The sequence below is a fragment of the Rhodococcus sp. UNC23MFCrub1.1 genome (genome assembly GCF_000686025.1).
Taxonomy (GTDB): domain Bacteria; phylum Actinomycetota; class Actinomycetes; order Mycobacteriales; family Mycobacteriaceae; genus Rhodococcoides.
Genome location: NZ_JMLQ01000010.1, coordinates 57,672 through 115,342, shown reverse-complemented (window position 1 = coordinate 115,342; position 57,671 = coordinate 57,672). Strand labels below are relative to the sequence as shown.

Sequence of the window (57,671 nt, the reverse complement as noted above, 5' to 3'; positions counted from 1 at the left end):
AGTACCACGATCTCGGTAGCGCGGCCTACATCGCGCGTCGGCACGCGCTGCTGCAGGCGGGCCCCATCCAGCTCTCGGGCTTCGCCGGGTGGGCCGCGTGGGGCGCGATCCACATCGCGTTCCTCTCGGGTCGACGCAACCGTGCCGGCACCTTGATCAACTGGGCCGCGACCCTCGCCTCGGGAACCAGACGCGAGCGAGCGGTCACGTTCGGCGATCCGGAGACCGCCCGCATGCCCTACGCGTGACCGGCCTCCGGACAAAGTGGACGCCCGCCCCGTTTGTCAGGTCATAACAGCCGATGTGACGGCGGTGGCGCGGCCTGGTTACACTCTGTGATCGCACGCGCTCGTCGTGCGGTACATCGGTCCGGACAAGGCGGCTCATGACAGTACTGGGAGTGTCGGTGGGCACCAGTGCCGTGCGCTTGGCCAGGCCCGTTCAGGGGCTGCGCGCCGGCGTCGAGGCCGCCTTCCGTCACCGCGCCATCGACACCACCTTCGACCAGGCCGAGCAGCTCGCGGCCGAGTCCATCGGCGTCATCCTCGCCGACCCCGCCGACCCCGAGTCGATCTCCGCCACCGGCGTCGCCTACCGCGACGACGCGCAGGCCGGCGCCGTCGCCCGGGCCATGGCCCGCCAGCACATCGTCAACTACCGCCTCGTCCCCGAAGTGCATGCCGCCGTGCAGTTCCTGCGGTCCACGGGCGACCTCGACGGGCTCCACGTCGTCGGGTTGTACGACCTGGGCAGCTCGGGTCTCAGCGTCACCGTCGTCGACCTCGACAACGGGCAGGTGCTCGCCTCCGAGCGCAGCTTCGCCGTCAGCGGCAACATGTTCGACGCCACCATCCGCGACAACCAGATCGGCCGCCAGCAGAGCGGCCTGGACGACGTGGACGGACGCGAGTTCGAGCTCCGGTGCCGCGTGGCCAAGGAACAGCTCTCCTCGAGCGGCGCCGTGTGCCTGCCGGGTATCGGCGGGCTCATCCTGCTGTCCCGCGAGGCGTTCGAGTCGATGGTCGCCGTCCCCATCGAGCAGTCCGCGCGGCTCACCCGCGATGTCATCACGCGCGCCGGCCGCCCCGTCGAGGCTCTCGTCATGATCGGCGGCGGATCCCGCATCCCGCTGGTCCGGGCGACGCTCGCGGGCTGGGTCGGTCTCCCCACCATCACGCCCGCGGAGCCCGAGCTGGTCGCCGCGAAGGGTGCGGCACTGTCCGCGACTCCCGTGGACGGCCAGTCGAACTCCGGTCCCGTCCCGATGGCCGCCCCTCGTCCCGCTGCTCCCGCTCCGACCGTCGCGGCACCGCTGGTGTCCGCTCCCGTGGTCGCCGGGCCGGTCGAGCCGCGCACGCCGGACGCACCGGCGCCGGAGAAGGCGCTCAGCGCACCGTCCGCGGAGACCATGGCCTACAGCGACGTGGAGAGCCGTGAGCACTCCGCGCGCGACATCGACCATGCGGCTCGCGACTCGGAGCATCGCCCCGACGTGGCGGATCCGCGCGCGGCAGAGACTCCCTCGTGGCTCTCCGGGGCCGGTTCCGCAGCGCCGGAACAGCGTTCGTCACGCCCACGGCTGCCGCTCATCGCGGCCGTCGGTCTCGCGGTGATCGCTGCCGTCGGGCTCGCGCTCGGATACGGCGCGACGCCGTCGCAGTCCACCGCCGACGTCACCCCGGCCGATCAGGCGGGAACGTCGAGTTCGGACGCACCGTCCACGACGACGGCGACCACCACACGGACCACCACCACGGTGCCGCCGACCACCACCACCGTTCCCCCGGTCGCTCCGGCTCCGGTGGAGGCGCCCGCTCCGGCCGCCGAGGTTCCCGAGGTGGCGCCTGCTCCCGCGCCTGCTCCGCCGACCATCCCGGGTCTCCCCGGTGTGCAGCTGCCGCCCGGCATCCAGATCCCGCCGGGTCTGATTCCCGGGTTCTGATCCTTCCGGTGGCAGCGAAAGTCGTTGTCCTGCTGTGAACGTCGTCGAACACGAGCGCCGTAGCCCCCGACGGCATCGCATCGCAGCGATGCCGCACTACGGCGTTCGTGTTCGTCGCGTGTCCGGGCCGTCAGGCCACGGTCACGAGCACTCGCTGTCGAGTGCAGCCTTGATGTAGCCGGCAGTCTGATAGATGTAGCTGCCGATCCACTCTCCGATCCCCTCCTGAGTGGGGTTGGGAGACATGGTGACCTCGCCGTCGAAGCACTGCTGGACGATGTAGCGCGACCGAGACAGGTGCGGCGTGTAGGTCACCACGATGATGTGTTTCCAGTTCTCCGCGGCGGCGCGACGCTTGATCTCCTCCGCCTCGCCCTTCGTGGAGTACGGATCCGGGAGGAAGCACGACACTTTCACGGTGTAGGTGCCGTTGCAGATCTGCTGCATGCGCACGTCGTCCGGGCCCACCGAGTTGGAGAGCACCACTTCGGGTGCGTACCCCTGCTCGGCGATGTCGATGCCGTAGTGGAAGCGCCCGTAGGGCTTCCCCCCGAGCACCACGACGGCGTCGGCCGGTCGGAGTGGGTCTGTCTGAGGGTGGACGTACACGGGCCATCCCGCGGCCACGATGGCCACGAGCAGCACCGAGAACGCCACCAGAAGGCGGCGAAAGGTCACGAGTCTCAGCCACCGGTCCGCCGCAGTACGGACAGGACCGTACGGAGCAGGATCTTGACGTCGAGCCAGAGACTCCAGTTCTCGATGTAGAAGTTGTCGTAGAGCGCGCGGTCCTTGAGTGACGTGTCGCCTCGAAGTCCGTGCACCGCAGCCCATCCCGTGAGCCCGCCGGGCACGCGGTGACGTGCGGAGTAGCCCGGGATCTCGGTGGTGAACTTGTCGACGAAGTGGGGTCGCTCGGGGCGCGGGCCCACCAGGTCCATGTCGCCCACCATGATGTTCCACAGCTGAGGCAACTCGTCCAGGGAGGTCTTGCGCAGGAAGCGGCCCAGTCGCCCGACGCGGTCGTCCTGGGAGATGTTCCACGTCGTGTCCGACTCGGTGCGCGACGCGGGTTTCATCGACCGGAACTTGAGGCAGGCGAACAGCTGACCGTTGCCGGTGACGCGCAGCTGCTTGAACAGCACGGGCGCGCTCGGATCGGAGAACCGCACGGCCGCCGCGATGGCGAGCAGGAGCGGGGACAGCACGAAGAGAGCCATACCCGCAAGGATGCTGCTCAGGACGCGCTTGATGCGCCAGGCGAGCGACCGGTGCGCGTCGCGTCGGATACGCACCAGCGGGATGGCGTGCAGTCGGTCCATCTCACCGGTGACGCTCACGAACTCGAACAGACGCGGCACCACGAAGATCTCGCAGTCCATCCGGTCGCACTCGCGCAGCAGTGTCAGCAGAGCCGACTCCCGCATCGCCGAGAACGCGATGACGATGGTGTCGATCTGGTGGAGGTCGATGTAGGTCCGCAGCTGGTTCGCCAGCGGCTCGACGGGGATGTGGCTGGCCACGCTCGCCGGCATCGGCGAATCGTCCAGCAGGGCGTGCGGCTCGAGACCGTGCTCCGGGTAGGACTGCATGCTCTCGACGAGCTGCGTGGCCACGAGCCCGCTGCCGATCACGACGGTGCGGCGCTGGAAGCGCGGCCGACGCCGCAGCCGACGGGCGACGAAGTAGGACGCCTCGCGGCCCGCCATGGTGGCCGCCAGGACGGACAGGGAGATGAGGGCGGCCGTGAGCAGGGTGGTGGACGGCGCCACGATGACGATGGCGCTCATGGAGACCAGCAGCACGATGGCGGCCATCAGCGGCAGATCGTCCAGCATCGACAGCGTGAGACGCTGACGACGGCGCTGCGGCAGCACCGCGAAGAGGACGATCAGCACGGTCACGATCACCGGGTGGCCGTCGAACGGCGCGAGCGCGACAGCGAGGGAGACGAACATCGACTCGAGGACGATGCCGAGCACCGCGCTCAGGTGCAGAGCCGGCCAGCGCGACAGACGGCTGCGCGGATCCGGGATGTTGGGACGGAGCGGGATGGGTGGGGTGACCTCGGTGGCCGTCGCCTCCTGCGCTGCCTGTGCGTACTGCACGGCCTCGGCATGGCGGGCGAAGCGGGGGAGCAGGTTCTCCGGCTCCAGATCGGGTGAGTCCGCCCCGCGGCGCTTGTCGCCACGGAGATCGATCGGCGAGGTGTCGGGGTGCGAGGTGGTCATCGGCTCGCCTCCGGCTGGACGGCTGCGGAGGTGTCGGACACATGGTCCAGCGCGTCACGGATGGCGGCGATCGTGGCGAACGTGGAACGACGCAGAAGGTGATCGGGGAACTCGACCTGGGCCGATTCCTCCAGATCCACGAGCACGGCCACGCTGGCGTGCGAACTCAGGCCGGCGTCGAACAGGTTCTCGTCGTCGCCCAGCGTCCACGGATCGACGGGTAGTCGACCGGCTCGGTGCAGCGAGCTACGGACGATGGTGTCCCGGGTTGGTGACGGGTGCGTCACGAGGGTTTACTCCTTGCCTACGGTTCAGACAGACAGTCACGCTCATATCGCGCCCCGCGGCGAATGCATCGTCGACTTACATGGAAGAACTCGACCGCGTCGGCTCTTGTGGACGCCGCAACAATCTACGAGAAGTGTATATGAGAAGTTTCCGTACCGCAGGAAGGTTTTGGTGAAGGCGTGAGTGAGATGCCGATCGGACGGTCATCGGAGCGCGAGATGGAGGCGCTCCGGCAGTCGTTCGGACAGACGACGCGCTCCTGGGCGGACCACACGTTCGAGTCGACCGACTCCGGCTGGGTGGCGTTCAGCGGGCTGGCCCGACCCGACTACAACCTCGCCCTGGTGCACGGCGGAGACGCCGCTGAACAGGTCGGACGGGTGATCGACTCGGTGACCGCGCTCCGCCGACCGGCTCTGGTGATGCTGGCCGGCGCCGGCCTCTCGGGGGCGCAGACCCTGGCTGACGCCGGCTGGGTGAGCCTGCAGGCCATGCCGTTCATGCACCGGTCCGCCGGTGGGTCGCAGCCGGTGGACGGGGTGCGAGAGATCACAGAAGCAGACCTGCCCGCCTGTCAGGAGGTCGCGTCGCTCGCGTTCGGGGTGGGGCCCGAGCTGGCCGCCGCCGTCTACACCGCGGAGACGCTTCGCCGTCCCGACGCCATGGCGTTCGGGCTGTTCGTCGACGACGAGCTCGTCTCCTGCCTGCTGTCGTGCCGCGCCGGCGACACCGTCACGGGGTGGGCGCTGGCCACCCATCCGGACCACCGCCGTGCCGGACACGCGGCGCGCCTCATCGCGGGCGGCAAGTACGTCGAGACCGGACTGCACGGGCCGTCGCAGGATCTGTGCCTCGCCTCCCCGGCCGGAGTGCCGCTCTACGCGTCGCTGGGCTTCCACACGACGGAGTACTGGCAGGTGTGGTCGCGGCCTCGGTGGGTGCTCGGCGCCGCGTGACGGCCGACACACTTTCCTGCCTTTGTCTTGGTGGGCGGGCGCGAAACACGATGCCCATCAGTGAACGGCTTTCGATGTGGAAGCCGCGGTCGGTCTTTTTCACACCGCCGTGTATCGCAGGTCTCTCGGGGCGGCGCGTCGCGTCGTGAATGCGCATTTCTTTGCTTGTGTATGGGCAGGCGCCGAGCGGGGGCAGGAGGTGCGCCGACCACGATGGTGAAGGGGTAAACCATGAACGACAGAGGTCCTTCGGGTTCGCGGCTCGACCGCCGCGCACTGCTCATGGGGGGACTGGCCGCTGGAGTGGGCACCACGCTCGCGGCGAGCAGCATCCTCGCGCAGGCCGACGACCCCGTGGCCGTGACCCTCGCGGCGGGCGAGACCGACCCCGGCGCCCTGCTCGGGTGGGTCAACGTCAAGGCCGCCCCGTACAACGCGAAGGGTGACAACGCCGCCGACGACACCGCCGCCGTCGCCGCCGCGTATACCGCAGCGCAGCAACAGAACCGGCCGCTCTACTTCCCGCCCGGCATGTTCCGGGTGCGTTCGCTACCACAGTTCGCCAACTACGCCACGGTGTTCGGGGCCGGCGCCGATCTCACGACGATCGTGCACACCAGCTCGGGCACGCTGCTCACCCTCAAGGGCCGTCAGCGCGTCGCACTGAAGAACCTGGGCATCTTCTCGCTGGATCCCTCGTCGCTGGCCGTGCTTCTCGACGCCTGCTTCCGCTGCTCGTTCGACTCGGTGGTCTTCCGCGGTAACCACACCCCGCAGAGCTACCCCCGGTTCCTGCCGCAGAAAGGCGTGTCGCTGATCAACAACACCGGCGGAACGTCGTTCGTGAATTGCGACTTCAACAATTACGGAACGGCGATGTCGACGACGGCCATTCAGTCGTACATCGCCAACTGCAAGTTCGCGACCAACTGGATCGGGCTGCTGGGAACGGGCAACAATTTCGCGTCGGGAATGTCGATCGTCAACACCGAGTTCGTCTCCGACATCAATGCGAACACCACCACGTCGCATCTCGTCGTGGACGGCCGGGCCAACGACTGGTGGCTCACCAACGTGTGGTTCGAGGGAGCGGCGACGGCCCTCACCATCGGTAAGGCGGGCACGGGCGGACCGTCGCAGTTCGGCATGGTCAACTGCAAGGTCGCCGCTCGCGGGATCTGCCTCGATCTGCAGCACTGCCGCCAGCCGTACCTCGCCAACGTGGCGTTCGACGCCGACCAACAGTCGAATCCCCAGCTCATCAGGGTGAACGCGCAGTATGTCGCGGAGGGGACCGCGATCAACCTCATCACCAGCCAGGGTGCCGACTTCCCCGGCAACACCTTCCCTGGTGGCTGGTCGGTGCTCGGCCGCGGCAAGCTCTTCTCCGCCGGCGGCGGACCCGTCGTCAAGTCGCCGGACGGCAAGAGTTGGCGGCTGTCGATCAGCAACACCGGTGTGGTGAGCGGGCAGAACCTCGGGGTGCTGTAGCGGTCAGCGCGGCCGATCGGTGCCGAGGGACTCGGTACTCAGGGTTCCGTCCGTCCCCACCACCAGACGCCAGTACGCGTTGGACTCGTCTTTGAGCACCACGCCCGCCTCGCGGCGGTCGGACAACCAGGTGCCGTCGGACAGGACGGCGGCGGTCACGGCATCGCCGCTGTCCCGCGCCTGCAGCAGGTCGACGTCGTCCTGCACGGTGCGCGTGACCACCGTGCTGGTGAAGGTGGGCCCCGACATGGTGCCGCGACCGATCACGGTCCACGCATCGGGGAAGACCGCGCCGTTCACGTCGTCGTTGACGCCCGAGATCAGGTTCACCGCGGTGCCCGTCGGGACGTGCTCCGCGTCGATGACCAGCTCGGCGGGCCGGCTGTTCGGGTCCGGATCGAAGATGATGTTGGCCAGGTACGGCTGCCGGCAGTACAGCAGCTCGACACACGTGGTGCGCGCCGAGATCTTGCAGTTGACCATGCCGAACTGGGACGGCCCGCCGGTCTCGCGCGTGCCGATGCTCAGGGCCACCTCGGACCCCTCGAACCAGACGTTGGTGAACCACCAGTCGTTCGCGGGACCGTCGACGCGGACGTGCCGATCCGTCGTGTCCGGGTCGTTGTCCGACACGAATTCGACGTTGGTGAACGCCATGCCGGCGTTGAAGTCGCCACCGGTGCCGAGCACGCCGACGCGGTTGCTCGTGAACTTCGAGGCCGTCACGTAGTTCTGGATGCACTCCGACGTCAGACCGATGCCGTAGTTGTTGATGTCGCAGTTGGTGAACGTGGTGCCGCCCGTGTTGTCGGTCAGCAGCACTCCGCGCTGGTTCTCGTACTGCGGGAACGTGGACGACGAGTGGTTGCCGCGGATGGTCACCGAGTCGAACGAGCAGCGGAAACACGCGGACAGTGAGAAGCACGTCGACGTGGCGCCGGTGGTGAAGAACCCCATCCGGCGGAAGTTGACGCGCTGGCGTCCCCGCAGGTCGATCAGAGTGCCGTTCTGTTCGTACAGGACGGTGGTGACATCGGCGCCGTCGCCGTACACGGTGGCGTAGTCGGCCATCGCCGGCCACGCCGTCACCCGGTAGGTGCCGCCGGGCAGATAGACCGCAGAGGCTTGGGTGATGCCCTCGAACGCCCGCGCGATCGCCTCGGTGTCGTCGGTGGTGCCGTCGCCCGTCGCCCCGAAGTCACGCACGTTGCGCGCAGCCGGGGTGTCCGTGACGTTCGGCGACTGGAACTGCACCGACTCGGCGTCGTCGCGCGAACACGCGACCGCGAGCGGAACGGTGGCGGCGACGAGGGTGCCTGTGAGCAGCCGTCGCCGGCCGAAGGAACTCGCGGTCACGCGGTGACCTGCTGTCTCTGCGGTTCGATGGTTCGGGCGAGCACCGAGGAAATGATCGTGCGGCGCATGTCGGCGTGGTACGCCGAGTGGTCACCGACGGGCGCGCTGACGATCAACGGTACGGTGCCGCTGCGACGCTGGATGCGTGTGAGGCCCTCGGGCCCACGCTGATCGACGAACCAGCGGTGATCGGCCGGAGCCAGGATCACGGTGGCGTCGACGTCGTTGTCCGCCAGCGAACGCAGGATGACCTCGGGAACCTGGGTCACGCCGCGCACACCGAGCAGCCGCCACGCCCGGTACGGCAGGTGCGTCTGCAGTGCGTTCTTGATGCGCGCCCGGGGCGTCTTCTGCCACGCCGGATCCGACCGCGGGATGCCCAGATCGGCAGGATCGATCTCGCCCTGCGTCGACTTCTTGCGCTTCCAGCTCCACGCGATGGCGTTCACCATGACGGCGCCGCCGGCCCCGATCTCCGTGGCGGCGTGGGCCGCGTTCCACGACCCGGAGCAGATGCCTGTGAGCACCACGCGACGCGGATCCGCATGCGCCGCACGGGCGGCCGCGACCACGTCGTCGGCGCTCTCCGCCGAGTAGATCGGAGTGTGCTCGTCGGCACGCACCACCTCCGATTCACCGGTTCCGCGTCGGTCGAAGCGCAGCGCGGACGCACCGGAGCGTGCCGCCTCGCGAGCGAGCTCGACCCACAGCCGCGCCGGTCCGGTGCGCGTGTCGTTCGCCGTGGCGCAGAAGACCAGAGTCGGTGCGGAATCCGGTGTCCCGACCGGAGTGGATCGGATGCCGAACAGGCCGTGCGCGCCGATGCTCTCGATGTGCTCGGTGAAGGTCGACCCGTCGCTCGCCTGGTGCGTGACGCTCGTGGTCGGGGTGAACTCGACCGCGCAGTCGCGGGCGGAGTCGTGTGCGCCGTCGAGGATGTCGACGACCGCGCGGATCGCCGTGTTCGGCAACGGCACCAGGAAGCTCTCGGGCGTGACGAACTCGGTCATCGTGCCGACGTGCCGCACCGTCGCCCCCGACCGCTCGATCGCCTTGTCGAGCCGAGGCGAGGAGTACCCGTCACGCAGCGCGAAGATCCACTGCGACACGGCGGGTGACGCCGCGGTGAGTTCGAGGGCGGACAGCGCTGCCGCGGCCTCGGTGGACAGCGAGTGCCCGATGGTGTGCAGATCGGTGTCGTCGGTGTCGGTTCCGACGGTGTCCGCGCCCACGCCGAGCCGGTACAGCGCCTGCTGCTCGCGCAGGTACGCGCGGCCGCGCGGCACCGGATCCCACAGGACGACCGTGTGCAGCGGGCCGACCGCGTCGGCGGCGCGATCGAGAAGCAGGGCACCGGCGCGCAGGCCGACGGCGGAGACCGTGGTGCAGCCGAGCGAGCGCACCAGGCTCACCGCGTCCCCGATGCTCGCGAGCCACCCGTCCATCGCCGCAGCGTCGTTCTGGTCGCCGCCCGAGTCGCCCACACCGAGGTAGTCGAACCGCAGCACGGCGAAGCCGGCCGCGGCCAACTCCTGCGCGAGCAGCTTGAGGCCGCGGTAGGTGTCGACGTGCTCCTTGCCCATCGACGGGCACAGCACGATCCCCGCGCGCGCGTGGTCGCCTTCGGGAAGGTGAACCACGCCGAACAGGCGACGGCCGTCCGATCCGAACCAGGTCGGTGTTGTCGACATGGGTGCTCGGTCCTCTCGGGAGTGCGAGCCGATCGGGCTCGGGGTGCTGGTGGAGTGGAGGGTCTGCGTCACTTGGTGACCCGGAAGGTGCGGCGGCCGGTCTGCGTCCGAGGGCGGACGGGCCGCGAGGTGGTGGGCTCCGCGGGACGGGTCGCCTTCGTGACCGTCGTGTCCTGCGCGGCCTTGTCCGCCTTGTCGGACGCGGCCGGCGTGGTCGTGTCGGCCTTGGTGATCGAGACCGGCTCGGGCGTCGCGCTGGTGTCGGCGTCGTCCGTCTCGGACTCGTCGGTGTCGACGTCCTCGACGTCCGCGGTGATGGTGTCGTTCACCTCGGACTCGGTCAAGCCCTTCTCCGCGACACCATCTTCTGCGTCGTCCTGCGGAACCTCGATCGGCTCCGCCGTCACCGCGTGGAAGCGGTCGGTCTCGGCGTCCGCCGGCGACTGGACCACGTCGTAACGCTCCTCCTGGCGGGGCTCGGGACGGGCGGCGCGCTCGGCACGAGGTGCCGGCTGGACGGTGTCCCAGCGATCCTGGTGATCGTCCCGGTAGCCGTCGGTGCGGTAGCCGTCACTGCGGTAGTCGTCGTTCCGGTACTCGGACTCGTGGACCGGCGACGGCGCGCGGTAGGACTGCGGTGCGGTCGGACGCGCAGCGGTGGTGGTCCGGGTGGTGGTCGGCACGTCGCGCACCTCGGCCACGGGAGCAGCCTTCGGCGACGTCGCGGGCACGACGTCGTCCTTCGCGGCGGAGGACTTCAGCAGCGACAGCGGCCAGCGGCGAGCCGAGACGTGCGGCACCAGAACGGTTCCGGCCACGGCGACCCCGATGCTGTCGAGCTCGGTCAGCAGTGCGCGGAGCTGCGCGGCGGTGGTGGTGCCGTTCTCGACGGCCACGACGACGTGGTCGACGTGCACGGCGATGGCGAGCGCATCGGTCGCGTCCGCCACCGAGGTCGCGTCGATCACCACGTAGTCACGATCGGCCTTCAGGCTCTGCACGATGGTGCCGAAGCGCGGGGAGGCCAGGAACAGGGTGGTCCGATCGTCACCCACGCCCATGGGCAGGATGCTCAGACCCTCGACCTGGCTCGGCCGCGTGAGATCGGTGGCCGACCGCTTCGGCGAGCGTGCGAGATCGGCGAGCCCGCCGGCGTTCTGCATGCGAGACGACACTCCGGTGCCGTCGGTGCAGGCGTCGACCACGAGAGTCGGGCGGCCCAGTCCGCTGAGCGCACGCGCCAGGGCGAGGACGGTGTCCGACCCGCCGGCGGGGGAGACGCCGACGACCGCGATGGAGTGCGGGGTCGTCCGGCCGACCGAGGCGTCGAGGCGCAGTGCGGCGCGCCGTGCGTCCGCGGTGCGCGTGGCCGCCTTGACGTCACCGAGGAACGTGGTGGGAGCGACCGCGGCGACCTGGCCGGTGGTGCGGATGCGCTTGTCGAGCCGGTCACGCAGGTACGCCGCAGCGCAGCCGAGCAGCATGCCGGCGACGGCGCCCATGAGCAGGGTGCGCATCGGTGCGGGCCCGCCCACGGCGGCCGGGGTGGTCGCCGGGTCGACGACGGTCACCTTCGCCGCGGGAGCCGCGCCGATCTCCGTGGTCTCGATCTCGTTGACCAGATCACGGAGCTCGGTGACCACCGCGTCGTTGATCGCCCGCGCACCGTCCGGCGTCGTGTCCGACACCGAGATGCCGATGAGCACGGTGGCCGGTGCGAAGGACGTGGTGACCGTCGACGCGAGAGCCGCCGGCGTGGTGTCGAGCTGCAGATCGGAGATGACACCCGACATGACGCGCTCACTGGTCACCAGGTTCACGTAGGACGTGACACGCTGCTGCGCCGCCATGTTGCCCTGGTAGGCGTCCGACACCGAGGTGCCGGTCGCCATCGAGACGTAGAGACGGCTCGAGGAGGTGTAGGAGTAGCTCAGCGTCGACGTGTACGCCGCCGCTGCCACCGTTCCCAACACGACGAAGGCCAGGATGGTCATCCACCGGCGTCGTGCGATGTTCACGTAATCGATCAAACCCATGATGCAGATCCTTTGCTCGAAGAGCGGTCGAGTGTGGAGATGTCGTCGGGAACGTGCGTGGTCGGAGGGGGTGTCTCCGCGCACTGTCGGGAGTACTCGCCGACGAGAAGCGTCACGATCCACACGAGAATTGCCAATTGGAGTGATTTGCCGATGGACTCGGTCGTCCCGAGGATCCCGCGCTCGAACAGCACCGGATACTCGATGAGCGTCAGCCCGAGCACCACGAAGAGGAAGTTCCTCGCGAGGAGCCATCGAACGGCGACCAGCACCATGACGAAGGTGAAGGTCATGGTGACGGCCACGCCGGCGTACCCGCCGAACACGAAGCCCTCACTGATGTTTCCCTCGGCCAGGGAGACGGACACGTTGCGCATGTCCACCGACGACCCGCGGACCTGGTTGGCCCACGCGGTGCCGGACTGGAACTTCTCCGATCCGAGGAGCTGGGACGGGATGAAGTTGAGGAGCGCGTTCTTCACCACGTCGCCGTGCGAGATCCATTCCCGGCCCTGCATGTAGTACGCGTCCGTCGCGGCCTCGAGGAGGTCGAAGCGGCGCAGGATCGGCAGGAACGGTTGCACGACAGGGGGATAGCTGGCCTCGGCGGCCGCCGAGATCGCACGGGCCTCGGGGTCCACCTTCAGCGACTGCAGGATGCCGAACGCGCCGATGGCGCCGGCCGAGATACCGAGCACGCCGAGGATGGTCCCGCGCGTCCACCCGATGAGGGCGAAGCGCACGGCGACGGCGAGAGCCGCACCGAGCACGGGGGTCTTGGACTCCACGATCACGGTCCACACGAGCTCCATGCCCATCAGGCCGAGCAGCAGGACCGCGGTCTGCCACAGCTTCTCCGGTCGCGCGAAGACGATGAGGCCGAGGGCGCCCACCGTCGCCATCGTGGCGGCGAAGTCGAGGAGCGGGTTGGAACTGCTGACCTCACCGGCGGATCCGGTGTTGCCCGTCGCGAAGGACACGAAGCGTCCGCCGAGACCCAGCACGTAGATGGTGCCGAGGCTGCGGAAGAAGTACGGATCCGCGACGGCCGCGCCGATGGTGGTCCGCTCCTGCGGTCCCCGGCGCCACCGACGGAACAGCACGTATCCGACGACGAGAGCCACGTAGAACCACAGACCGAACACGACGGGCTTCAGCACCTCGGCGATGCCGATGTCGTAGCCGATGTTCGCCAGTCGCGGGTCCGCCAGGCTGTCCGCGAACTGCGGCTGCGGGAGCGTCCACAGCAGGACGAGGGGACGCGCCACGTAACTCAGCGACCAGTAGGCGGACTGCGCCAGCAGGAACACCTTGGCGACACCCGGCACGAACATCGCGGACACGACGAGGGCGACGATGGCCGCAGTGGTGAGCGCGACGGCGGTGTAGGCGGTCACGACGCGGCCCCCGTCGGGCGGCGCAGGGCGACGATGTCACAACGCATCGGTCATCTCCCGTGCTCGGTCCACGTACGCGTGGTGATCACCGACGATCCGCAGCCGGCCGCGCTCCGCCATCTCTCTGGCTGCATCAGGTTCGGTGCGGCACCACGCCAGGATGTCATCGAGTTCGTCCGAACTGGAGAAAAGACGGCAATCCCGTCCGTCCTCCAGCAGCGCCATGTGCTCGTCCGTGCGCTCACCGACGAACAGACCGCCGGCCGCGGGCACCTCGAACGTGCGGCACGTGTGGGTGTCGCGGTTGTCCGAGTTCAGCAGGACGAGGTTGGCCAGCACGGCCGACACCGCCACCGAGAACCCCTCGCCGTACACGGCGCCGCCGATGTGAGCCGACGTCGTCCGCAGCGCGGACACGCGTCGCCATCCCGGACCCTGGACCGTCATCGCGGAGCCGTGCGTGCGGGCGAGCTCCACCATCGAGTCGCGGCGGTCCGGTCGGCAGGCACCGATGAAGCCGACGAGGTACTCGGCCGGATCACGACGGGCGGTCGGACGGTGCCAGGCAGGGTCGTACGCGCTGTGGACGAAGAGCGTCGACTTCGCGCCGCGCGACTCCAGCTCGGGCACGTTGTGCCGCTTGGTGGTGACGACGAGGTCCCAGTCGGCCTCGCGGCGCAGGTACTCCGGCGTGGTGTTGTACGGGTTGGACACGTCGTCCGGGCTGTAGTGCACGTGCAGACCCGCCGGCAGAGCCAGCAGTCGGTCCTGGTCGAGATGCACGGTGCGGAACGCGAACAGCATGTCGGGGCGGAACTGCGCTGCCGCCGCCTCGATGCGGCGGTGCAGTGCCTCGAGAACCCAGGGGGCGCGGCCGCGGCCGAGCTTGCTGTACACCCACGGCGGGGACAGCCGGGTCGGCAGCGCGACCGGAGTGGTGTCGACGACGAGCACGGTGTGGCCGGCCTCGCGGAACCCGTCGGCCATGGACCGGGCGTTGCTGCCGATCCAGTCGTCTCCGAGGAACAGGATCTTCATCGACTTGCCTCCCGGAAGCGGCGAACGGCGAGGGGAACGGTGGGGGCATCGGAGGCGACCACGGCCATCGGCACGGTGGGTTCCTCCGATTCCGCGTGCAGCGCATCGTCGTTGCGGCGATGCAGCATGCGCACCCGGAACAGGTACCAGGCCGCGACTGCGACCTCGCAGGTGAGCGTGCCGTAGACCAGCGCCCACACCGACTCGGTGGACAGCGCGGTTGCCAGCGCTCCCGCGGCGAAGACGGTGCCGACGACGGCGCCGATCAGCACCCCCTTGGTGTCCTGGCGGACCGGCAGGATCGCGGTGGTGACGAACGAGGTGATGGCGGTGAAGGGCAGGATGAACACCTGCACGCGCATGATGTCCACCGCGGACGAGAACTGATCGCCGAACACCAGCGAGATCAGCAGCGGCGCGCTCACCCACAGCCCGACGGTGGCCACGACGGCCACACCCACGCACGCGGTCAGTCCGCGCAGTGCGTTCTGCCAGAAGTGGTCCTCCCGGCCGCGGGCCAGCCGCGGCAGAAGGCCGTAGCCGATGGCGTCGAGCAGCGACTGGAACGCGCGGATCAGCCGGTCGCTGGCGGAGAAGATGCCGAGCGACGCCGCGGACAGCGCCACGGAGTAGAAGGTCGCGGCGCCCTGGCCGTAGCTGGTGATGAGCAGCCGCGAGGTCAGGACGGGCACGCCCATGCGGACCATCGCGGTGACGTCCTTCGGCTTGCTCGGCGGGCCGAACTCGCGGATGGTGAGCCGCCAGGTCAGGGCCACGGACACCACCGACGACGCCAGCAGGCACAGCATCGCGACCGCGGCGCTGGGGAACATCGGCAGCAGCGTCACCAGCAGCACGAGGTACAGGATGCGGCCGATGCCCTGGTAGACCACGCCGATGCCGAAGCGGGCCTGGGCCACGAGCACCCAGTCGTCGCCGAACGACGCGAAGCCGCCGGCGAAGAGGCCGAGCAGGATCATGTGCAGGTGCACGTGCGCACCCACGGTGAGGCTGGCCAGCAGCCCGGTGCCCATCACGGCGAGCACCGTGGCGCGCAGCGCGAGGTAGTTGCCACGGAGCTGGTTGAGGTTCTCGTCGTTCGCCATTGCCGCGAGGAACGTGGTGATGCCGAAGTCGACCAGCAGCGAGCCGATGAAGTACGCCGACATCGCGATCGCGAGCAGACCCAGCCCCTCGGTGCCGAGGATGCGGGCCGTGAGCGGCAGCGTGACGATCGTGACCAGGTACTGGCCGTACTTGCCGAAGCTGACGAAGGCGATGTCGCGTACCGCCGACAGCTTGTGCAGCGATCCACGGCGGTGCTTCGGGGGCTCGGTGGTGGGGCCGCCGCGCGACCCGCCACGACTGAGTTCACCGACCATGACGCACGCTCACGGTGTCGAGGACGTCCTCGAGGAAGCTCTCGACGGTGCGGGCCGATTCCTCGATGTCGAAGTGCGCGGCACGGGCCGGCGCGGCGGCGGACAGGCGCGTCCGCAGGTCACGGTCGGCGACGACGCGATCGAGCATGGCGGTGAGGCCCGCGCGGTCGCCGGAGTCGACGAGCATGCCGTTGACACCGTGCTCGACGATCTCCGCGGGTCCGCCGGGCCGCGACGCGACCACGGCGCAGCCGGCGAGCATGCCCTCGACCACGACCTGACCGAACGGTTCCGCCGTCAGGGTGCAGTGGACCAGCACGTCGGACATCCGCATGTAGTCCCGCGGATCGTCGACGTGGCCGGTGAAGGTGACGGGCAGGTCGAGCTCGGCGGCCATGGCCTCGAGCTCTGCGCGGTACGGCTCCTCGCCGAAGAATGTGCCGCCGACGAGGAAGACGTGCGCCGGCCGGGTGGTCATCGCCGCGACCGCCTCGAGGAAGAGGACGTGTCCCTTCCACGGGGTGAGTCGGGCGACCAGACACAGCACCGTGTCCGCGGGAGCGGACTGCTCGGGGCGGGCACCCACCGGGCGGTCCGCCGACCCGTCGACGCCGGGGTAGGCGACCACGGCGGGCCGACGCCAGGTGGGCAGCGAGGCCAGCGTGGACGTGCTGTTGGCGATGAAGCCGCGGCACGCGGTCCAGCCCAGAACGTGCAGCACGGCGGTGAACAGCGTGCCGAAGTACTCGCGGGAGATGCGGTCGTGGGAGTGCCACACCAAGGGCACGCCCGCTCGCCGTGCGGCGATGGTCCCCATGAGCAACGCCTTGGACGACTCGGCGACGACCACGTCGGCACCCGACTCGCGAACGACGGCGCCCACGGCCCACCCCAGCCGGAGCAGGCCGGTGACTCCGCCGATCATGCGGCGGACGGACATGCCCTCGATGGTCACGGAGCGGCTGTCGAACGCGCCGTCCACGACGACGGTGTCGATGCCGTCGGCACGGAGCTTGTCCACCATCGGACCCGTCTCGGTGAAGACGACGGTGACCTCGGTCTTGTCCATGGCGCGCACCAGGCGGTGCAGCGCGATCTCGGCGCCGGACGGCGCCGCGGTGTGGGCGAGGAACAGTGCGCGGGTCATCGATGGACCAACTCTCGGTACACGTCGACGTGGCGGCGGGCCGAGGACTCCCACGAGAACGACTCGGCATGGGCGCGGCACGCGGCGGCACTCGGCACGTCGCCGCTCAGCGCGGTGGAGAGGCGGTGGGCGAGTGCGTCGACGTCGCCGGCGGGCACCACGAGGGAGGGATCGAGGCCCGCGACGGCGTCGGGCAGGCCGCCGCAGTCGGTCACGACGGGGGCGCGTCCGCTGGCGCAGGACTCGAGGGCGATGAGCCCGAAGCCTTCGAGGCTCAGGGTCGGGACCACGGAGACGGTGGCCTCGGCGTAGAGCGCTGCGAGGCGCTCGTCGCTGGTCCGGCCGGTGAAGACGATGGAGTCGCCGGCGGTGGACTCGGCGGCCTGGCTGCGCAGTGCCGCCTCCTCGGTGCCGGTCCCGACGACGACGAGCTGCGCGTCCGGGTGGTCCGCCACGACGGCGGGCCAGGCCGCGACGAGCCGGTCGATGCCCATGCGGCGCTCGAGTCGGCGCACGCAGAGGACGGTGGGGCGAGCGTTGCTCGGTGCCGGGGTGACGGCGAAACGGTCCAGGTCGACGCCCGGCGGGATGATCGTGATCGCGGCCGGATCGACGGCGTAGTCCTCGGTGAGGATGCGGGCGGAGTGCCCCGACAGCACGATGAACCGGCGCACGTCGAGGAAGCGCAGACGCTCGACCCAGTACTTGGCGCGCACGACCAGATCGCTCTCGCCGGACATGGCGCTCTCGGCGGCCCAGGGTCCGTGGAAGTGCGCCACCGACGGGTGCGCACCGCGCAGGCCGACGGTGGGGCGTCCGAAGAGGCTGAAGTGGCGGTCGATCACCGTGTTCCTCGGCAGACCGCGATCGGCGGAGAGGGCCGACCAGACGCGCGAGAGCGTGGAACCCGTCGAGGGTCCCCACGAGGACGTGCCGTGGTGGCCGTCGCTCAGATCGGAGTCGCCGAACGCGGACGCGGAGGCGCTGACGCCGTCGAGAGCGGAGAGCGCGACGTAGAGATCGGTGAAGTAGCGGTTGAGGCCACCCGGCGAGTCGGCGAACCACTCGGCGCCGGTCATGTGTACCTGCACCGTGGCCGTGCGGTCACGAGTAGCGGGTGCGGGGATCATCGGGGTCGACAGCCTTTCGTCTCGGTCCGGTGCTCGTCGATGCGTCCACGGCGCCGGGTTTGTGACTCCGAACCAAACTTCTGGATCGGAGCGTCCGGTGCGCCGCGTCTGCATCGGCGAAGCTCGGCCGTGCGCGTCGGCCCCGCTCGACACGCTGCTCGGTGAGGGATTTCTGCGATCGATGTGCCACTGACAGTCGCCCTGGGGCCCTACCTGGCAGTAAGGTGTGCCCGGTCGCATCCACGACCGGTATCGATCTCGCAGTTCCCTATTTCATCGTTTAACATACCGGAAGATTCTTTTGGGCGCCATACAGCAGGAGCTGTCCGGTTCCTGCGCCCGAAGCGGGTGCGACGTGAACAGGGCTGTGACAAGTGACAACGCAGGGGAATCACCACCCACCGAGAGGAAGCGCCGACGGATGTCCGACACCGAAGCTGTGACGTCGGTCCCTCGGGACGTGGTCGATTCGGGCGTTCTGTCCGGTCTCACCACGGTGTTGCTCTACGACCTGGGCCGTGGCGGCGCGACGGCGAGCCTCGTGGACGTCGACGAGATGGCGGTCCTGGGCTCCGTCGACTCCTCGGTGGCCGGTGGGGATGTCTTCGATCACATCGTGCTCGATCACATCGTCGACCGCGGCATTCTGGAGCGTCCCGCCGAGGGCGCGGACGACACGGACGTCATCGTCTTCTGCCGCCGCGTGAAGGAGTCACTGTCCTCCGCGACCGTCGCGCGCACCCCCGGCGGCGGCACCACATTGATCACGCGTCAGGAGTTCGAGACCGCGGTTCGCCCTCTGCTCGACCTCTCGCTCGACACCGCGGCTTCGCTTCTCGGCGAGCGCGACCTCGACGCGGTGATCCTCGTCGGGGGCGGTTCGCCCATCCCGATCCTGTCGATCGCCGCCGCGGAACGCTTCGGCGTTCCGGTCCTCACCGCGCTGGACCCGCGCGCGACGCGCGTGTCGGTACCGGCGCCGGCGCCCGAGCCCGATCCGCAGCGCGACGAGACCGAGCCCTCGTCCACGGATCGGACCGTCGCCTTCGCGGCCGCCCCCGCCGAGCCGGAACGCGAGCCCGACGCGTCGGCGCCCGCGGACGTCGTCGACGTTGGCGGGGAACCGGTGCCCGATCCGAAGCGCAGCAGGGTCCCCGTCGCCCTCGTCCTCGCCTTCTCGTGCGCCGTCATGGCGGGCGCCGCGGCGTGGGCCTTCACCTCGATGCCCGAGCCGATGGACCCCGCCACGGTCAGCACCCCGTCCGTGGCACCCACCAGCGCGGTGGCGCCCGTCGGGTCGCGTGGAGTCCCGCCGCCCGTCACCACCACCGCCGACCCGTTCGCCGACGAGACCGACGGGGACTTCGGCGGTGGCGGGGACTTCGGTGGCGGGGACTTCGGTGGTGGCGGGGACTTCGGGGGGTTCTGATCACCTCTCTCGCGGCTACTGTCGTGCGTGATGTGAACGCGTGGGCCGACACCTCGTGTCGACGACCAATGGAGGAGCAGTGACGGTGAATCTCTCGGCGACGCCGGTGGGCGGGTCCCCGTTGCCCGCGGACCTCGATCCCGCGACGTACCGATCGCACTCCCTGCACTCGTCGGAGCGCACGTGGTCCGAGACCAACTGCTACGTCGACCTGTGGATCGAACTGCTGCACGCGATGGGCGCAGATCCGACACCCGCACTGGCGTTCGCCCTCAGCGCGGGGTTCGACGGCCGGCAGTGGGACTTCGTGAAGTTCCAGCCCGAGGATCTCCGCCTCCTCTACGGGGTGGACGTCTCCGAGATGAACATCTGGAAGCCGTTCGGAGAGCACCTGATCGAGAACATGCACGACGGTGTGCTGAGTACGGTCGAGATCGACGCCTTCTACCTCCCCGACACCGACGGCACCAGCTACGGCCGGGAGCACACCAAGACGACGATCGTGCCGACGGCCATCGATGCCGACGCCCGCCGGCTCGACTACTTCCACAACGCCGGTCTGTTCCGCCTCGAGGGTGACGACTTCGACGGCGCACTCGCCCGGTCGCTCGCTCCCGGAACGGTGGCGCTGCCGCCCTACGTCGAACGGGTCGTCGTCGACCGTGATGCTCTGGCCGCCGGTCCGGAGACCGACGATCACGACCTGCAGGTGGTGCGTGCTCACCTCGAGCGCGCCGATGCGGGCAACCCGGTCGAACGCCTCGGAGGGCGGGTCGTCGAGGACGTCGCGCTGATCCAGCAGGCGGGCCCGGACTTCTTCCACCTGTGGTCGTTCGGCACCCTCCGTCAGTGCGGCTCCACCGCCGAACTCGCGGCCGACCTGGCCGAGTACCTCGAACGCCGCGGAGTCGAGGGTGCGGCGGCTGCCGCCGAGCCCTTCCGGGAGGTGGCGTCCGGCGCCAAGTCCGTGCAGTTCCGGATGGCGCGAGCCGCTCGGGGACGCGACGTCGACGTGCGTGACTCGATGGCCGGCGTGGCAGCGGCCTGGCAGCGCGGTATGGACGCAGTGCGTTCGGCGCTGTGACCGCGCCGCTCGATCTGCTGGCCGACGCACACTGGACGCTCCTGTCGACCGATCCCGGTGCCGTCGAGTGCCCCGATGGTCTCCCGGACACCGATACTGCTGTGCCCGCACGGGTTCCGGGTACCGTCGCCGGCGCGCTGGCCGCGGCGGGGTTGCCGATCGAGGACCTCGACGGGCGCGACTGGTGGTTCCGCACCGAGGTGCCGGTGCCGGACGGGACGGAGTCGATACGGCTGCATCTCGAGGGCATCGCCACCCTCGCGGAGGTCTGGGTCGACGGGACGCTGACGACCACCAGCACGTCGATGTTCGTTCCCGTCACCGTCGAGGCCCTCGTCGCCGGCACCGTCTCGATCGCGCTGTGCTGTCGTTCGCTCGACGCGGCACTGGCGAAGCGCCGCCCGCGCGGCCGGTGGCGATCGTCCATGATCTCGTCGCAGGGCCTGCGGTGGATCCGCACCTCGATGCTCGGCCGCGCCCCCGTGTTCACCGGCGCCCCGGCTCCTGTCGGACCCTGGCGCGCCGTGCGCTGTGTCGCTGTGGACGTCCCTGCCGTGACGGTGCGCGGGCTGGTGCGGGACGGACGCTGCGTCCTACAGGTCGACGGCACGGCCACGACCGGCGCTGCTGTGCGAATCGAGCTGGGCGACAGCGTGTTCGAGCTCTCGGCCGATGCCGACGGACGAGTGACGGACGAGATCGACGCGGGTGAGCGGGCCCTGTGGTGGCCGCACACGCACGGTGATCCGACCCTCCACGACGTCACCGTGACCGTCGACGGTCACGTCGTGCACTTCCGAGTGGGGTTCCGCTCGAGCGCACTGCGCGACACGACGCTGCTCGTGAACGAGGTGCCCGTCTTCTGCCGCGGCGGATGCTGGGTCCCGCTCGACCCGATCACGCTGCAGAACGATCCCGACCACCTGCGGGACACCCTGACCTCGTATGTCGAGGCCGGGCTGAACATGGTGCGACTCACGGGCACGATGGTCTACGAGTCGGCCGAGTTCCACACGCTCTGTTCGGAACTGGGCATCATGGTGTGGCAGGACGTCATGCTGGCGACCATCGATCCACCGGACGATCCCGCCGTCGAGTCCGCCGTCGTCGACGAGGTCCGGGCGATGCTCGCGACCGCCGGTGGGCCCTCCCTCGTGGTGGTGAGCGGCGGTAGCGAGACGTACCAGCAGCCGACGATGCTCGGGCTCGCCTCGGACGAGTCACGGATACCACTGCTGGACAGCATCATTCCAGACGTGGTGCACGCCTTCTCCGGTGTCGCGTACGTCCCGTCCACCCCGTCGGGCGGCGACCTCGCCACCCACGTGGGCTCCGGCTTCGCGCACTACTTCGGCATCGGCGGCTACCTGCGACCTCTCTCGGACGTGCGGTACGCCCGGGTGGCATTCGCGACGGAGTGCCTGGCGTTCTCCGTGCCCCCGGAGCGGCGCGTCGTCGACTCCGTGTTCGGCTCGGCCCATCCGGCGGGCCACGATCCGCGCTGGAAGGCCACGGTTCCGCGTGATCGGGGAGCGTCGTGGGACTTCGAGGACGTGCGAGACCACTACGTGCGCACCCTCTTCGACGTGGAGCCGTCCGCGGTGCGCCGCGACGATCCGGAGCGCTACCTCGACCTGGGTCGCGCGGCCGTCTGTGAGGCGGTGACGCAGTCGTTCGGATTCTGGAGGCAGGTGGACTCGGGTTGCGGGGGAGCGCTGGTGCTGACTCTCCGCGACCTCGAGCCGGGCGCGGGGTGGGGATTCACCGACAGCACCGGCATCGCCAAGGCGCCCTGGTACGCGGTGGCGCGGGCCAGCGCACCGATCACCGTCCTCGTGACGGACGAGGGGATGGACGGGCTTCGTCTCGACGTGATGAACGACGGCGCGGATCCCGTCGCCGGAACACTCACCGTGCGGGCGCATCAGCGTACGGGAGCCGTTGCTGCCGACGGTGTTCGGCAGCTCGCTCTCGATGCCCACTCGTCGTGGACCGGTACCGCGGACGGTGTCGTCGGCAGGTTCACCGACATGACGCACGCTCACCGATTCGGGTCGCGCACCGTCGACGCGGTGAGTGTCGTGCTGGCCGCCCCGGAGGGCACCGTGCTCGCCGAGGCAGTGCATCTGGTGGAGAACGGGCTGCTCCCGCTGCAGAACTCGGTGGGTCTCACCGCGTCGGCGGCCCCGGAGGGCGACGGCCGGTGGACCCTCACCGTCGCGTGCACGGATGCCGCGCAGTACGTGTGCGTGGACGTGGACGGCTACCGGGCGTCCGACTCGTGGTTCCACCTCGCCCCCGGAACGAGCCGCGCCCTGACTCTGCTGCCACGCTCGGGTTCGACCACGCCGCGAGGGCATGTCCGAGCGGTGAACAGCACAGCCAGGGCGACGGTGACGGTTCTCGAGAGATAGATCAGCTCAGGCGGAGCGACGCCGGCCACTGTGAGGTGTCGAGGCCGTGAGTACGCACCATCGCGAGGGCGATGCGCTCCATACCGAAACCGACACAGGCACTGTGGGCCTCGTTGCCGTCCGCGGTGCGGATGTCGAAGGTCTGGCCGAAGTGGTCGCGGTGGCAATTGCACGACACCACCGCGGTGCCCTCGTCCAGGTCGCCGTAGAGGCGGACCACGAGCTCGGTCTTGAGGTTCTCGTTGCGCTGGTTCGCGGCCAGCATGCGTCCCGCGCGACCGAAGAACGGGTCGTTGGCGATGACGGGGGAGGCGTCGAGCCCGAGGTCGGCCAGCACCGTCATGCCGCGCTCGATCCACGACTCGCGGTGTTCGACTGCCTGATCGGGCGTGCCGACCTGGACGAACTCGTGCATCCGGAACGCCTGCATGCGAGCAGGATCCACGGCGGGCTCGTGGCGGAAGCAGTACCCGTAGACGTCGAGCATGGTGCCGCCGTCGGGAAGCTGACCGGTGAGCATGGAGTAGGACGGGTGGCACGCGGCCGACACCAGCATGGTGCCGGCGGACTCGAGCCAGTGGTCCCAGTCCTTGCCCTCGGACCGTGCCGCGAGCAGCTCGGCGTGGGCCTTGTTGTCACCGGAGAAAGTGGTGATGGCACCGGTGAGGTTGGGGAACGAGGCGATGTAGTCGGTCTTCTCGAACGCATCGCGCGGGAACACCGGCGGGAACCGGAAGCGGCGCAGCGCATCTCCGTGTGCGGCAGCGCCTGCGGCCTTCACCTTGGAGTCGATGAGATCGATGATGTCCTCGAACTCGCCCGAGCGGCCGTAGAGACCGTCGAGGGAACTGGGGACGAGGAGACCGGCACCGACGAGCTGATCGCGGAAATCGGCGCGGGCGAGATCGAGATCGGAGACCACGTCGCGGTCGAGTGTGGAGGTCATGGTCAGATCCCCTTGTAGACGAGCGAGAGCTGCGCGTTGTGGTTGAGGATGCGCTCGTTGCTCACCATGATCGCGGAACCGTGCGAGTCGCGGAGGTGGCGGCTCATGCGGAGCTCACTGTCCTCGCGGTAGCCGGCAATGCCGCAGATGAGCAGCGCGCGGGCGACGATGTCGATGAGCAGATCGGACGCCGTGACCTTGACGTTGTTGATCTGCAGCGCGAAACCGATGGCGCTGAGCGCAGCCGGATCGTCGGCGATGGAGTCGAACTTCGCGGCGGCCGTGAACACGGTGTCGGACAGCTGCTGATGGACCACGAGCAGCTCGGCGAGGCGCGCGGCGGACGGCGGCGTGACACCGGGCGTCTTGCGGGCCAGCTTCTGCACGGACTTGCGAGCCTTGCGCACCGCGGCGTCGGCGATGCCCAACCAGGCGCCACCCCAGAGGACGTGTGCCGAGGGCAGCATCGTCTGGGCCGAGATGTCGCTGTACGTGGCGGGAACGACCCACTCCGCCGAACCCGATGCGCGGAGCATGAAGCCGGGGCTGCACGTACCGCGGAAGCCCATGGTGTCCCACGTGCCGGTCTTCTGCAGCGTGACGTCCTCGCGCTGACACGCGACGAGCACCTGATCGCTGGGCGCTGCGTCGGGGGACCGACGGGCCGTGGCCAGGATGACGTCGGCGTACTCGCCGTACGAGATGACGGGGGCATTCTTGGTGAGCGTGTAGCGGTCGCCGTCGTACTCCACCGCGCACCCGCTGGTGCGGACGTCGCCACCGATGTTGATCTCGGTGGTGGCGGAGGCCACGAGGGGCTGCTCCACGACCATGTTCGCCAGGAACTCCCGGATGACCGGGGACTCCATGCCGTGGCGGGTCAGCGACAACACCTGCGTGTGGTGCATCGCGTAGATCATCGCGGTGGACGCGCACTCGCCACCGAGAGCGCGGCCCACGGTCGCGAGTTCGGTGAGTGTGAGTCCGGCGCCCCCCAGCGACGTCGGAACCGACGCGGAGAGCAGGCCCGCGGACTTGAGCGCCTGCACCGACTCCGTGGGGAAGCGAGCCTCACGGTCGACGAGCTCGGCGTTGCTGCGCACCACGGCGAGCACGTCCTCGAGCGGGATCTGCGCCAGGCCTGCGGGCGCGTCCGGATCGATGGGGGGAAGGGCGGAGGGAGCCTCGAGTGTGGTCATCTCAGATCACGCCAGCTCTGCGACGGCGTCGGCGATGGCCGAGACGCTCGCGAACGTGGCCTTCTGCAACAGGCGATCCGGGAACTCGACATCGAACTCGTCCTCGAGGCCGATCATCACATTGACGCTCGCGTGCGACGTCAGACCTGCGTCGTACAGATCGGCGTCGTTGGCGACTGCGTCGATGGCGACCGGGAGCTTTCCGTACTTGTCGAGTACCCGGCGGATACGGTCGACGTCCTCTGCGGCCAGAGTGTTCATTGTGTGTCCTCACATAGTCGTCGTGCTCTGCGAAGTTGCGTCAAACAAACGCGCAGGTTCCCGAACCCACTGAAACAATACAGGAGAATGTTTTGTAGTGCCAGTGCATACCTCGTGGCCGAACTCTGTGAAGTTTCCCGATGCGCGGTCGAGCGTCAGCGCGCGGAGTGCCGACCGCTCACGGGGGCGCGTCCGCGGGGCGGCCGGGCGAGCATCACGGCGATCGCGGTGGTGAGCGGAACGGAGAGCGCGAGCGCCGTGCCGCCCACGCACGAGCGGACGATCTCGATGGCCACCGCGTCGCCGGTCAGGACGTTGCCGAACGAGCGGCCGGCGACACTGAAGAGCAGCAGCAGCGGCAGCGCACCACCCGCATAGGCAAGGACGAGCGTATAGACGGTGCTGGCGATGTGGTCCCGCCCGACGCGCATCGCGGACGTGAAGATCGACCGCCGGGTGGCGTCGGGATCGAGTGCCGCGAGTTCGAAGGCTGCCGACGCCTGGGTGATCGTCACGTCGTTCAGCACGCCGAGCGATCCGATGATGAACCCGGCGAGCAGCAACCCGGTGATGCTGACGTGGTCGAGATAGGCCTGCACGTCGGTGTTCTGTTCCTCCGACAGACCGGTCACCCGGGTCAGCCTGATGGCCGCTTCGGACAGTCCCGCAGCGACGCCCATCGACACCACGGTGCCGAGCAACGCCGAACTGGTCCGCAGATTGGGCCCGTGCGCCAGATACAGCACGCCGTAGAGGATGACGGTGCCGCCGACCAGGGCGACGAGGATGGCGGACCGGCCGTCGAGGATCGCGGGGAGCACGAAACCCACCAGCACTCCGAGCGCGAGACCGAGTCCGAGCAGGGCGCGCAGCCCGCGCCACCGCGCGACCACGCAGATGACGACGGCGAAGACCGCGACCACCAGCAGCAGCGGCGTGGTGCGGGAGTAGTCGTCGAACCCGTAGATCGCGGTCCCGCTGTCGTCGGTGCCGCGGACGAGGCGGATCTCCTCGCCGACGCGCAGATCGGGGGTGCCCGGCCCCGGCGTCACCTCGAGCAGGGTGCGGGTGCCCTCGTTCACGCCGGTGTCGATCGAGACGATGCTGCGGTTGCACTCGAAGCCCGAGACGGTGGGCGGAGTGGGGGCGCCGCTGAAGACGCGACCATTGGACGAACTGCCGCACGGACCGATGTCCTGCGACACCACGGTGCCGTACTCGGTGGCCACGACGCCGCCGGCCGCGCTCTGGAACGGCGCGGGTACCTCGACGCTGCGATCGCTGGGCCACAGCAGCACCACGCCCACGATCGCGGCGATGCCGACGACGGCGAGGATGCCGAGCACCAGTCTCGCGGCGATTTTCCCGATGGGGGCGGGACCGGAGCTGTGTCCGTGGCCGTGTGTCACGACGCCAACACTATCGGTGGCGCGGAGAAGGAATTGGGGGCGCGAGTGGCGCAGGACGAAAGCGGGTGGCGGGGAAGCAGGGGGGGTGTCCCCCGCCACCGACCGAGCGGCCCACCGGGGGGGTGGGGGGCCGTTCGGCGCTTTCGGAACCCCGAAGGGCTCATGTACGAACATACCCGCGAACGCACGGTTCGATCATCACGGGGTTGAAAAATGTGCCCGAGACGTTGTGTTGTGTCACACAGCGCGGTGTATGGCACTGCGCGTCACACCAAGTGCAGGTCAGGGAGTGTGCCGGCGCTCCCGTAGGGGTTCCGGGTTCTCGTACGTGTTGCAGCATCCGCGGGAACCTGGAACGCCCGCGGGAATACGGGCACGCCGTGCTGCGAGGGTTCCGTGAGGCGCACACCCCCTGCAGCCTGCGGGGAGGGGTGCGGTGGCTGGAGGACGTGCAGCGCCCCTAGGCCTCCGGGAATTCGACCGCCGCGATCTCCTCCCGCAACTGCTCCTTCAGGTCCGCGTCCGCGTACGACGCGTCCACCCCCGCGAGGGCGAGCGAACGCAGAGCCGACGCGTCCAGTCCCATGCCGTGCGCGGCGAGGTACTCGGTGGTGAGGTCGGTGCCGAACATCGACGGGTCGTCGCTGTTGAGCGTCACCGTCAGCCCCGCGTCGATCATGGCCGGCAGCGGGTGCACGTCGAGCGACTCGACGACGCGGGTCCGGATGTTCGAGGTGGGGGACACGTCGAGCGGGATCCGGTGCTCGATCAGGTGCGCGACGAGCTCGGGGTCGCCGAGCGCGGCGATGCCGTGGCCGATGCGTTCGGCCCCCAGATCACGCAGCGCCGACCAGATGCTGTCCGGCCCGCCGGTCTCGCCCGCGTGGGGGAGCGAATGCAGTCCCGCCGCGCTCGCCCGCGCGAACACGTCGGCGAACTCCGCCCGCGGCACCTCGATGCCCCCGATGCCGAATCCGACGATCGAGTCGACGCGATGCGCCAGCACGGCGTCGAGGGTGCGGTTCGCGGCGTCGGTACCGAAGTCACCCGGGAAATCGGGGATCCAGCGCGCGACGATGCCGGTCTGGGCCTCAGCACGCAGCCGGCCCTCCTCGACGCCCTCGAACACCGCCGCCGCGTCCACCCCACGCATGAGGTGCCCGAAGAGACTGATGTGCATCTCGGTGTACCGCACGGCGTGCGTCGCCAGCGCGGTGAGGCTGTCGTACGCGAGCCGCGCGAAGTCCTCGGGATCGCGCAGCACGCCGATCGACGTCAGGTACACCTCAATGAAGTGCGGGAAGTCGCGGAACTCGAACCACTCCCGCAGCGCGTCCTCCGTGCGCGGGATGGCCTCGACCTGATGCTTGTCGGCCAACGCCTTCAGCGTGCTCGGCCACATCGACCCCTCGAGGTGGACGTGCAACTCGACCTTCGGCAGCGCCTCGACGAACGCCCTGACGGTCACTGCCGGTACGACGACAGGAAGTTGCCGAACCGTTCGATCGCCGTGCGCAGATCGCGGGCCCACGGCAGCGTGACGATGCGCAGGTGATCGTGGTCGGGCCAGTTGAAGCCGGTTCCCTGCACCACCAGGATCTTCTCCTGCAGCAGCAGGTCCTGCACCAGCTTCTCGTCGCTGTGGATCTCGTGCACCTCGGGATCGAGGCGCGGGAAGGCGTACAGCGCACCGCGCGGCTTGACGCAGCTCACGCCGGGAATGGCGTTGAGCCCCTCCCAGGCGACGTCACGCTGCTCGAGCAGTCGCCCGCCCGGCAGGATGAGGTCCCCGATGCTCTGGTGGCCACCGAGTGCGACCTGAATGGCATGCTGCGCAGGCACATTGGGGCACAGCCGGGTGGACGCCAGCAGATTGATGCCCTCCAGGAAGCCTGCGGCGTGGTCCTTGGGTCCGGTGATCGCGAGCCAGCCCGCGCGGTATCCGGCCACCCGGTAGGCCTTGGAGAGACCGTTGAAGGTGAGGCACAGCAGGTCCGGCGCCATCGTCGCCATGGACACGTGCTGGGCGCCGTCGTAGAGGATCTTGTCGTAGATCTCGTCGGCCAGCAGCAACAGGCTGTGCTTGCGTGCCAGCGCCGCGATCCCCCGCAGCACCTCCTTCGAGTACACCGCACCCGTCGGGTTGTTCGGGTTGATGACCAGCAGCGCCTTGGTGCGATCGGTGATCTTCGACTCGATGTCCGCGAGGTCGGGGTTCCAGTCGTTCTCCTCGTCGCAGCGGTAGTGCACCGCCTTGCCGCCGGACAGCGTCGTCATCGCCGTCCACAGCGGGTAGTCGGGCGCCGGGATGAGGACCTCGTCGCCGTCGTCGAGCAGCGCCTGCATGGTCATCGTGATCAGCTCGGACACGCCGTTGCCGAGGTAGATGTCGTCGACGTCGAGGAACGGGAAGCCGTCGACCAGTTCGTAGCGAGTGACGATGGCACGGCGGGCCGACATGATGCCCTTGGACTCGGAGTACCCCTGCGCCGTGGGGAGCGCGGCGATCATGTCGCGCACGATCACGTCGGGTGCCTCGAAGCCGAACGGCGCCGGGTTGCCGATGTTGAGCTTCAGAATGCGGTGGCCCTCGGCCTCGAGACGGGCGGCGTGGGCGTGCACGGGTCCACGGATCTCGTAGAGGACGTTCTGCAGCTTGACGGACTGCTCGAGCGGGCGCAGCGTGCGCTGGCCGGCCTGGCGCGGCGTCGTGTCTGATGTGCTCACGTCCGCCATCGTCTCACTGTCGGCCCCGTCGAGTGGTCTGCCCCCGAGCAGTCCAGTGACTGTCGGGGGCAGACGGTGAGTCGACGGGCGGTGTCAGCTGTCCTTCGACGCCTCCGCGACGTCCGCCAGACGTTCGGCGTCGTCGCGCTTCTCGGCGGCGTCCTCGAGCTTCTCCGCCGCGTCCTCGATCTCCTCGGTGCGCGGAGCCTTGGCCTCGGCCTCGCGGCGTTCGACCTCCGAGAGCTTCGCTTCACGCTCGGCCTCGGCCGCCGAGATCCGCTTGTCGGCGATGTCGTCGGCGCGCGACTTGCGGTCCTCGAGTCGTGCGGCGGCCTTCTTGCCCGCGGCCACCTTGATCTCGATCTCCTGGTCGGCCGCGTCGGTCGCCTTCTCCTCGGCGGTCTCGCGAGCCTTCTTCGCCCGCGTCGTCGCCTCGTCGACCCTGTTCTGCGTCTCGCGCGTCGCCTGTGCACGCTTCTCGCGGGCCTGCGCCTCGAGACGGGTGGCCTTCTCGAGATCCGCGGCCGCGCTGCGCATCTTCTGGCCGCGCCGCGCGAGGTCCTCGTCACCCAGGACGGCACCCGCGGTGGCGTCGATGCCTCCGACGATCTGCTGGTACGTCGCACGGACCGGACCCTCGGCGTCGAGCCGACTGATCACGGTGGACTCGAACGCCTGCAACGGAAGTCGTGCGATCGAGTACTGCAGTCGCAGGATCCGGCGGGGCAGGGACAGGCTCACTTGGTCTCCTCGGTGTCGGTCGACGCGGCCTCGCGCTCGGCCCGGGCGGCGCGCTCGCGTGCCTGCGCCGCCTCCTGCTCCAGTGCGTCGGCCTCGTCGAGCTTCTCGTCGTACTCGCTTCGCGCAGCGGAGATCTCGTCGGCCGCACGGGCCTCCTCCTGCTGCCGCTCGCTGGTGGCCTCGGCGATGCGCCGCTCCGACTGTGCCTCGGCGGCGACGCGACCCTGCTCGGCGTCACGCATCGCGTCGGCCTCCGCCGTCGTGTGCGCGCGGAGCCGATCGTTCTGTGCCGCAGCCTCGGTCGCGTCGGTGCGGTCCTCGACGGACTGCCGTGCGACGTCCGCCTCGGCCTCCGTCTCCGCGATGTCCTGTTGCGCCTCCTCGATCTCGAGGGCGGCGGCGGTCTCGGTGGCCTCGGCCTCGCGGCGGCGTTCCACCTCCGCCTGCTCGAGCCGTCCGCGATCGGCGAGTTCGTCGTTGTTGGTCACGGCGCCGGCCACTTCCTTGGCCCGGCCCTTGATCTTGTCGACGAAGTCGCTGCGCGCCTCGGAGGCTGCACCCTGGTTCTCGGTCACGAAAGGCTCCTTCTGATGATCGTCACTTGGGGTCTTCCTTGGCGAGTGCGCGAAATCCCTTGGCGCCGGCGCGGTCGACCCCGGCCTTGACCAGCCCGTACACGACGCCGTGCAGCGCTGCGGCGATCAGGACCTCACGGTTGGTGCGTGAGAGGTCCTTCGGATCGGGCATCTCGGCGTCGTTCTTGCCGACGCGCTTGTAGATCTGGTTGAAGATCTGTCCGGCGACCAGTCCACCGACGATGCTCGTGGCCAGGGAGAGCGGCTTGTAGAACGCCTTCGACGTGCTGGTCATCGGCCGGCCAGGATGTCGAGGACGCTCTGCCGGCGCAGCGCCGTGCGCGCACGACGGCGGCGGACCAGGGCCACGAGGACCACGGCGGCGAGCGCACCGGCGAGCGAGATGCCCGCGACCTGCGGGTTCTCCTTCACCTGCGCGACACCCTCCTGTGCCTTGGCGACGCCCTGCTGAGCTACCTCCTGCACCTTCTCCGTCGACTCGTGGGCCGCGGCGGAGACGCGAGCGGGCACGTCGACCTTGGCCGCGAGCGCCTCGACGGTCTCGGCCAGCTCCTCGCGCTGCTGCTCGACGGACGGCGGCTCGGCATCGGCCTCGGTACGCAGGGCGTGACGCGGTTCGGACGCGTCCTTCGGGTCGGTCATGAGTGAGCCTTTCGGGCGTTCTGGACGGTCTCGACGTCGCGCTGGACGCTGGCGACGGTGGCGGCAGGTGCAGGCGGAACGGCATTTTTCGCCTTGGTCGCGCCGACCTTGGCGAGGATGCCGCCGACGATCAGCAGGACGACGGCGACGATCAGTGCCGCGAGCCACGGGTCGAGCACCGTCGCCAGGCCGAGGACGGCGGTGGCGACGAGGGTCGCGAGGCCCAGGAACAGCAGCAGGGCGCCGGCGCCGGAGACACCGATGCCGACCCCGAGCTTGGTGCCCTTCGACTTGACCTCGTCGAGTGCGCTGCTCACCTCGGTGCGCACCAGCGTGCTCACCTGCTGGGTCAGGCGCTCGACCAATTGCACGGTGGACAGATCGGCCGCGGCCGGTGCGCGGCCGCCCGTATCGCTCGTGTGCCGGGTTTCGTTCATGAGCCGGGTTGTACCCGCGACCCGACCGGGCGAAACGGGAGCCTCCAGAGGTCCGCGCCCAGATCGTGGACTGTTCACAACGTCGGGACGGCCTCGGGCGGTGTCCGAAATGACACAGTTGGACGTCGAGGATCGGATGGGGGACGTGGCTGTGAGAAGTGTCGTGGTGCCGGCTGTGGCCAGCCTGCTCGTGGGTGGGGTGTTGTCCGCCGGCGCGGTGGTGGGCCTGACATGGTCCGCTGAGGAGACCGTCCGGCCGGAGCCGGTGGTCACCGCCGATCCGTCGGCCTCGGTGCTCGGCGACGTGCAGTACGGGAGCAGGTGACCGACGTGGCGCGACCTACCCTCCTGCGCGGCAGCGCGTGTGTCCTGCTCGCGATCGGCAGTGCGGCCGTGGTGGGGGCGATCATGCTGCCCACCTACGTCGAGCATCGACTCGCGGTGACGCCCCTGGACATCCGCACCACGACGGTCGCGGTCACCGATCCGGGAACCGGCGGCGACGTGCTCGACGCGACGTCCATCACGCGTCCCGGCCCGCTGTCCGTGGCCACCGGGGTCCCGCTGGTGGTGCAGCGCTTCATCACCACCGAGGATCCGAGCGACGCGGATCGCGTGACGTTCCAGTCCGGCGCGACCGTGCGCCGTGCGGACCGGGAGGGCGATGCCGGTCTGCTGACCGCGTCGGTCGACCGGGTCACCGTCGATCGACGCACGTCGCAGCCGGTCGATCCGGTGGCGTCGTTGCAGACCACCGTCGGCAAGCCCGCCATCCCGGTGCCGCGGACCGGATATCAGCAGCGCTTCCCGTTCGACACCCAGCCGATCACGTACTCGGTCTACGACGCGACGGCCTGGACGAGCTTCCCTGCCGAGTTCGTCGAGGAGATCTCGATGGACGGGCTCCCGATCTACCACTTCCGCACGCAGGTCACCGGTGCCGATCTCTCCGAGACGACGCAGTCGCCGATCAACTCCGTGACGTTGCCCGCGTCGAAGTGGGGGCTCGAGGGGCTCGGTGAGCAGTCGATCACCATGAAGCGGTACTACTCCACCGTTCGCGACATCTACGTCGAGCCGCGCAGCGGCAGCCTCGTCGGCGGTCGTGAGCAGCCCTACCAGTACTTCGCGCGCGACCCTGCCGTTCCGGAGGTCACCGTGTTCAAGGCGACCCTCGGGCTCGACGAGGACGGGCAGAAGGAGCAGCTCGACCGCGCCCGCGAGTCGGCCACCAAGCTGATGTGGCTCACCGACCGCGGACCTGTGCTGCTGTGGTCCGTCGGGGGCGTCGGTCTGGTTCTGGGTGCGGCGCTACTCGTCGTCTCGGGTCGGCGTTCTCAGCGCTGACGGTGCGCTGCCCCGGACGGGGTGGCGGTGAGGAAGGTGGGGGTGGGCAGCCCGGCTGCCGATGCCGCCTCGGTGACCGCGTCCGCGACCGCCTCGGTGCGCGTCCGGTCGACCAGGGCGATGGCCGAACCGCCGAACCCGCCGCCGGTCATCCGGGCGCCGAACGCGCCGGCGTCCAGCGATGCCCGGACGGCGGAGTCCAGTTCCGGCGAGCTCACTTCGTAGTCGTCACGCAGTGATCGGTGCGATGCGGTCAGCAGCGCCCCCAACGCCGCGAGATCGGGTGTGGCGTTCAGGAGTTCGGCCGCCTGCTCCACGCGGACGATCTCGCTGGTGACGTGCCGGACGCGTGCCGCCGACACCTGGTCGGTCATCGCGGACGCCGCCGCCGGGTCGAGACCGCGCAGCGTCGACACGCCGAGGTCGGCGCACGCCTTCTCGATCGACGCGCGCCGCCGGCCGTACTGACCGTCGACCAGCCGATGCGGTGCGTTCGTGTCGATGACGAGGATCTCCGCGTCCGGGAGATCGAGCGGAATCTGCCGGGAGGAGAAGTCGAGACAGTCCAGCAGCAACGCGTGGCCCGGTTCCGCGAGCATCGCGATCGACTGATCCATCCCGCCCGTCGATGCGCCGGCGATCTCGTTCTCGGCGCGGATGCACGCGTCGATCAGTGCCCGCCGGTCGGCGTCGAGATCGAACAGGTCCCGAAGCGCCACCGCCACAGCACATTCGAGAGCAGCCGAGCTGGACAGGCCGGAGCCCACGGGGACGGCCGAGTGCACCGCGATGTCCGCGCCCATCGTGAGCCCCAGCGCCCACGAGACGCCGGCGACGTACGCGCCCCACCCGTCCGGGCTGCCGGGAGCGATGGCCGACAGTGCGATACCCCAGTGCATGTCGGAGCCTGTCGACGCCGCCCGCAGTACTGCGTCGTCGCGTCGGCGGGCCGCGACGGCGGTGACGTAGGGCAACGCGAAGGGAAGGACGAGCCCGCCCGCGTAGTCCACGTGCTCGCCGATCAGGTTCACCCGTCCCGGCGCGATCCAGACGCCGTCCGGCTCGCCGCCGAAGGTCGTGCGGAACCGTTCGACGGCACCGTCGGCGAGCTCGGCCTCGTCGACGACCGGCAGCCACGCGGTCACGCGAGCACCTCCCGGAACCTGTCCGCGATGGCCTCGGGTGTGGTGTCGTTGATCCACGCGCCCATGGCGGACTCGGATCCGGCCAGGAACTTCATCCGCCCCGGCGATCGCATCATCGAGAACAGCTGCAGGTGCAGACGCCCGAGATCACGGTCCGCACCGACGGGAGCCTGATGCCACGCTGCGATGTACGGCACCTCGTCGACGCCCTCGAAGAAGTCGTCGACGGCACGCAGCAGAGCGCGATACACACCGGCCAACGCGTCGCGTTCGGCCGTCGACAACGCAGCGAGATCGGGAACGGCGCGGCGCGGGGCGAGGTGCACCTCGACGGGCCAGCGGGCGGCCGCCGGCACGTAGGCCACCCAGTACTCGGTGTCGACGACGATGCGGCGGCCGGACCGCAGCTCGGTGTCCAGTACGTCGGACAGCAGTGAGCGACCGGTGCGCTCCCGGTGCAGCCGGGACTGCCGGATCATCGCGTCGGTCCTCTGCGGCAGGTACGGGTAGGCGTAGATCTGCCCGTGCGGGTGAGTGAGGGTCACCCCGATCTCCCGCCCCCGGTTCTCGAAGCAGACCACCTGGCGCACCCCCGGGAGGGCGGACAGCGCCTCGGTGCGGTCGGCCCACACGTCGACGATGGTGCGCACCCGGTGCAGGTCGAGCGAGGCGAAGGAGGCGTCGGGGTCGCTGGCGAAACACACCACCTCGCACCGGCCCGTGCCGGCAGCGAGCGGCCAGAGCTCCTCGCCGTCGACGTGCGACGGAAGGTGCTGCGCCGCTGCCGACTGCGCGAGGGAGGGGAAGCGATTCTCGAAGACCACGACGTCGTAGTCGGCAGCGGGGATCTCGGTGGGTGGGCGTCCCGGGCGGCTCGGCGCGAGCGGGGACGCGTCGGGCGGTGGGAGAAACGTGCGGTCCATCCGCTGCGCGGCGATGACCACCCAGTCGCCGGTGAGCACGTCGAGTCGCATCTGCGACAACGACTCCGACGCGGGGAGGGGGCGCGTGTCCACCAGGTCCCGCGTCTTCTCCCCGGACACCCAGGGCTCGGAGTCGTCGAAGTACAGCAACTCTCGACCGTCGGCGAGGGTGGTGCTGGTCTTGCGAACGACGTGCGTCGACGGTTCGTGCATGGTCATGCCTGTGTGTTCCTCGCTCTCGGCTCCCCGGACCACATCGTGCACGGAATCGTGATCAGGCGCTGACGGTTGCGAAGATCTCCGGGCCGCGGCTGGTCACCAGAGCCACGGCTCGACGGCGGGCCACCGCCACGATGCATCCGCCGAGCAGCAGGGAGACGACGGGCGCGAGCCAGACGAGGACGCCCGGGAGGGCCAGCGCGATCAGGACGCCCGGCAGGCACAGGAGGGCACCCCCGGCCATCACGGCGAGCGTCCACCCGATCGCACGGCCGGTCATCGACCCGCGGGAATTGAACGCGCTCCCCGCAGTCTGTCCTGCGACGACGTACGGGCTGGCCGCCGACTGCACGGCGCCGGCCGCGGCGGTGGCCAGGGACGCGGCCACGACGACGGCGGCCGCCACGGGGAGAGTGCGCGGCGACGGATCGCCGACGAGGCGACCGAGGACAGTCCCGACGGCGCCGAACACCACGGCCACCACCGCCGCGATGACGAGACGCGCGTCGATGACGCGTCCTGCCACACCCGGCACCGACGTGACGCGCCACGCCGCTGCGCCGTCGAGGCCGTACGAGTTGGCGAACATGCTGCTGGTCAGCAGGATCACGATCGGTGCGCCGTACTGCAGGCCGTAGATGTCGGTCGAGGTGGCCATGAGCACGACTCCGACGAGCAGGAACACCCCCGGCATCGTCAGCAGTCCCACTCGGCGCGGATCGACCAGCAGCAACCTGCTCTCGGCGGCGATGGCCGTGATCATCGGTCCACGCGCACGGAACGTCGTCGTCCGACGGCGGTCGGTCCGGGAGCGGGGCGGCGTGCTGTCGAGCGCGGCCGACACCGCCGAGGTCCACCACCGCACCACCAGTGCGCCGAGTCCGGCGAGCGCGACGGCGACGAGGACGGGCACCCACCACCTCCCGTCGTCGACTGCCTCGCTCGACACCGCCGCCCATCCCGTCGGCAGGACGCGCACCGCGGTGCGCAGAAAGGTGTTGTCGGCGAACGACGTCGAGACGTTGCCGAGCAGAAGGAAGGCCGCGTACGCGGCCGCGGCGACGACGGTGCCACCGATCGTCGAGAGGATGCGGCCGCGTGGAGTGCGCGATGCCGCATCCAGGCGGAGGACGGCGACACGGGACACGGCGAGCGCGACACCGACGGTGAGCAGGGCGATCACGGCGGTCACGATGCGTGCCACGGGCGAGACGTCCGGAACCGCGACGGGCGTGAGGGCGAGTCCGACGACGAGGAAGACGGTCACCCCGCTGCGCGCACCGATGAGGGCGAGGGCTCTCCGGAGATCGTCGGCACGCACCGGTAGATGGCGCACGTGCGCCGGGACGAGTCCGCGGTCGCCCACTCCGGTCAGCAGGGGAGCGACGACGGTAAGGACGACCACCACCACGGCGCACAGTGCGGCGAGCGTGGCACGCGCCGAGGGCTGTGCGCTCAGCGTGATCGCGTACATCGCCCCGAGCGACGCGATCGCGGTGATCACGATCGCGATGCGGGCACCCGATCCGGTTGCTGCTCTGCGTATCTCGCGATCCAACGACAACAGTGTGCGGACCGGCGCGTTGATCATGAGCCCAGCCATGGCAACTCGGCCGCCTGGTCACCGCCGCCGACCGCGTCGAACAGCGCGCCCTCGAGGGTGCCGCCGGCACGCACGTCGTCGATCGTGCCGGCGGCCAGCAGAGAGCCGCGGGCGAGAATGGCCACGTGCGAGCACATCTGCTCGATGAGCGGCATGGAGTGGCTCGACACCATCGCGGTGCCGCCCCGCGCGACGAAACTCTCGAGAAGGTGCCGAATGGTGCGGGCGGACATGGGGTCCACCGCCTCCAGCGGCTCGTCGAGCACGAGGAGCCGCGGCGAGTGGATCATCGCCGCGGCCAGGCCGATCTTCTTCTTCATTCCGGCGCTGTACGTGGAGACCGCGCGGTCACCGGCCTCGGCGATGTCCAGCACCGCGAGCAGTTCCTCGCAGCGTTCGTGCGCCACCGCCGGATCGAGACCGTGCAGCACTCCGACGTAGTGCAGTGCGCGCCGACCGGGCAGGGCCTCGGGGAGGGACGGCCCGTCGGGAAGCAGTCCGACGCGCCCGCGGGCGGCGACCGGATCGGCCCACACGTCGTGACCGTCGATCCACACCTGCCCGGCGGACGGGCGCACGATGCCCGTCGCCATCGACAGAAACGTGGTCTTGCCTGCTCCGTTGGGTCCCACCAGCCCGTACAGCGTGCCGGCCGGCACGAACAACGACAGGTCGCGCACGGCCGGTGCGCTCCCGTCGTACTGCTTGCTCAGCCCCCACGACTGCAGCGCGCCGGGTGTCTCGTCCACGGTCGACATGCGATCCCCCTCGTCGGTTGCGGTACTTTCCGACACTAACCAGACCGCCTGGCATGTCGCTACCCGAGCGGGGCAGAATCGAGGGATGTGCGGTCGCTACGCCAGTACCCGGTCCGACGACGACCTGTCGTCCATCTTCGATGCCGCCGTGGCGCTGGGGGAGGCGCCGGAACCGTCCTACAACGTGGCGCCCACGGATCCGGTGCGCATCGTGCTCGAGCGTGGGGAGGAAGCGCGCCAGCTGCGGACGGTCCGATGGGGTCTGATCCCGTCGTGGGCGAAGGACCGGAAGATCGCGAGCAGGCTGATCAACGCGCGGTCCGAGACCATCACCGAGAAGCCGGCGTTCCGCAAGGCCGCGGCGAAGCGGCGCTGCCTCGTGCCCGCCGACGGGTACTACGAGTGGGAGAAGCGCGAGGGGAAGAAGATCCCGCACTTCCTGCACACGGACGGTGTTCTCGCGATGGCGGGACTGTACGAGCTGTGGCCGGATCCCGCACTGCCCGAGGATGATCCGGGCAAGTGGGTGTGGACCACGACCGTGCTCACCACGACGGCCACCGACGCGCTGGGGCACATCCACGACCGGTCACCCGTCGTGGTGCCTGCGGACATGCGCGATGCCTGGTTGGACCCGGCGCTGACCGATCTCGGCGCGGTGGCGGACCTGGTCCAGTCGATGCCCGAGCCGCACCTGTCTCCGTACGAGGTGAGCACGGCCGTCAACAGCGTGCGCAACAACGGGCCGCAGTTGCTCGAGCCGGTGGCCTGACGAGGGGTCGAGTTGCACTTCGAGCACTTCTGCGCCATGCTTAGCGCATAATCGCGCTAAGGAGGCGTCATGACCCTGATCGAGTGGCTCGGATCCACCGCGTTCGTGTCCTTCGGGGCACCCACGTCGTGGGTCGAGGTCGTCGGATTCGTCACGGGCGCCACCTGCGTCGTCCTGGTCGCACGGCAGTCGGTGTGGAACTGGCCCATCGGTATCGCCAACAATCTGGCGTTCGTCCTGCTGTTCTTCGGCGCCGGGCTGTTCGCCGACGCGGCGCTGCAGTTCGTCTACATCGCTCTCGCCGTGTCCGGATGGGTCCTGTGGGTCGGCGGCGGCACGCAGGGTCCGCTGGTGGTCACGTCCACCAGCCGTCGGGAATGGTGGTGGCTCGGCGCCGTCGGCGTGACGGCCACGCTGGCCATGACGTGGTTCCTCGACACCGCGACGACGTCGGTCGTGCCGTTCTGGGACGCGGTGACGACCGTGCTGTCACTGCTGGCGACGTGGGGCCAGGTGACGAAGCGTCGTGAGTCCTGGTTCCTGTGGATCGCCGCGGACGTCGTGTACGTGCCGCTCTACCTCTACAAGGACCTGGTGCTGACCGGTGTTCTCTATCTGGGATTCATCGCGCTGTGCGTTGCCGGGCTGCGAGCGTGGACACGGTCGATGACCCCCGCCGCCGTCGAGGTGCCGGCATGAGGCACGCGCTGATCATCGGCAAGTTCTATCCGCCGCACGTCGGTCACCACGCGATGGTCCGGTTCGCCGCCACGGTGGCCGACCGGGTGACCGTCGTGGTGATGGCAGCCACCGTGGAGTCGCTGTCTCTGCGAGACCGTGTGGCGTGGATGACCGAGTCGCACGCAGGCGAGAAGACGGTCACGATCACCGGCATCGTCTGCGACGCACCGATCGACCACACCTCACGGGCCGTGTGGGCGGCCCAGGTGGCGTGCATGCGCGCGGCCGTCGGGAACGAGCCCGTCGACGTGGTGGTCACCAGCGAGCCGTACGGCGAGGAACTGGCGCGGTGGTTCGACGCTCGACACGTGCCGTTCGATCTGCCGCGCAGCACCTTCCCGGTGTCCGGGACCGCGTGTCGACGCGACCTCGCCGCCTCGTGGCGCTGCCTCGACGCGCCCGCCCGAGCCGGTCTGGCGACGCGCATCGTCGTGGTGGGTTCCGAGTCGACGGGCACCACCACCGTCGCGGGCGCGCTGGCTGCCCACTTTCGACAACGGTGGCCGGACACCGAGTGCGTCGACGAGTTCGGCCGGCAGGACACCCTCGACAAGGTCGCGGAGGTCGGATCGGTCGACGACATCGTGTGGACCGGTGACGACTTCGCCCGCATCGCGCGCACCCAGACTGCCCACGAGGACGCGGCAGCGCGGCGCGGATCGCCTGTGCTGATCTGCGACACCGACGCGTTCGCGACGACGGTGTGGGAGCGGCGTTACCTCGGCCCCGAGTCACACCACGCCGTCGCCGACGATCGCCCCGCCGTGTATCTGGTGACGGATCATCACGGAGTTCCGTTCGTGCAGGACGGTATTCGTGACGGTGAACAAGTGCGGGCGGACATGACCGGGTGGTTCCTCGACGCGCTCACGCGCACCGGCCGGTCCTGGGTGTTGTTGACGGGGAGCCGTGAGGAGCGCCTGCAGTTGGCGATCCGGGTGGCGGAGCAGGAACTTCGGCGACGAACCACCTTCACGGCGCCGCTCGGCGGCATACTCGAGGCATGACCGCACTCGAGCATTCCGACTCCATCGTGATCGCCGCGTCGCCCGACGCCGTGTACGCCCTCGTCTCCGACGTGACCCGGACCGGGGAGTGGAGCCCGATCTGCCAGCAGTGCTGGTGGAACGACGGCGGCAGCGCCGACGTGGTCGGGTCCACCTTCACCGGGCGCAACGTCACCGCCGACCGCACCTGGGAGACGGTCTCGACCGTCGCCGTCGCCATCCCGGGCACCGAGTTCGCCTGGCTCGTCGGCGACTCGTTCGTGCGGTGGGGTTACACCCTCGAGGCGATCGACGAGAACTCGACGCAGCTCACCGAATCGTGGCTGTTCACCGAGCAGGGGATCGAGTACTTCCACACGAAGTTCGGCGATCGCGCGCAGGAGGAGATCGAGATCCGCCGTACCGCCGCACTCGACGGGATTCCCCGCACGCTCGCCGCGATCAAGGCGATCGTCGAGTCCTGACATGCACGGTGAGCACGTGGTGGTGGTCGGGGGTTGCCGGGTCCGCCCGCGCCTGGAGGGGGTGTGCACACCTGGCGCAGTGAGCGCACACCCTTCGCTGCAGGCTGCTGGGGGTGTGCGGTTCATGCGGGGGGTGTGCGGTTACGGGCGAGTGCTCGCCGGATGCGCTCGATGATGATGCTCGGCGTGGCCAGGTCCTGCCACGTCCAGCGCACCACCGTGTAGCCCGCGTCGCGCAGTGCATCCTCGCGGAGCTTCTCCCGCCAGAGCACGTCGGCCGGGGTCTCGCCCGCCGGTACGAGCCGTCCGTACTTCACACGACCGTCGAACTCGCCGATCACGTTGGAGCCGTCCACCAAGAAGTCGACACGGTAGGACGTGTTGCCGCACGTGATGGTGTGCTGAGTGGAGACCGCGAAGCCTGCAGCGTGTAGCAGCACGCGACTGCGTGATTCACCGACACTCTCGGACCCGGCGTCCATGAACAGCGCTACGCGGTGGGCTCGCGCATGGCCACTGCGGGTGGGGCGTCGAGAGAGTACTTCCTCGACCTGCGCGCCTGCCAGTCCGAATCGACGTGCTGCATCGTCCGCCGCGCAGACCGCTTCCTCGAACGGCAGGCAACAGGCCAGATCGGCAATGGTGCGGCTGACGGTAGTCGAGCGGAATCCCGCCACATCGGTGACCTCGTCGGCGTCATAAGGCGACGCATGAACGTGACGCACGGGGCCCGTACGGCCGCCTGTACGCCGGTTGCGCGCGATGTGAACTGCTGAGAGGGGCACGTTCCACAAGTCGATACCGTGAGCGATCGCTGCCGACGCATGGCTCAGCACTGCGTCGGGGGCCGTGTTGCCGGTCGTCATCATCGCGCGCGCCAGGAGGAGGTGGCGCTCCTGGCCGGAGAGGTCCGCGATGTCGTCCGAGCTGGCGTAGGCACCACGGCGCACACGTGTGAGATCTCCGGTTCTGCACATGCGCCGCAGTTCGGAGTCCGTGTATCCCTGAGTCAATGCCTCCGAGCGGGAGGTGATGCGCGCCATCGGTCGATCGTTGCCGACGTTGGCGTCTCCGATCGGTGCCCGTGCGCTCGCTGTGGACAGCGCGCACCCTGTGGATGAGCGAGCGCACACGGCCTACGTCAGGCGAACACCTGCTGCGGAGTGCTGGAGGCGGTGTTCGGTTGGTGCAGGAGGTGTTCGGTAAGGAGGCTTGGTCGCTGGTTGCTGGTCGCCGCACGCGTTGGCCAGCGCCAGGGTGTGTACACACCCCTGTCATAAAGCGAGCACCCCCTCCAGCGTGCTGAAGGGGGTGCTCGGTTGGTGCAGAGGGTGTTCGGTCAGGACCTCTTGCCCGGCGCCTTCGCTCCCGACTTGAACCCGAGCCCACCGGCCTTCGGCTGCGGCGGCGCCGGGGTGTCTGCGGGTTCCGCGGCACCGTTCGACTCGGCGGCACCGTTCGACTCGGCAGCACCGTTCGACTCCGGCGTAGGAGCGGCCGTCTCCTCGGGTGCCTGCTCTGCGGGTGCCGCCGACTCGGGTGCCTGCTCGGCAGGTGCCTCCGGCTCGGGCGCTGCGGCGGGTGCCGCGGAACCCGGTGCCTTGGCGCCCGGCTTCTTGAAGCCGGACTTCACGGCGAGACCCTTGGCCTTGACGGTCGGCATCGACTCGGTCGCCTGTGCCGGTGCCTCGGCTGGTGTCTCAGCGGAAGCCTCGGCCGGTGCCTCGGCAGACGCCTCAGCCGCCGGTGCGGCCGCGGAACCCGGTGCCTTGGCGCCGGGCTTCTTGAACCCGGACTTCACGGCGAGACCCTTGGCCTTGACGGTCGGCATCGACTCGGTCGCCTGTGCCGGTGCCTCGGCGGGAGCCTCGGACGGTGCCTCAGCAGAAGCCTCGGCAGGAGCAGAAGCCTCGGCCGGTGCCTCAGCCGCCGGTGCGGCTGCGGAACCCGGTGCCTTGGCGCCGGGCTTCTTGAACCCGGACTTCACGGCGAGACCCTTGGCCTTGACGGTCGGCATCGACTCGGCCGCCTGTGCCGGTGCCTCGGCAGAAGCCTCGGACGGTGCCTCGGCCGGCGCCGCAGCAGAAGTCTCGGCGGGAGCAGAAGCCTCGGGAGCAGGAGCTGCCGACCCCGGTGCCTTGGCGCCGGGCTTCTTGAACCCGGACTTCACGGCGAGACCCTTGGGCTTGACCGTCGGCAACGACTCGGATGCCTCACTGGCCGTCTCGGCGGGAGCGTCGGTCGGTTCCGGCTTCTCGGCCGGAGCAGCTGCGGCAGATCCCGGTGCCTTCGCGCCCGGAGGACGACCCTTGAGCTGCAGCCCCTTGCCGCCCGGTGCCTTCGCCTTGCCGGCCATGCCGAGGCCCTTCGGCTTGGACGCGTCGGCTGCGTCGTCACCGTCGGCGTTGGGCGACTCGGCGGGCTCGGCCGGAGCCTTCGCACCGGGTGCCTTGGCGCCCGGAGCCTTGGCCAGGCCCTTCATCTTCAGACCCTTGCCGGGCGCGGGGGCAGCGGGATCGCCACCCGCAGCAGCCGTCTCGATCTCCTCGACGCGACCCTTCTCCTCCTCGGCGGCGACGTCCTCGGTGGCGACGGACTCGGCCTTGGGGGTGTCGACGGGCTCCTCGGCAGGGACGACCACGGGCTTGGCCCGCGGCACCACCTTGATGTTCTCGCCGAGCTGTGCGGAGTCCAGGCGCGTGATCGAGCTGAGGAGCATCTGCGAGACGTCGATGACCTCGACGTTGTCGTTGCCACCGGCCTCCTGGCGTGCGGTGACACCGTCGTTGAGCATGACGCGGCAGAAGGGGCAGCCGGTCGCGATCTTCTGCGTCGCGGTGGTGCTGCCACCCAGGGTGTCGAGCGCTTCGTCGACGCGGTCGATGTTGATCCGCTTGCCGATCTTCTCTTCCATCCACATGCGAGCACCACCGGCGCCGCAGCACATGGAGCGCTCGCCGTGACGCGGCATCTCCTTGAGCGTGGAACCCGACGCGGCCATCAGCTCGCGGGGTGCGTCGTACACCTTGTTGTGGCGTCCCAGGAAGCACGGGTCGTGGTACGTGACGTCCTCTTGCACCGACGCCACCGGCACCAGCTTCTTGGCCCGCACGAGGCGGTTGAGCAGCTGGGTGTGGTGCACGACCTCGTACTTGCCGCCCACCTGCGGGTACTCGTTGCCGAGTGCGTTGAAGCAGTGCGCGCACGTGACGACAATCTTGCGACGGCTCTCGTCGACACCCTCGAACACGGAGTTCAGGGTCTCGATGTTCTGCATCGCGAGCTGCTGGAACAGGAACTCGTTGCCCGCGCGGCGAGCGGAGTCGCCGGTGCAGGTCTCCTCGGCGCCGAGCACCATGAACTTCACGCCAGCGGTGGCGAGTAGTTCCGCGACGGCCTTGGTGGTCTTCTTCGCGCGGTCCTCGTAGGCGCCGGCGCAGCCGACCCAGAAGAGGTACTCGAAGTCCTCGAAGCTGTCGGCGTCCTGGCCGAAGACTGGCACGTCGAAGTCGAGCTCCGAGATCCAGTTGGTGCGGTCCTTGGCGTTCTGGCCCCAGGGGTTGCCCTTGTTCTCCAGGTTCTTGAACAGGCCGGCCAACTCGGAGGGGAACTCCGACTCGATGAGCACCTGGTAGCGACGCATGTCGAGAATGTGGTCGACGTGCTCGATGTCGACGGGGCACTGCTCGACGCAGGCGCCGCAGTTGGTGCAGCTCCACAGCACCTCGGGATCGATGATTCCGCCGAGACCGCCGTCGAGAGTGGTCTCGCCGACCAGCGGGCGCTCGGCCTCGTCACGGGCGGCCTGCGGGATCTTCGCGAGCTTGGCCTCGTCCGGCTTGCCGTCCGCGTCGACCAGGCCGATCTCGTCGCCCCCCATGTCCTTGCGGCCACCGGCGAGCAGGTACGGCGCCTTGGCGTTGCCGTGGTCGCGGAGCGAGGTGATGAGCAGCTTGGGTGAGAGCGGCTTTCCCGTGTTCCACGCCGGGCACTGCGACTGGCAGCGGCCGCACTCGGTGCACGTGGTGAAGTCGAGCCAGCCCTTCCAGGTGAAGTCCTCGATCTTGCCGGCACCGAACGCGTCGACGTCGGGGTCGGCCTCCTCCATCTCGAGGACCTTGCCGCCGGACATCATCGGCTTGGCCGCGCCGAGCGCGACTCCGCCGTCGTCCTCACGCTTGAAGTAGATGTTGAAGAACGCGCTGAACCGGTGCCATGCGACACCCCACGTGATGTTGCGGCCGACGATCAGCAGCCAGACCATGCCGGACATGAGCTTGACGAAGGCGAAGATCGAGACCAGGACCGCGCTCGCGGGGAGCAGCTTGGCCAGGTTCATGGTGAAGAAGTCGGTCCACGGGTTGGCGTGTCCGTAGGTGGCGATCTTGCCGGCCTTCACGAAGATCATGCCGAGGCCCTCGAGCAGCACCACGAATTCGACGAAGTAGGCGGCACGGAAGTTGGAGCCGGAGAAGCGGGAGAGGCGCTCGGGGGAGCGAGGGTGGTTCCGCTGCCTGATGATCATCAGCGTCACGATGCCGATGACGGTGCCCAGGCCCAGGATCTCGTCCATCAGGTGGTAGATCGCGAGGTCACCGATGAGTGGCCAGTGGAACTCGGGATTGAACGTCTGCCCGTAGGCCTCGAACCACAGGATGGCGCCGAGCATGAAGCCGACCATCACCAACCAGTGCGCCCAGCCGACGGAGCGGAACTTGTTCATCCGGGTGTGCGCAGCGAACTCGATGCACATCTGCTTGAACCGCGGAACGAACGGTCGCAGACGTGTCCTGTCCGGCTGTCCCAGCGCGATGGATCGCACCATCATCGCGGCACCGCGGAAGAAGTAGGCCCAACACACGATGCTGAGCAGGGCACCGACGGTGCCGAGGGTGATCGTCAGGGCATTCATGACGCTGCCTTTCTTCGGCGACGGCCATTCCGTCGCCCTACGCTTCCGGCCGGCCACAGGGGGCGGTCCGACGGTCAGCCCGGATGCATCTGTCCCACTCGAAGTTACCAGCCGGTAACCACAAGGGTTCTACCGATCGGTAACTTAGCATTTCGGTCGACATCACCGCAGGTCGGACGGAGGGCTGATCCGTCCCGCACACGCGATGAGCCCTACCGTATTACGGCACAGCGACAGGCCTCCCGCACAGGTATTCCTAACTTGCCTCATGGGTAACTTCGGGCCGCCGAGGAAGTCGCCCCTCATCGCGACCATTTTGTTACCCTTCACGAGCCACCTCGTCCGTGAATGAGGTCACATCGTGGCTGTTCACACGGACAATTCCCGGATCGAGTACTGAAAACGGACCTGATATTCGGTTGTGTCCCTGTCAACCGCTACAGTGCTCGTGTCGGGGTCCGACACCACGAACCTGAACGAACGGAACATCTAGATGACACTGCGTCGACTCGTCGCAACCTCTGCGATCGCGATCGCCTCCCTGGGCGTGGCCACCGGTACTGCGTACGCGCAGCCGGCCACCACCACCCCCTCCGCGACGACCACCGAGAGTGCTCCCGCGGAGAACTCCGAGCTGAACTGGGCATCGCGCGTCGAGGCTGGTGGCGTCGTCACCACCGTCGACGCCGGTATGTTCCGAGCGTCCGACGACGGCAAGGCCGTCGTGCTCGAGGACGAAGAGGGCAACGACGTCCTGAGCCTCCCGCTGTCGTTCAACCTCAACGGCGTCGAGTTCCCCTACGGTGTCGAGTACACCGACGAGGGCCGCACCGTGAAGCTCATCCCGAACCTCGCGGCACCGATTGGACCGGCTGCTCCCGTCGCGCTCGAGCAGAATGCGGCATCGCCTGCCGAGAACACCGCTGCTACCCAGGACTTCGCCTCGCAGCTGAGTCTCGCGACTGCAGTCGGCGGCCTCGGTGGCACCATCGTCGGCGGCATCATCGGTGGCGCGATCGGCCTCAGCACGTGCGCAGTCATCGCGCTCGCTTGCTTGGCAACCATCCCGACTGCCGCCACCATCGGTGGAGTCATCGGCACAATCGCAGTTGGTGGCCCGGCTCTGGCCGTGGCCGGCTTCGAGTACCTGAACACGCTGAATGCGGCGCCGGGAACCACGAAGTACGCGAACTAAGATCGACAGCAACGAAGGCCACCACCCCTCGGGTGGCGGCCTTCGGTCGTTCCGGGCGGGGTCGCTAGAGCCAGGGAACGGCGGCGGCGAGGAAGATGCCACCCGCGATCACACCGACGGCTCCGGTGAGCAGTCCGATGACGGTGTCTGCGCGATCGGCATCGGGAACGCGGGTGGCCAGGACGCCGGCGACGAGCGCGGCGATGCCCAGCAGAACGCCGAAGCCGAAGCTCCAGAACGCCACCACCGACAGCGCGCCCAACAGCACGGAAGCGTCGGCGAGTCGGGGATCGCGGGCAACGGAACTCAGGGCCGCCCGTGCAGACGACATCTTTTCCGCCGTGTAGATCGCGGCCGGGGACTGAGTCTCGCGGGGGAGTGACGAATCGGCGATGTCGGTCACAGCGATACCTCCTTCGGGGAACAGCCGAAGGTCATCGGGTATCGAACGCAGCGCAGCACAGCGGTACACCTCCTCGTGGGATGAACGGAACGGTCGACACTCGGACGTCACCGACGTTGGTGACGGAGTGGACTGCGCGTGTCCCACGATACCACTGTGACCAGAGTGCGTTACGTGACGGACGCCGAAAAGTGATGTGCCCGTGTCATATTGGTTCCCTCCAGAAATGGCGACAGCCCGCCGTCCGAAGACGACGGGCCGCGATCACTGCGCAGTCGGTCAGCTCAGAACGCCGGCATTCGAGACGATCTGCACGATGTAACCGATCACCGTGAAAGCAAGTTTGAGGAAATCCATGTCGGGCCTTTCATGAATGAAACGCACCCGCTCGAGGCGCGGAGGCGCCTCGCCTCGACACGTGACATTACCGCATCAAGGAGACCGAACGTTGTGCTATCTCACGACGTGCGGACGGTCGTTCCGGTGGCCGCGGTGACGGCGTCGACGGGGATGCCCAGGCTGGCGGTTCCGCCGTACTGAGCCAGCGCCAGGTTGGCCTCGCCGCAGCTCGGAGCTGCGCCGCTGTTGGATCCGCTGGTGATGCCGAGCGCGAGTGTTCCGGTGACGATGGCGCCGCCGCTGTCACCCGCGAGAGTGCAGGCGGTACTGGCGAATCCGCGCACCGTGCGGCTGTCGCCGTCGCCCAGGAAGAGCTGCGTCTCGACGCGGTCCGCAGCGACGAGACCACATGTGAAGGACGACGCCTGACCGGACTTGCACACCGGGGCGCCGATGACGGGCGAGGCCGTTCCGGTGATCGTGAGGGCGGTGCCGTTGGCTCCCCGCACGGTGGGCTGGTCGAGCCCGGCGGCCACGCCGGCGTCGTTCAGCGCGATGACGGAGTAGTCGAGTCCGTCGCTGCCGCCGACATTCGACGTGGTGAAGTCGCCGACGGGAGTACTGGCGCGGATGTCGTCACGATTGGGCAGGTACACCGAGGCGGAGTTGCCCGGATCACAGTGTCCCGCAGACAGACTGACCGGCGTGCCGGCCCTGTCGGTGGCGCTGAACCCGAACGAGCAGATCTCGATGTCCTCGAGCGGCGCGGTGGTGATGTCGCCGGCGGACGTCACGTAGTCGTCGCCGCCCATCACGGCAGGCGGAGGCGTCGGACCGGGAGCGGGTGGGGACAGCTGCACCTGGAGGTTGGCGATGGCGGTCGGCAGATTCAGTGCGCGCCCGATCGGACTGTTGGCGATGTCGACGATCACCCGTCCGCCGAGCACGTCGACAGCCGCCGAGTTGATCTGTGACGAGACCTCGCGGGGCAGACCCGACACCCAGCGACCGAAGTCGTCGAGGGACTGCTCGAGCGTGTCCGCCGACACGGGGGACTGGCGGCTGCGGTAGCCGTCCTGCGCCACCTGGCTCGCGGCCTCCGAGGTGGTGACCGCGACGACGGGAACGCCGTCGTCGCCGATCCAGGCACCCGCGAAGTCCGCCGGGCGCTGCTGACGGAAGTCGTCGGCGTAGGTACGAAGCTTCTGCGCCTCGGCAGCGCGGTCGAGGTACTCCTGCGGCGACATGTGCAGATCGCGCTGCACGGCGTCGACCAACTCGGACGGGAGGCGATCCGCGGACAGCTGCTCGGGAGCCGCCGACGCGGGTGCTGCGCCGGCAGTGGCGGTGCCGAGGCTCAGCGTCAGCAGCGACGCGCCCACCACCCCCATCACCCGTGCGCTGCGAGATGCGCCGCTCGACTCGGAGTGACTCTGGCCCGTGGCCGCTGTGGCCGCCGAGTTACGCAAGAAGTTCCCTTCGCAGTGGTGACAGTCCGTGGCCCGTCGGGTCCGCACATGGTTTGCAGAGGTACCGATGCCAGCGCACGAGCATAGGGCATCATCCTGAGCGTTTCCGGCGCCCGACGAGCGTCAGGGACGGTTCACAGACAGCATCGGGCCGAGCCGTGGAATCGCGACGGACGGCGCCGTGGAGGTCGTCGTGGGAACAGTCGACGTGGTCGTGGGTGCGGGTGTACTACTTGCCACGGTCGGCGGCGTCGGCACGGTCACCTCGGGGAACGACGGGAAGTCGGGAAAGTCGATGTCCGGTGGCGCGAACGGGAACCGGTCCGTCGGGAGCCCGAGACCGGTGCTCGGTTCCACTGCGGCGGCAGGCGGTGCGGGCGGCACGACGGGGTCGGGCGTGTCGATCTCCGGAGCCGGGGCCTCCTGCACCGGAGCCGGTGCCTGCTCCTGGACGGGCAGCGGCGCGGCGGACGTCGTGGTGCTGTCCAACGACGACGTCACGACGGGAGCGGCGGGCGTGATGGCCTGCTGCGAGTTCAGGGGCGCGACCGAGCTGGAGTCGAGGTCGTGGGTGCCCACGGCACCGCCGACGGCGAGGAACGCGAGCGCCACCGCGGCGACCGAGACAGCTGCGCGCGTGGGTGTTCTCCTGTGAGTCCGACTGCGGCGCGTCCTGCCGGTGGCCGAGTCCGACACCATCGCCGCGAATGCCTTGTCCGAGGCCGCCGAGGTGGCCGGCGACGACCGATGCGAGGGTGCGGCGCGCACGGCCACCGCCGGGTTCTCCGACGTCGCGGGAGCCAGCGAGCAGTCCTGCAGACCGACGTAGTCGAGGGCGTCCCGCAGTGCGGCGATCGAGTCGGCGGACAGTCCTGCAGGGTGGAGCAGCATGCATTGCGCGTCGGCGGGCAGAGAGTAGAGCTCCGACAGCATGCCCGTCAGAGCGTGGACGAATCCGGCGACGAGGTCCTCGGCGCGCACCACGCGACCGTCGGCCAGACCGAGTCCGCGGGGGTCTCCCACCGCGTACAGAAATCCGCGGACTCCCTGGTCGGAGTCGTCGAGGCGGACGCGTCCGTCGGAGTCCAGGCCCACCGCCGTCGGGCACTCGAACAGCTCGGTACCACCGTCGATGTCGACCGACACGGCCGTCTCGGCGTCGGTCAACGCCATGACGAGGTGGATCGTCTTGTCGACCCGGGGGCCGTCGAACCCCTGGCTGCGCGCGCTCATTCGGACTCGACCCCCTCGGCGAGTTGCGGACACGGTGCCACGTCGACCGCGAGCACCCGTCCGATCACCGTACCGGTCGTCACGGTCATGGGGTACCGGTTGAGCTCCGCCCCTGCACAGCAGGGATCTAGCCGACCGGCGTGGTGCCGGATGACGGCGCGGGTGACTCGGGTTCGGCAGGAGTGTCCGGAGTATCCGGAACGTCGGGGTCCGGGTCCGTTCCCTCCGCGGGGTCGACCGGCTCCTCGACGACGGGCGGGTCGCTGGGCACGGGCTCAGGTGCCGGTTCGGATGCCGGCGCCGGGGCAGGAGCGGGCGCGGGTGCCGGCTCGGGGTCCGGTGCGCGCGGGGGCACCGTCGTGGAGATCCGAGCAGGTGCACGTGTGGCCTCGACGGGCGCGGGTGCGCCGGGGACGACGGTCGGGAAGCCGATGCTGGTGGACGGGGCGGGACGAGTCGTCGTCGGCCGCGCGGTGACACCGGCGGCGTCCTCGACGGCCGGAACCGCGGTGCTGACCGTCCGATCGGACGCGAGGTAGGCGATACCGCCGCCCACGATCAGCAGGGTCGCGACTGCGGCCGCCACGAGGAGGGCGAGGGGGCCGCGCGGTGTCGACCTCGATGCACCGCTGTCGGTGGCTGTCGAGGCGGCAGCGGTCGCGAGCAGCGGTGCCCCCGTCGTCGGCGCGAGCCCGGCGGCGGCACGTGCGGCGGCCGCGGCGGCGGCCAGCCGTTCCTCCGAGGCGCCGAGGGTGGCGTGGGGATCGGCCGACTCGGGATGCAGCGTCAGCGCGGTGAGTCCGACGAAGTCGAGCGCCTCCCGCAGCGCGGCGATGCGCTCGGGTGACCAGTCGGCGGGATGGGCAGCTCCGGCGGTGAGGACGCGGACGTCCTCGCCGGCGTCGACGGTCTCACTGAGCAGCAGGAACATCATGGTCGCGACGAGGTCCTCGGCGCGCATGGGTACGCCGCGGGACGAGACCACGCCGGACGGGTCACCGACGCGGGCCATGAAGCGATCGACGACGTCGATGTCCGCAGTCAGCGCGTCGGGCCGGTGCAGGGTCGTCGTGCCGTCGGGCAGGAGGTAGAGGACCGTCTCGGCCGTCACCGGCACGCGGACCAGTTCACCCGAGGTCGTCGACACCACGACGGCCGTCGACGTCAGATCGGTGATGTGGATCCCGGTGGCTCGGGTGATCGGTGCGGCGTCGTGCCCGGTGTTCATGCGTGTACCCGTCGTTCCTTGTCCCGTGCGTAGCCGGCCGCGCGGAGCATCGACAGCATCTGCGAGCGCGACTGCGCTCCCAGACGTCGACGGATCCGCGCGACGTGGTGCTCGACCGTCTTGGCCGAGATGTACATCTGGGCGCCGATCTCGCGGTACGTCAGGCCCAGTACGAGATGATGCGCCACCTCCGCCTCACGCTCGGTCAGCGCCCCCAGCGACGCGGAACCGGGCTCGGTGGGCTCGGCCGTCGCCGCGACGGCACCGATGTCGCGGGCGATCTGCAGCAGGGCGGTGGCGTCGCGGGTGTCGGCGACGCGCAGGGCGGCGTCACTGGCGAGCCGTGCCGCGTCCCAGGCGTGCCCGAACTTCTCCAGGGTACGAGCGGACGTCTCGACCTCGGCGACGTCGGGCTCGCCCTGCAGGACGCGGAGCCATGCCTTGCCTGCGGAGGCGAGTGCTGCGGCGTGGGGACTGCGGTCGGCGAACGAGCCGAGCGCACGAGCGTGGGGAAGCAGGTCGGCCGGGGCGCCGCCGAGGATGGCGGCCTGTACGCCGTACCAGTGCCACGTGGCCGCCCAGGTCGGTGGTTCGCCGAGCGAGGCGACCAGTGCGGTGGCCGCGGAGACGGAGTGCGCGATGCGTGCCGTGTCCCCGAGACGAACTGCGGCGAGCCACAGTTCACCGAGCGGGATGAGGGAGAAGAGATCGGGCTCGGCCTCCGCGACGGTGCGCCGGGCCTCCTGCCACGCGGACATGAGGGCGCCCGTGTCTCCGCGCCGGCGGGCGGTGGCGACGCGAAGTGCGAAGTAGGACAGGGCGTCCCGTTGGGGGAGCGTGGCCGGGTCGACGCCCGAGGTGGGATCGACACCCGTGTCGCCGGCCACGAGGGCCGACCAGGCGAGCAGCAGACGGCACCGCGTGGACACCGCGCACCCCGGATCCGCGGCGATGGTCTCGGTCAGCACCGCTCGGGCGGTGGCGGGGTCGCCGGTGTGCAGAGCGATCAGTGCCGCGATCACCGCGGGATGTTCCGGCTCGGCCCGGGCGCCCACCGCGGTGTCGGCCATCGAGGCTGCGCGCAGCAGCGAACCCGTTGCCACAGTGGCGGGTTCGGTCAGTGAGTCGAGGAGCCCGCGGGCCACCAGCGTCGAGCGGGCGTTCGCCGACGTGGGCGGGACGGCGCGGAGGCCGCCGTGCGCGCGGACGAACGTCGCGGCGCAGTCGGCGTCCCCCACGGCGAGAAGCGTCGTCACCGCGTACGCCGCATCCGGTCCGATGCGGTCCGGCCCGAGCCACCGGTAGAGGTCGGCGGCGTGTGACGCGGTGCCGCGCATCAGTGCGACCGTGGACGCGACGCGAACGGCTCCGCGTACTCCGTCGGGTGACGGCGCCTCGGCGGACAGCACCGCGTCCACTGTGAGCGCCGCGGTGTCGAGATCGCCGCTCGCGAGCAGGGCGTCGGCGTAGGGCACGGAGATGTCGGTGCCCTGCGCGCCCGCCGCGGCGGCCGCGTCCCACAGTCGTCGTGCTGCGAGACGGTCTGCGGCGGAGGCCAATTCGACCAGGTGCTGTGCGAGATCCGGATCGCGCAGACCCGCATCCGCGAGCGAGACCGCGAGATCACCACCGAGACCGCCACTGTCGAGGTGCACCCGTGCCAGGCGACGCAGCACGCCGAGCATTCCGTGCTCGCCCATCACCACGCGCAGGGCACCGCGCGCGGAGTCCGACAGCAGGCCCTCGTCGGACAGGACCCCGCAGCCCCGGGCGCGCTCCACGGCGGCGGCGGCGTCGGGCATCGGGACGTCGGCGACATCGGCGACGAGGTACGGATCCGGGGCCACACCGACCGACGCGAGCGTCACCACCACGAGGGCGGTGTGATCGTGCGCGGACAGCAGAGCGTCGAGAGCCGACCGCTCGTCGGGCGAGGTCACTGCCCGGTGAGGGGACTCGTCAGACCGCCGACGGTGTTGCCGAGCCCGTTGACGACGCCGCCCGTGGTGTTCCCGAGACCGCCCACGACACCGCCGACGCCTCCCACCACGTTGCCGAGGCCGTCCGTGACTCCGCCGATGACGTTCGGCGGTGTGTACTGCGGCAGCGAGGGTGCGGTGTAGGCCGGAGCCTGGGGCACCTGGGCCGTCGGGACGCTCGGAGCGGTGAACTGCGGCGCCGGTGCGTTCGGCACAGCAGCGTTCGGCGCGGTGGCGCCTGGTACCGCGGCCGATCCGGTCGAGCCGGGCGCGGTCGCGCCGGGAGCCGCAGCCCCCGGTGCTGCTGCGGCGCCGCCGGTCGGCGCTCCGGCGGCTCCGGTGGTGCGCGGCTGTCCCGTCACGGGGTCGACGCCGGCGGCGGCGGTGGTCGGGGTCGCGCTCACGGAACCGTCCGCGGCGGCCGGGGCCACCGCGCTGCTGGTGGAGGGGCCGGTGTTCTCCGACGATCCGCCGACGAGGCCGGTGCCGACGGAGAGGCCACCCGCGGCCAGCAGGATCACGGCAGCGGCGACGCCACCGATGACGGCGGTGCGCTTACCGCGCGACGGGGCGTCCTTGGCGTGTGCCGAGCGCGACACCGGTGCGGGCGTGGAGGTTCGGGCCGAGGCGGGGCGCTCGGTGACCGGAGGGAGCAGGTCGGTCTCGTCGTCGTCGACGGTGGAACCGGCGGCGACGGCAGCGAGTGCCGCTGCGCCCGGGCGGTTCAGTTCTGCGCCGGCAGAAGCGATGTCGGCGGCGAGCAGTGCGGCTCCGGTCGCGGCGGTGGCCGCGGGCTGTTCGCCGACGGTCACCGGCTTGCGCAGCGCGGAGGACACGGTCTCGGTGAGCATGGGGATCGACGCGCCGCCGCCGACCAGCAGCACACGGTCCACCGCGTCGCCGTCGACACCCGCGGTGCGCAGCGCCTCGCCGAGTACCCGGGTGACGTCGTCGAACGTCTCGCGCAGTAGTTCCTCGATCTCCGACCGCACCAGTCGCACGTCGGTGTCGATACCGGGCAGGTGCACCGGCACGACTGTCTCGGTGTCGGAGGACAGTGCTTCCTTGGCTGTCGCACAGTGCGTGCGCAGGGTCGTGAGGGCTTCGACCGTCGCGGGATCGAAGGGATCGAGCGACGAGGAGTCGACGTTGTCGAGCACGTGCGCCAACACGACCTGGTCGATGTGGGCGCCGCTGACGTCCTCGCTTCGCGCACCGCGTCCGAGGATCGCCGAATCGGCACCTGTGCGCACGACCGACACGGTCAGGGCGCTCGCACCCAGGTCCGCGACCAGCACGACGCCGTCCGCCACCGCGTCCGGCGACTGCTGCATCCATGCCGTCGCGGCGAGAGCGTCGGGAACGAAGGTGACGTCGGTGAGGCCGTGGCGGGCAGCCGCGTTGCGAAGCCGATCCACCGTGTACTCGGGCCACGACGTCGGGTAGGTCACCACGATCGCGGCGTCGTCGTCGGCGCCGGCCGTGCGTGCCTCCCGGACGAGGCAGTCCAGCGTCGTCGCGTAGAGCTCGTCGCCGGTGTAGCTGCGTCCGTCCTCGGTGACCAGCGCGACCGGATCGCCGACGCGGCCGGCGAAGCCGGTCAGGGCCGTGGTGTCGACGGTGCCCGGCGCGGCCAGGGCGGGTTCACGGTCGGGCGTGACCGACAGTGCGGTGGACCGCACGATGGTGACGGCGTCACCGAGGTGTCCCGGACCGTCCACGGCGACCGCCGTCGAGGTGCTCGAGCCGACGTCCAGTCCCAGACCTGATGACCGTCCCTGATCCGTTGCCATGGCGCCGACTCCGTTTCCGTGCTCGTCGATATTCGTGCTCGTCAAGGCTGTGTCGGACCTGCTGTCGGACACGTCGCCGTGACGCCGTAGCTGTCCACCGGCACTGTCGTCCCGATGGTCCGTTTCGTTACAGGTCACAAGAGTAGAGCGGTCCTATCCCCTATGCCCCCTAGTCACCCCGATCTGCCCCGGGGCGACCCCCGGGGTGCAGGAAGGGGGCTGCGCCCCGTTGGGACACCTCACTAGTCGACCTAGTTTTGATCTCAACGTGCCGAGACAGTCGGCCCGACCACCTCGACGCCTGCACACACACCGTCTGCCGACACCGGTTCACACACACCCAGGAGATCCCGATGGCCACGAACGCCGTACTCGACTTCATCCTCAGCCTTCTTCGCGACGACAAGGCCGCCGCCGCCTACTGCGCGAACCCCCAGGCCTCGCTGGACGCTGCCGGCCTGCCCGACGTGTGCCACGCCGACATCGTGGCCGTGGCGCCCATGGTCGCCGAGTCCGGACTGTTCGCCGGCGGATCGCGCCTCGCCTCGATCGTGAACGCGGGCAGCTCCTCCAACGTCGTGAACTCGACCGTCGTGAATGCGGGCAGCGTGAACAACAGCACCGTCTTCGGCGGCAACAACGTCGCCGTCGGCGGCCCCACGTTCGGCAGCAACGCGGTGAACTTCGGAAACAACAACAACAACGGAAATTTCAGCAACAACAACTTCGGGGGCTTCGACCTGGGCGGCTTCACCTTCAGCCCGACCCTCATCGGTGGCGGCCTGGCGATCGGCAGCATCGGCAACATCGGCAACCTGAACCTCGGTGACCTGGATCTGAGCGGCCTGAACCTGGCCTCGCTCGACCTCAGCGGCCTGAACCTGGCCTCGCTGGACCTCGGCGGGATCGGCGACATCGACCTGCTCGGCGGACTCGACCTCAGCCTCATCGACCTGGGCGACCTCGACATCGCGGGCCAGTTCACCACGGTCCTCGCCCTCGTCCTGGCCAACGGACTCTCCCTCGGTGGCGACCTCGCCGCCGAGTTCGGTGCCGCACTGGGCGCGGCGTTCGACGCCTTCCTCGCCCTCGGCGGCGTCCTCGACCTCGACACGCTGGTCGACCTCAGCGCCACCCTGGCCGGTGCGCTCACCGCAGCGCTCGGCCTCGGCGTGGGTGCCGGAGCCCAGCTCACGGCCGCCCTCGACGCCGTGCTCGGCACCGTCGCCGGTCTCGACCTCGACGCCGTAGTCGGTCTGTCCGGCGTTCTCTCCAACGCACTCTCGGTGGGCGGTGTGCTCGGCGCGAATGTCGGCGCCGCACTCGGTGGCGTGCTCGGCGCAGCGGTCACCGCCGGTGGCTCGCTCGGCGCCGATCTGGCCGCCGCCCTCACCGCCGGACTCGATGTCGCCGGATCGCTCGGTGTCGTCGTCGGTGGCGCGCTCGGTGTGACCACCGACATCACCGCTGCTCTCTCGGGTGCACTCGCCGCTGCCGTCGACGTCGCCGGTGATCTCGGCGCGACGCTGACCACCATCCTCGACGCGAACGTCGTCGCCGCGCTGGCAGGCACGCTGACCACCGAGCTCTCCGCGGCACTCGGCGCAGCCCTCGCTGCCGGCGGAGACGTCGCCGGTGAGTTCGGCGCCTCCCTCGGCGCGCTCCTCGGAGCCGTCACCGGCCTGTCCGGCGCACTCGACCTCGACGCTCTTCTCGGCGTCGGCGGCACCCTCGGCGCGACCCTCGCCGGTGTGCTCGGCCTCGGTGGCGGTATCGCTGCGCAGCTCGGCGCCGCGCTCGACGGTGTCCTGGAGTTGGCCGGTGGCCTGGACCTCGCGGCCGCCCTGGCCGGCGGAGCCGACATCGCGGCCACGCTCGGCGCCACTCTCTCCACTGCCCTCAGCGGCGTGCTGGTCGCCGGCGGTACCGTCGCCGGAACGCTCGGCGCGGCCTTCGGTGCCGCCCTCGGCGGCGTCCTGGGGGCCGACCTCGGTGCTCAGCTTGTCGGACTGCTGGCCGGTGAGCTGGACCTCGGTGCGGCACTGGCCACCATCCTCGACGGCGCTCTCGGCCTCGGCGGCCTCCTGGACATCGGCGCTGTCGCCGATCTCGGTGCCCTGCTCGACGTCGACGGCGCACTCGGCCTCGGTGCCGGTGTCCTGGCCACGCTC

At 69.6% G+C, this 57,671-nt stretch carries 49 protein-coding genes (2 of these 49 cut by a window edge); 15 read left to right on the top strand and 34 right to left on the bottom strand.

Features of this window, described 5'->3' with window-relative positions; genetic code table 11:
- On the top strand, positions 1–248 hold the 3' portion of the coding sequence (locus BR07_RS0120235) for an NAD(P)/FAD-dependent oxidoreductase (protein ID WP_027506974.1). It extends 1,075 nt beyond the left edge of the window; only the last 248 of its 1,323 coding nucleotides appear in the window; the start codon falls outside the window, past its left edge; its stop codon occupies positions 246–248.
- A gap of 137 nt (positions 249–385) precedes the next feature.
- Complete coding sequence (locus BR07_RS0120230; RefSeq protein ID WP_051613640.1) at positions 386–1,942, top strand: Hsp70 family protein; 1,557 nt, start codon at positions 386–388, stop codon at positions 1,940–1,942.
- 141 nt (positions 1,943–2,083) lie between these two features.
- Here the strand turns inward: BR07_RS0120230 and BR07_RS0120225 are convergent, their stop codons facing one another.
- The 3 genes from BR07_RS0120225 to BR07_RS25700 are packed head-to-tail and all read right to left on the bottom strand — an operon-like array spanning position 2,084 to position 4,460.
- Complete coding sequence (locus tag BR07_RS0120225) at positions 2,084–2,620, bottom strand: YdcF family protein (RefSeq protein ID WP_051613639.1); 537 nt, start codon at positions 2,618–2,620, stop codon at positions 2,084–2,086.
- Positions 2,621–2,625: 5 nt separating this feature from the next.
- On the bottom strand, positions 2,626–4,173 hold the full coding sequence (locus BR07_RS25705) for a sugar transferase (protein WP_051613638.1): 1,548 nt from the start codon (positions 4,171–4,173) through the stop codon (positions 2,626–2,628).
- Positions 4,170–4,460, bottom strand: coding sequence for a phosphopantetheine-binding protein (locus BR07_RS25700; protein WP_231476458.1), 291 nt, complete (start codon positions 4,458–4,460; stop codon positions 4,170–4,172). The genes BR07_RS25705 and BR07_RS25700 overlap by 4 nt, the downstream gene beginning before the upstream one ends.
- Positions 4,461–4,640: 180 nt before the next feature.
- Between BR07_RS25700 and BR07_RS0120210 the strand changes: the two genes are divergently transcribed.
- A complete protein-coding gene (locus tag BR07_RS0120210; protein ID WP_155957120.1) occupies positions 4,641–5,417 on the top strand; it encodes a GNAT family N-acetyltransferase in 777 nt (258 codons plus the stop codon).
- A 231-nt stretch (positions 5,418–5,648) separates the two neighbouring features.
- Positions 5,649–6,908: a glycosyl hydrolase family 28-related protein gene (locus BR07_RS0120205; protein ID WP_231476457.1), complete on the top strand. Its 1,260-nt coding sequence runs from the start codon at positions 5,649–5,651 to the stop codon at positions 6,906–6,908.
- Positions 6,909–6,911: 3 nt separating this feature from the next.
- Here the strand turns inward: BR07_RS0120205 and BR07_RS0120200 are convergent, their stop codons facing one another.
- From BR07_RS0120200 to BR07_RS0120165, 8 genes are all read right to left on the bottom strand, one after another.
- Positions 6,912–8,264: a glycosyl hydrolase family 28-related protein gene (locus BR07_RS0120200; RefSeq protein ID WP_027506969.1), complete on the bottom strand. Its 1,353-nt coding sequence runs from the start codon at positions 8,262–8,264 to the stop codon at positions 6,912–6,914.
- Positions 8,261–9,955, bottom strand: a complete 1,695-nt coding sequence (locus BR07_RS0120195) for an alpha/beta fold hydrolase (protein WP_027506968.1) — start codon at positions 9,953–9,955, stop codon at positions 8,261–8,263. The genes BR07_RS0120200 and BR07_RS0120195 overlap by 4 nt, the downstream gene beginning before the upstream one ends.
- Before the next feature lie 68 nt (positions 9,956–10,023).
- Entirely contained in the window at positions 10,024–11,991 is a 1,968-nt protein-coding gene (locus tag BR07_RS26385; protein WP_051613635.1) for a Wzz/FepE/Etk N-terminal domain-containing protein, read from the bottom strand.
- Entirely contained in the window at positions 11,982–13,388 is a 1,407-nt protein-coding gene (locus BR07_RS25690) for a hypothetical protein (protein WP_051613634.1), read from the bottom strand. Before BR07_RS25690 ends, BR07_RS26385 begins: the two co-directional genes overlap by 10 nt.
- A 36-nt stretch (positions 13,389–13,424) precedes the next feature.
- Positions 13,425–14,426 (bottom strand): CgeB family protein, encoded by a 1,002-nt coding sequence (locus tag BR07_RS0120180; protein ID WP_027506967.1) that lies wholly within the window; start codon positions 14,424–14,426, stop codon positions 13,425–13,427.
- Positions 14,423–15,808 (bottom strand): lipopolysaccharide biosynthesis protein, encoded by a 1,386-nt coding sequence (locus BR07_RS0120175; protein ID WP_081821439.1) that lies wholly within the window; start codon positions 15,806–15,808, stop codon positions 14,423–14,425. The genes BR07_RS0120180 and BR07_RS0120175 overlap by 4 nt, the downstream gene beginning before the upstream one ends.
- Positions 15,798–16,955: a glycosyltransferase family 4 protein gene (locus tag BR07_RS0120170; protein WP_027506965.1), complete on the bottom strand. Its 1,158-nt coding sequence runs from the start codon at positions 16,953–16,955 to the stop codon at positions 15,798–15,800. Before BR07_RS0120170 ends, BR07_RS0120175 begins: the two co-directional genes overlap by 11 nt.
- Complete coding sequence (locus BR07_RS0120165) at positions 16,952–18,034, bottom strand: glycosyltransferase family 4 protein (RefSeq protein WP_027506964.1); 1,083 nt, start codon at positions 18,032–18,034, stop codon at positions 16,952–16,954. Before BR07_RS0120165 ends, BR07_RS0120170 begins: the two co-directional genes overlap by 4 nt.
- A gap of 472 nt (positions 18,035–18,506) precedes the next feature.
- On the opposite strand from BR07_RS0120165, the gene BR07_RS0120160 reads away from it, so the two are divergent.
- The 3 genes from BR07_RS0120160 (at position 18,507) to BR07_RS0120150 (ending at position 23,012) form a co-directional block, all read left to right on the top strand.
- Positions 18,507–19,514, top strand: coding sequence for an Hsp70 family protein (locus BR07_RS0120160; protein ID WP_027506963.1), 1,008 nt, complete (start codon positions 18,507–18,509; stop codon positions 19,512–19,514).
- Positions 19,515–19,593: 79 nt separating this feature from the next.
- A complete protein-coding gene (locus BR07_RS0120155; protein WP_442970378.1) occupies positions 19,594–20,598 on the top strand; it encodes a DUF1839 family protein in 1,005 nt (334 codons plus the stop codon).
- On the top strand, positions 20,595–23,012 hold the full coding sequence (locus tag BR07_RS0120150) for a glycosyl hydrolase 2 galactose-binding domain-containing protein (protein ID WP_051613633.1): 2,418 nt from the start codon (positions 20,595–20,597) through the stop codon (positions 23,010–23,012). Before BR07_RS0120155 ends, BR07_RS0120150 begins: the two co-directional genes overlap by 4 nt.
- Before the next feature lies 1 nt (position 23,013).
- Here the strand turns inward: BR07_RS0120150 and BR07_RS0120145 are convergent, their stop codons facing one another.
- From BR07_RS0120145 to BR07_RS0120095, 11 genes are all read right to left on the bottom strand, one after another.
- Positions 23,014–23,958, bottom strand: coding sequence for an amino acid--[acyl-carrier-protein] ligase (locus BR07_RS0120145; RefSeq protein WP_027506960.1), 945 nt, complete (start codon positions 23,956–23,958; stop codon positions 23,014–23,016).
- 2 nt (positions 23,959–23,960) lie between these two features.
- A complete protein-coding gene (locus BR07_RS0120140) occupies positions 23,961–25,157 on the bottom strand; it encodes an acyl-CoA dehydrogenase family protein (protein WP_027506959.1) in 1,197 nt (398 codons plus the stop codon).
- Between the two features lie 6 nt (positions 25,158–25,163).
- Complete coding sequence (locus tag BR07_RS0120135) at positions 25,164–25,418, bottom strand: acyl carrier protein (RefSeq protein WP_027506958.1); 255 nt, start codon at positions 25,416–25,418, stop codon at positions 25,164–25,166.
- A 155-nt stretch (positions 25,419–25,573) separates the two neighbouring features.
- The gene (locus tag BR07_RS0120130; protein ID WP_027506957.1) at positions 25,574–26,827 is read right to left on the bottom strand and encodes a YibE/F family protein; all 1,254 of its coding nucleotides are present in this window, start codon (positions 26,825–26,827) and stop codon (positions 25,574–25,576) included.
- 460 nt (positions 26,828–27,287) lie between these two features.
- Positions 27,288–28,295 carry an adenosine deaminase gene (gene add, locus BR07_RS0120125; RefSeq protein WP_027506956.1) on the bottom strand — a complete coding sequence of 336 codons (1,008 nt, stop codon included), beginning with the start codon at positions 28,293–28,295 and terminating at the stop codon, positions 27,288–27,290.
- Complete coding sequence (locus BR07_RS0120120; protein WP_027506955.1) at positions 28,292–29,563, bottom strand: pyridoxal phosphate-dependent aminotransferase; 1,272 nt, start codon at positions 29,561–29,563, stop codon at positions 28,292–28,294. Before BR07_RS0120120 ends, add begins: the two co-directional genes overlap by 4 nt.
- A gap of 84 nt (positions 29,564–29,647) precedes the next feature.
- Positions 29,648–30,295 carry a hypothetical protein gene (locus tag BR07_RS0120115; protein ID WP_027506954.1) on the bottom strand — a complete coding sequence of 216 codons (648 nt, stop codon included), beginning with the start codon at positions 30,293–30,295 and terminating at the stop codon, positions 29,648–29,650.
- On the bottom strand, positions 30,292–30,870 hold the full coding sequence (locus BR07_RS0120110) for a hypothetical protein (RefSeq protein ID WP_027506953.1): 579 nt from the start codon (positions 30,868–30,870) through the stop codon (positions 30,292–30,294). Before BR07_RS0120110 ends, BR07_RS0120115 begins: the two co-directional genes overlap by 4 nt.
- A gap of 22 nt (positions 30,871–30,892) precedes the next feature.
- Complete coding sequence (locus BR07_RS0120105; protein ID WP_027506952.1) at positions 30,893–31,165, bottom strand: DUF4235 domain-containing protein; 273 nt, start codon at positions 31,163–31,165, stop codon at positions 30,893–30,895.
- Complete coding sequence (locus BR07_RS25685; RefSeq protein WP_051613631.1) at positions 31,162–31,533, bottom strand: DUF3618 domain-containing protein; 372 nt, start codon at positions 31,531–31,533, stop codon at positions 31,162–31,164. Before BR07_RS25685 ends, BR07_RS0120105 begins: the two co-directional genes overlap by 4 nt.
- The gene (locus BR07_RS0120095) at positions 31,530–31,970 is read right to left on the bottom strand and encodes a phage holin family protein (RefSeq protein ID WP_051613630.1); all 441 of its coding nucleotides are present in this window, start codon (positions 31,968–31,970) and stop codon (positions 31,530–31,532) included. Before BR07_RS0120095 ends, BR07_RS25685 begins: the two co-directional genes overlap by 4 nt.
- 109 nt (positions 31,971–32,079) lie before the next feature.
- On the opposite strand from BR07_RS0120095, the gene BR07_RS0120090 reads away from it, so the two are divergent.
- The gene (locus BR07_RS0120090) at positions 32,080–32,295 is read left to right on the top strand and encodes a DUF2613 domain-containing protein (protein ID WP_231476456.1); all 216 of its coding nucleotides are present in this window, start codon (positions 32,080–32,082) and stop codon (positions 32,293–32,295) included.
- 5 nt (positions 32,296–32,300) lie between these two features.
- Positions 32,301–33,317: a DUF3068 domain-containing protein gene (locus BR07_RS25680; protein WP_162246758.1), complete on the top strand. Its 1,017-nt coding sequence runs from the start codon at positions 32,301–32,303 to the stop codon at positions 33,315–33,317.
- On the opposite strand, the gene galK is transcribed toward BR07_RS25680, so the two are convergent.
- The 4 genes from galK to BR07_RS0120065 are packed head-to-tail and all read right to left on the bottom strand — an operon-like array spanning position 33,308 to position 37,965.
- Entirely contained in the window at positions 33,308–34,462 is a 1,155-nt protein-coding gene (galK, locus tag BR07_RS0120080; protein WP_027506949.1) for a galactokinase, read from the bottom strand. The genes BR07_RS25680 and galK overlap by 10 nt on opposite strands.
- The gene (gene galT / locus BR07_RS0120075) at positions 34,459–35,604 is read right to left on the bottom strand and encodes a galactose-1-phosphate uridylyltransferase (protein ID WP_027506948.1); all 1,146 of its coding nucleotides are present in this window, start codon (positions 35,602–35,604) and stop codon (positions 34,459–34,461) included. Before galT ends, galK begins: the two co-directional genes overlap by 4 nt.
- Before the next feature lie 55 nt (positions 35,605–35,659).
- Positions 35,660–37,207: a hypothetical protein gene (locus BR07_RS0120070; RefSeq protein WP_155957118.1), complete on the bottom strand. Its 1,548-nt coding sequence runs from the start codon at positions 37,205–37,207 to the stop codon at positions 35,660–35,662.
- The gene (locus BR07_RS0120065; protein ID WP_027506946.1) at positions 37,192–37,965 is read right to left on the bottom strand and encodes an ABC transporter ATP-binding protein; all 774 of its coding nucleotides are present in this window, start codon (positions 37,963–37,965) and stop codon (positions 37,192–37,194) included. The genes BR07_RS0120070 and BR07_RS0120065 overlap by 16 nt, the downstream gene beginning before the upstream one ends.
- An 85-nt stretch (positions 37,966–38,050) precedes the next feature.
- Between BR07_RS0120065 and BR07_RS0120060 the strand changes: the two genes are divergently transcribed.
- From BR07_RS0120060 to BR07_RS0120045, 4 genes are all read left to right on the top strand, one after another.
- Positions 38,051–38,737, top strand: a complete 687-nt coding sequence (locus tag BR07_RS0120060) for an SOS response-associated peptidase (protein ID WP_027506945.1) — start codon at positions 38,051–38,053, stop codon at positions 38,735–38,737.
- Positions 38,738–38,806: 69 nt separating this feature from the next.
- Positions 38,807–39,436 (top strand): nicotinamide riboside transporter PnuC, encoded by a 630-nt coding sequence (gene pnuC, locus BR07_RS0120055; protein ID WP_037186937.1) that lies wholly within the window; start codon positions 38,807–38,809, stop codon positions 39,434–39,436.
- Entirely contained in the window at positions 39,433–40,485 is a 1,053-nt protein-coding gene (locus BR07_RS0120050; RefSeq protein WP_027506943.1) for an AAA family ATPase, read from the top strand. Before pnuC ends, BR07_RS0120050 begins: the two co-directional genes overlap by 4 nt.
- Entirely contained in the window at positions 40,482–40,949 is a 468-nt protein-coding gene (locus tag BR07_RS0120045) for an SRPBCC family protein (RefSeq protein ID WP_027506942.1), read from the top strand. Before BR07_RS0120050 ends, BR07_RS0120045 begins: the two co-directional genes overlap by 4 nt.
- A gap of 122 nt (positions 40,950–41,071) precedes the next feature.
- On the opposite strand, the gene BR07_RS0120040 is transcribed toward BR07_RS0120045, so the two are convergent.
- Positions 41,072–41,992, bottom strand: a complete 921-nt coding sequence (locus BR07_RS0120040) for a type IV toxin-antitoxin system AbiEi family antitoxin domain-containing protein (RefSeq protein ID WP_027506941.1) — start codon at positions 41,990–41,992, stop codon at positions 41,072–41,074.
- Between the two features lie 296 nt (positions 41,993–42,288).
- Complete coding sequence (locus tag BR07_RS0120035) at positions 42,289–45,861, bottom strand: (Fe-S)-binding protein (RefSeq protein WP_027506940.1); 3,573 nt, start codon at positions 45,859–45,861, stop codon at positions 42,289–42,291.
- A 493-nt stretch (positions 45,862–46,354) separates the two neighbouring features.
- On the opposite strand from BR07_RS0120035, the gene BR07_RS0120025 reads away from it, so the two are divergent.
- A complete protein-coding gene (locus tag BR07_RS0120025; RefSeq protein WP_027506939.1) occupies positions 46,355–47,056 on the top strand; it encodes a hypothetical protein in 702 nt (233 codons plus the stop codon).
- A 64-nt stretch (positions 47,057–47,120) separates the two neighbouring features.
- Here BR07_RS0120025 and BR07_RS0120020 read toward each other — a convergent pair whose 3' ends face one another.
- The 6 genes from BR07_RS0120020 to BR07_RS0119985 form a co-directional block, all read right to left on the bottom strand.
- On the bottom strand, positions 47,121–47,459 hold the full coding sequence (locus tag BR07_RS0120020; protein WP_051613628.1) for a hypothetical protein: 339 nt from the start codon (positions 47,457–47,459) through the stop codon (positions 47,121–47,123).
- A gap of 458 nt (positions 47,460–47,917) precedes the next feature.
- Positions 47,918–49,189, bottom strand: coding sequence for a S1 family peptidase (locus BR07_RS0120010; protein ID WP_231476461.1), 1,272 nt, complete (start codon positions 49,187–49,189; stop codon positions 47,918–47,920).
- Positions 49,190–49,390: 201 nt separating this feature from the next.
- On the bottom strand, positions 49,391–50,500 hold the full coding sequence (locus BR07_RS0120005) for a hypothetical protein (RefSeq protein ID WP_027506936.1): 1,110 nt from the start codon (positions 50,498–50,500) through the stop codon (positions 49,391–49,393).
- Positions 50,501–50,627: 127 nt separating this feature from the next.
- On the bottom strand, positions 50,628–51,728 hold the full coding sequence (locus BR07_RS0119995; protein WP_027506935.1) for a hypothetical protein: 1,101 nt from the start codon (positions 51,726–51,728) through the stop codon (positions 50,628–50,630).
- On the bottom strand, positions 51,725–53,668 hold the full coding sequence (locus BR07_RS25675; protein WP_051613627.1) for a LuxR C-terminal-related transcriptional regulator: 1,944 nt from the start codon (positions 53,666–53,668) through the stop codon (positions 51,725–51,727). Before BR07_RS25675 ends, BR07_RS0119995 begins: the two co-directional genes overlap by 4 nt.
- On the bottom strand, positions 53,665–55,500 hold the full coding sequence (locus tag BR07_RS0119985) for an Hsp70 family protein (protein WP_027506934.1): 1,836 nt from the start codon (positions 55,498–55,500) through the stop codon (positions 53,665–53,667). The genes BR07_RS25675 and BR07_RS0119985 overlap by 4 nt, the downstream gene beginning before the upstream one ends.
- Positions 55,501–55,853: 353 nt before the next feature.
- On the opposite strand from BR07_RS0119985, the gene BR07_RS25670 reads away from it, so the two are divergent.
- On the top strand, positions 55,854–57,671 hold the 5' portion of the coding sequence (locus BR07_RS25670; RefSeq protein ID WP_051613625.1) for an IniB N-terminal domain-containing protein. The gene runs 3,840 nt beyond the window's last position; 1,818 of the gene's 5,658 nt are visible here — the first part of the coding sequence; the start codon lies at positions 55,854–55,856; its stop codon lies off the right edge, out of view.

Bases quoted from the DNA above. Each gene is read 5' to 3' on its own strand.
- BR07_RS0120230 (WP_051613640.1), top strand. From the start codon at position 386: ATGACAGTACTGGGAGTGTCGGTGGGCACCAGTGCCGTGCGCTTGGCC.
- BR07_RS25705 (WP_051613638.1), bottom strand. From the start codon at position 4,173: ATGACCACCTCGCACCCCGACACCTCGCCGATCGATCTCCGTGGCGAC.
- BR07_RS0120205 (WP_231476457.1), top strand. From the start codon at position 5,649: ATGAACGACAGAGGTCCTTCGGGTTCGCGGCTCGACCGCCGCGCACTG.
- BR07_RS0120195 (WP_027506968.1), bottom strand. From the start codon at position 9,955: ATGTCGACAACACCGACCTGGTTCGGATCGGACGGCCGTCGCCTGTTC.
- BR07_RS26385 (WP_051613635.1), bottom strand. From the start codon at position 11,991: ATGGGTTTGATCGATTACGTGAACATCGCACGACGCCGGTGGATGACC.
- BR07_RS0120180 (WP_027506967.1), bottom strand. From the start codon at position 14,426: ATGAAGATCCTGTTCCTCGGAGACGACTGGATCGGCAGCAACGCCCGG.
- BR07_RS0120175 (WP_081821439.1), bottom strand. From the start codon at position 15,808: ATGGTCGGTGAACTCAGTCGTGGCGGGTCGCGCGGCGGCCCCACCACC.
- BR07_RS0120170 (WP_027506965.1), bottom strand. From the start codon at position 16,955: ATGACCCGCGCACTGTTCCTCGCCCACACCGCGGCGCCGTCCGGCGCC.
- BR07_RS0120165 (WP_027506964.1), bottom strand. From the start codon at position 18,034: ATGACCGGCGCCGAGTGGTTCGCCGACTCGCCGGGTGGCCTCAACCGC.
- BR07_RS0120160 (WP_027506963.1), top strand. From the start codon at position 18,507: ATGTCCGACACCGAAGCTGTGACGTCGGTCCCTCGGGACGTGGTCGAT.
- BR07_RS0120145 (WP_027506960.1), bottom strand. From the start codon at position 23,958: ATGACCTCCACACTCGACCGCGACGTGGTCTCCGATCTCGATCTCGCC.
- BR07_RS0120140 (WP_027506959.1), bottom strand. From the start codon at position 25,157: ATGACCACACTCGAGGCTCCCTCCGCCCTTCCCCCCATCGATCCGGAC.
- BR07_RS0120135 (WP_027506958.1), bottom strand. From the start codon at position 25,418: ATGAACACTCTGGCCGCAGAGGACGTCGACCGTATCCGCCGGGTACTC.
- BR07_RS0120120 (WP_027506955.1), bottom strand. From the start codon at position 29,563: ATGGCGGACGTGAGCACATCAGACACGACGCCGCGCCAGGCCGGCCAG.
- BR07_RS0120105 (WP_027506952.1), bottom strand. From the start codon at position 31,165: ATGACCAGCACGTCGAAGGCGTTCTACAAGCCGCTCTCCCTGGCCACG.
- BR07_RS25685 (WP_051613631.1), bottom strand. From the start codon at position 31,533: ATGACCGACCCGAAGGACGCGTCCGAACCGCGTCACGCCCTGCGTACC.
- BR07_RS0120095 (WP_051613630.1), bottom strand. From the start codon at position 31,970: ATGAACGAAACCCGGCACACGAGCGATACGGGCGGCCGCGCACCGGCC.
- BR07_RS0120090 (WP_231476456.1), top strand. From the start codon at position 32,080: ATGACACAGTTGGACGTCGAGGATCGGATGGGGGACGTGGCTGTGAGA.
- galT (WP_027506948.1), bottom strand. From the start codon at position 35,604: ATGACCATGCACGAACCGTCGACGCACGTCGTTCGCAAGACCAGCACC.
- BR07_RS0120070 (WP_155957118.1), bottom strand. From the start codon at position 37,207: ATGGCTGGGCTCATGATCAACGCGCCGGTCCGCACACTGTTGTCGTTG.
- BR07_RS0120065 (WP_027506946.1), bottom strand. From the start codon at position 37,965: ATGTCGACCGTGGACGAGACACCCGGCGCGCTGCAGTCGTGGGGGCTG.
- BR07_RS0120060 (WP_027506945.1), top strand. From the start codon at position 38,051: ATGTGCGGTCGCTACGCCAGTACCCGGTCCGACGACGACCTGTCGTCC.
- pnuC (WP_037186937.1), top strand. From the start codon at position 38,807: ATGACCCTGATCGAGTGGCTCGGATCCACCGCGTTCGTGTCCTTCGGG.
- BR07_RS0120050 (WP_027506943.1), top strand. From the start codon at position 39,433: ATGAGGCACGCGCTGATCATCGGCAAGTTCTATCCGCCGCACGTCGGT.
- BR07_RS0120045 (WP_027506942.1), top strand. From the start codon at position 40,482: ATGACCGCACTCGAGCATTCCGACTCCATCGTGATCGCCGCGTCGCCC.
- BR07_RS0120040 (WP_027506941.1), bottom strand. From the start codon at position 41,992: ATGGCGCGCATCACCTCCCGCTCGGAGGCATTGACTCAGGGATACACG.
- BR07_RS0120035 (WP_027506940.1), bottom strand. From the start codon at position 45,861: ATGAATGCCCTGACGATCACCCTCGGCACCGTCGGTGCCCTGCTCAGC.
- BR07_RS0120025 (WP_027506939.1), top strand. From the start codon at position 46,355: ATGACACTGCGTCGACTCGTCGCAACCTCTGCGATCGCGATCGCCTCC.
- BR07_RS0120010 (WP_231476461.1), bottom strand. From the start codon at position 49,189: ATGGGGGTGGTGGGCGCGTCGCTGCTGACGCTGAGCCTCGGCACCGCC.
- BR07_RS0120005 (WP_027506936.1), bottom strand. From the start codon at position 50,500: ATGAGCGCGCGCAGCCAGGGGTTCGACGGCCCCCGGGTCGACAAGACG.
- BR07_RS0119995 (WP_027506935.1), bottom strand. From the start codon at position 51,728: ATGAACACCGGGCACGACGCCGCACCGATCACCCGAGCCACCGGGATC.
- BR07_RS0119985 (WP_027506934.1), bottom strand. From the start codon at position 55,500: ATGGCAACGGATCAGGGACGGTCATCAGGTCTGGGACTGGACGTCGGC.